Annotated in this window: 52 protein-coding genes and 1 pseudogene (2 of these 53 cut by a window edge); 25 read left to right on the top strand and 28 right to left on the bottom strand. The window is 61.6% G+C overall.

Features of this window, described 5'->3' with window-relative positions:
- Positions 1–946, top strand: the 3' portion of a protein-coding gene (locus V2B23_RS14760) for a LacI family DNA-binding transcriptional regulator (RefSeq protein WP_430951025.1). 143 nt of this gene lie to the left of the window's left edge; the window shows 946 of its 1,089 coding nt (coding positions 144–1,089); its start codon lies off the left edge, out of view; it ends in the stop codon at positions 944–946.
- Here the strand turns inward: V2B23_RS14760 and otsB are convergent.
- Positions 931–3,492, bottom strand: a complete 2,562-nt coding sequence (otsB, locus tag V2B23_RS14755; protein ID WP_430951024.1) for a trehalose-phosphatase — start codon at positions 3,490–3,492, stop codon at positions 931–933. The two genes, V2B23_RS14760 and otsB, sit on opposite strands and share 16 nt — an antisense overlap.
- A gap of 87 nt (positions 3,493–3,579) precedes the next feature.
- Positions 3,580–4,218, bottom strand: coding sequence for a cholesterol catabolism transcriptional regulator KstR (kstR, locus tag V2B23_RS14750; protein WP_033232537.1), 639 nt, complete (start codon positions 4,216–4,218; stop codon positions 3,580–3,582).
- A 94-nt stretch (positions 4,219–4,312) separates the two neighbouring features.
- Here kstR and V2B23_RS14745 point away from each other — a divergent pair, with 94 nt between their 5' ends.
- The 13 genes from V2B23_RS14745 (at position 4,313) to V2B23_RS14685 (ending at position 18,476) form a co-directional block, all read left to right on the top strand.
- A complete protein-coding gene (locus V2B23_RS14745; RefSeq protein ID WP_430951023.1) occupies positions 4,313–6,460 on the top strand; it encodes an acyl-CoA dehydrogenase in 2,148 nt (715 codons plus the stop codon).
- A 73-nt stretch (positions 6,461–6,533) separates the two neighbouring features.
- Positions 6,534–7,574, top strand: coding sequence for an acyl-CoA dehydrogenase family protein (locus V2B23_RS14740; RefSeq protein WP_430951022.1), 1,041 nt, complete (start codon positions 6,534–6,536; stop codon positions 7,572–7,574).
- Positions 7,559–8,710, top strand: a complete 1,152-nt coding sequence (locus tag V2B23_RS14735; protein ID WP_430951021.1) for an acyl-CoA dehydrogenase family protein — start codon at positions 7,559–7,561, stop codon at positions 8,708–8,710. The genes V2B23_RS14740 and V2B23_RS14735 overlap by 16 nt, the downstream gene beginning before the upstream one ends.
- A 9-nt stretch (positions 8,711–8,719) precedes the next feature.
- Positions 8,720–9,700 carry a bifunctional MaoC family dehydratase N-terminal/OB-fold nucleic acid binding domain-containing protein gene (locus V2B23_RS14730; protein WP_430951020.1) on the top strand — a complete coding sequence of 327 codons (981 nt, stop codon included), beginning with the start codon at positions 8,720–8,722 and terminating at the stop codon, positions 9,698–9,700.
- On the top strand, positions 9,697–10,128 hold the full coding sequence (locus tag V2B23_RS14725) for a MaoC family dehydratase (protein ID WP_430951019.1): 432 nt from the start codon (positions 9,697–9,699) through the stop codon (positions 10,126–10,128). Before V2B23_RS14730 ends, V2B23_RS14725 begins: the two co-directional genes overlap by 4 nt.
- Entirely contained in the window at positions 10,125–11,294 is a 1,170-nt protein-coding gene (locus V2B23_RS14720; protein WP_430951018.1) for a lipid-transfer protein, read from the top strand. Before V2B23_RS14725 ends, V2B23_RS14720 begins: the two co-directional genes overlap by 4 nt.
- Before the next feature lie 72 nt (positions 11,295–11,366).
- The gene (locus tag V2B23_RS14715; protein WP_430951017.1) at positions 11,367–12,368 is read left to right on the top strand and encodes an AraC family transcriptional regulator; all 1,002 of its coding nucleotides are present in this window, start codon (positions 11,367–11,369) and stop codon (positions 12,366–12,368) included.
- Between the two features lie 154 nt (positions 12,369–12,522).
- Complete coding sequence (locus V2B23_RS14710; protein WP_033232525.1) at positions 12,523–12,933, top strand: VOC family protein; 411 nt, start codon at positions 12,523–12,525, stop codon at positions 12,931–12,933.
- A gap of 121 nt (positions 12,934–13,054) precedes the next feature.
- Entirely contained in the window at positions 13,055–14,248 is a 1,194-nt protein-coding gene (locus V2B23_RS14705) for a serine hydrolase domain-containing protein (protein WP_430951016.1), read from the top strand.
- Positions 14,249–14,345: 97 nt separating this feature from the next.
- Positions 14,346–15,194 (top strand): mycofactocin-coupled SDR family oxidoreductase, encoded by an 849-nt coding sequence (locus V2B23_RS14700; RefSeq protein ID WP_430951015.1) that lies wholly within the window; start codon positions 14,346–14,348, stop codon positions 15,192–15,194.
- Between the two features lie 5 nt (positions 15,195–15,199).
- A complete protein-coding gene (locus V2B23_RS14695; protein ID WP_430951014.1) occupies positions 15,200–16,648 on the top strand; it encodes an MFS transporter in 1,449 nt (482 codons plus the stop codon).
- Positions 16,649–16,722: 74 nt separating this feature from the next.
- Positions 16,723–17,679 carry an ATP-binding cassette domain-containing protein gene (locus V2B23_RS14690; protein ID WP_430951013.1) on the top strand — a complete coding sequence of 319 codons (957 nt, stop codon included), beginning with the start codon at positions 16,723–16,725 and terminating at the stop codon, positions 17,677–17,679.
- On the top strand, positions 17,676–18,476 hold the full coding sequence (locus V2B23_RS14685; protein ID WP_033232521.1) for an ABC transporter permease: 801 nt from the start codon (positions 17,676–17,678) through the stop codon (positions 18,474–18,476). The genes V2B23_RS14690 and V2B23_RS14685 overlap by 4 nt, the downstream gene beginning before the upstream one ends.
- Here the strand turns inward: V2B23_RS14685 and V2B23_RS14680 are convergent.
- From V2B23_RS14680 to V2B23_RS14660, 5 genes are all read right to left on the bottom strand, one after another.
- Positions 18,466–19,272: a putative protein N(5)-glutamine methyltransferase gene (locus V2B23_RS14680; RefSeq protein ID WP_430951012.1), complete on the bottom strand. Its 807-nt coding sequence runs from the start codon at positions 19,270–19,272 to the stop codon at positions 18,466–18,468. The genes V2B23_RS14685 and V2B23_RS14680 overlap by 11 nt on opposite strands.
- Positions 19,273–19,480: 208 nt before the next feature.
- On the bottom strand, positions 19,481–20,932 hold the full coding sequence (iri, locus tag V2B23_RS14675) for a rifampin monooxygenase Iri (protein WP_430951011.1): 1,452 nt from the start codon (positions 20,930–20,932) through the stop codon (positions 19,481–19,483).
- Between the two features lie 115 nt (positions 20,933–21,047).
- On the bottom strand, positions 21,048–21,872 hold the full coding sequence (locus V2B23_RS14670) for an SDR family NAD(P)-dependent oxidoreductase (RefSeq protein WP_430951010.1): 825 nt from the start codon (positions 21,870–21,872) through the stop codon (positions 21,048–21,050).
- A gap of 74 nt (positions 21,873–21,946) precedes the next feature.
- Entirely contained in the window at positions 21,947–22,441 is a 495-nt protein-coding gene (locus V2B23_RS14665; protein ID WP_430951009.1) for a nuclear transport factor 2 family protein, read from the bottom strand.
- Between the two features lie 2 nt (positions 22,442–22,443).
- Positions 22,444–23,508, bottom strand: a complete 1,065-nt coding sequence (locus tag V2B23_RS14660; protein ID WP_430951008.1) for a zinc-binding dehydrogenase — start codon at positions 23,506–23,508, stop codon at positions 22,444–22,446.
- Positions 23,509–23,661: 153 nt separating this feature from the next.
- Here V2B23_RS14660 and V2B23_RS14655 point away from each other — a divergent pair, with 153 nt between their 5' ends.
- A complete protein-coding gene (locus V2B23_RS14655) occupies positions 23,662–24,246 on the top strand; it encodes a TetR/AcrR family transcriptional regulator (protein ID WP_430951007.1) in 585 nt (194 codons plus the stop codon).
- Between the two features lie 11 nt (positions 24,247–24,257).
- On the opposite strand, the gene V2B23_RS14650 is transcribed toward V2B23_RS14655, so the two are convergent.
- Positions 24,258–24,827 carry a TetR/AcrR family transcriptional regulator gene (locus tag V2B23_RS14650; protein ID WP_430951006.1) on the bottom strand — a complete coding sequence of 190 codons (570 nt, stop codon included), beginning with the start codon at positions 24,825–24,827 and terminating at the stop codon, positions 24,258–24,260.
- 87 nt (positions 24,828–24,914) lie between these two features.
- On the opposite strand from V2B23_RS14650, the gene zapE reads away from it, so the two are divergent.
- Positions 24,915–25,862 (top strand): cell division protein ZapE, encoded by a 948-nt coding sequence (zapE, locus tag V2B23_RS14645; RefSeq protein WP_430951005.1) that lies wholly within the window; start codon positions 24,915–24,917, stop codon positions 25,860–25,862.
- Here zapE and V2B23_RS14640 read toward each other — a convergent pair.
- The 5 genes from V2B23_RS14640 to kstD form a co-directional block, all read right to left on the bottom strand.
- Entirely contained in the window at positions 25,840–26,664 is an 825-nt protein-coding gene (locus V2B23_RS14640; RefSeq protein WP_430951004.1) for a PE-PPE domain-containing protein, read from the bottom strand. The genes zapE and V2B23_RS14640 overlap by 23 nt on opposite strands.
- A gap of 230 nt (positions 26,665–26,894) precedes the next feature.
- Positions 26,895–28,070 carry a serine hydrolase domain-containing protein gene (locus V2B23_RS14635; RefSeq protein ID WP_430951003.1) on the bottom strand — a complete coding sequence of 392 codons (1,176 nt, stop codon included), beginning with the start codon at positions 28,068–28,070 and terminating at the stop codon, positions 26,895–26,897.
- Between the two features lie 171 nt (positions 28,071–28,241).
- Positions 28,242–29,999: a cholesterol oxidase substrate-binding domain-containing protein gene (locus V2B23_RS14630; RefSeq protein ID WP_430951002.1), complete on the bottom strand. Its 1,758-nt coding sequence runs from the start codon at positions 29,997–29,999 to the stop codon at positions 28,242–28,244.
- Between the two features lie 54 nt (positions 30,000–30,053).
- Positions 30,054–30,911: a MaoC/PaaZ C-terminal domain-containing protein gene (locus V2B23_RS14625; protein WP_430951001.1), complete on the bottom strand. Its 858-nt coding sequence runs from the start codon at positions 30,909–30,911 to the stop codon at positions 30,054–30,056.
- Entirely contained in the window at positions 30,901–32,643 is a 1,743-nt protein-coding gene (gene kstD, locus V2B23_RS14620; protein ID WP_430951000.1) for a 3-oxosteroid 1-dehydrogenase, read from the bottom strand. Before kstD ends, V2B23_RS14625 begins: the two co-directional genes overlap by 11 nt.
- 115 nt (positions 32,644–32,758) lie before the next feature.
- Here kstD and V2B23_RS14615 point away from each other — a divergent pair, with 115 nt between their 5' ends.
- The 5 genes from V2B23_RS14615 to V2B23_RS14595 are packed head-to-tail and all read left to right on the top strand — an operon-like array spanning position 32,759 to position 37,582.
- Positions 32,759–34,390, top strand: coding sequence for an FAD-binding protein (locus V2B23_RS14615; RefSeq protein WP_430950999.1), 1,632 nt, complete (start codon positions 32,759–32,761; stop codon positions 34,388–34,390).
- A 2-nt stretch (positions 34,391–34,392) separates the two neighbouring features.
- The gene (locus V2B23_RS14610; protein ID WP_430950998.1) at positions 34,393–35,295 is read left to right on the top strand and encodes an acetaldehyde dehydrogenase (acetylating); all 903 of its coding nucleotides are present in this window, start codon (positions 34,393–34,395) and stop codon (positions 35,293–35,295) included.
- The gene (gene dmpG, locus V2B23_RS14605) at positions 35,292–36,335 is read left to right on the top strand and encodes a 4-hydroxy-2-oxovalerate aldolase (protein WP_430950997.1); all 1,044 of its coding nucleotides are present in this window, start codon (positions 35,292–35,294) and stop codon (positions 36,333–36,335) included. Before V2B23_RS14610 ends, dmpG begins: the two co-directional genes overlap by 4 nt.
- A gap of 9 nt (positions 36,336–36,344) precedes the next feature.
- Positions 36,345–37,097 (top strand): SDR family NAD(P)-dependent oxidoreductase, encoded by a 753-nt coding sequence (locus V2B23_RS14600; RefSeq protein ID WP_430950996.1) that lies wholly within the window; start codon positions 36,345–36,347, stop codon positions 37,095–37,097.
- Positions 37,094–37,582 carry a VOC family protein gene (locus V2B23_RS14595; protein ID WP_430950995.1) on the top strand — a complete coding sequence of 163 codons (489 nt, stop codon included), beginning with the start codon at positions 37,094–37,096 and terminating at the stop codon, positions 37,580–37,582. Before V2B23_RS14600 ends, V2B23_RS14595 begins: the two co-directional genes overlap by 4 nt.
- Here the strand turns inward: V2B23_RS14595 and V2B23_RS14590 are convergent.
- The 4 genes from V2B23_RS14590 to V2B23_RS14575 form a co-directional block, all read right to left on the bottom strand.
- Complete coding sequence (locus V2B23_RS14590) at positions 37,572–39,173, bottom strand: FAD-dependent monooxygenase (RefSeq protein ID WP_430950994.1); 1,602 nt, start codon at positions 39,171–39,173, stop codon at positions 37,572–37,574. The genes V2B23_RS14595 and V2B23_RS14590 overlap by 11 nt on opposite strands.
- 115 nt (positions 39,174–39,288) lie before the next feature.
- Positions 39,289–40,083: an SDR family NAD(P)-dependent oxidoreductase gene (locus V2B23_RS14585; RefSeq protein WP_430950993.1), complete on the bottom strand. Its 795-nt coding sequence runs from the start codon at positions 40,081–40,083 to the stop codon at positions 39,289–39,291.
- A 28-nt stretch (positions 40,084–40,111) separates the two neighbouring features.
- Entirely contained in the window at positions 40,112–40,954 is an 843-nt protein-coding gene (locus V2B23_RS14580) for a mycofactocin-coupled SDR family oxidoreductase (protein ID WP_430950992.1), read from the bottom strand.
- Positions 40,955–40,965: 11 nt separating this feature from the next.
- Positions 40,966–41,397: a nuclear transport factor 2 family protein gene (locus tag V2B23_RS14575; protein ID WP_430950991.1), complete on the bottom strand. Its 432-nt coding sequence runs from the start codon at positions 41,395–41,397 to the stop codon at positions 40,966–40,968.
- A gap of 352 nt (positions 41,398–41,749) precedes the next feature.
- Between V2B23_RS14575 and V2B23_RS14570 the strand changes: the two genes are divergently transcribed.
- The 3 genes from V2B23_RS14570 to V2B23_RS14560 are packed head-to-tail and all read left to right on the top strand — an operon-like array spanning position 41,750 to position 43,656.
- Complete coding sequence (locus V2B23_RS14570) at positions 41,750–42,517, top strand: SDR family NAD(P)-dependent oxidoreductase (protein WP_430950990.1); 768 nt, start codon at positions 41,750–41,752, stop codon at positions 42,515–42,517.
- 12 nt (positions 42,518–42,529) lie between these two features.
- Positions 42,530–43,291: an SDR family oxidoreductase gene (locus V2B23_RS14565; RefSeq protein ID WP_430950989.1), complete on the top strand. Its 762-nt coding sequence runs from the start codon at positions 42,530–42,532 to the stop codon at positions 43,289–43,291.
- Between the two features lie 41 nt (positions 43,292–43,332).
- On the top strand, positions 43,333–43,656 hold the full coding sequence (locus tag V2B23_RS14560; RefSeq protein ID WP_430950988.1) for a hypothetical protein: 324 nt from the start codon (positions 43,333–43,335) through the stop codon (positions 43,654–43,656).
- 73 nt (positions 43,657–43,729) lie between these two features.
- On the opposite strand, the gene V2B23_RS14555 is transcribed toward V2B23_RS14560, so the two are convergent.
- The 11 genes and pseudogenes from V2B23_RS14555 to V2B23_RS14505 all read right to left on the bottom strand — a co-directional run.
- Positions 43,730–44,512: an enoyl-CoA hydratase/isomerase family protein gene (locus V2B23_RS14555; protein ID WP_430950987.1), complete on the bottom strand. Its 783-nt coding sequence runs from the start codon at positions 44,510–44,512 to the stop codon at positions 43,730–43,732.
- Between the two features lie 127 nt (positions 44,513–44,639).
- Complete coding sequence (locus tag V2B23_RS14550; RefSeq protein ID WP_430950986.1) at positions 44,640–45,614, bottom strand: NADPH:quinone oxidoreductase family protein; 975 nt, start codon at positions 45,612–45,614, stop codon at positions 44,640–44,642.
- A gap of 6 nt (positions 45,615–45,620) precedes the next feature.
- Positions 45,621–46,391, bottom strand: coding sequence for an enoyl-CoA hydratase-related protein (locus tag V2B23_RS14545; RefSeq protein ID WP_430950985.1), 771 nt, complete (start codon positions 46,389–46,391; stop codon positions 45,621–45,623).
- Complete coding sequence (locus V2B23_RS14540) at positions 46,388–47,404, bottom strand: phosphotransferase family protein (RefSeq protein WP_336880696.1); 1,017 nt, start codon at positions 47,402–47,404, stop codon at positions 46,388–46,390. The genes V2B23_RS14545 and V2B23_RS14540 overlap by 4 nt, the downstream gene beginning before the upstream one ends.
- On the bottom strand, positions 47,401–48,702 hold the full coding sequence (locus tag V2B23_RS14535) for an acyl-CoA dehydrogenase family protein (protein WP_430950984.1): 1,302 nt from the start codon (positions 48,700–48,702) through the stop codon (positions 47,401–47,403). The genes V2B23_RS14540 and V2B23_RS14535 overlap by 4 nt, the downstream gene beginning before the upstream one ends.
- 217 nt (positions 48,703–48,919) lie before the next feature.
- On the bottom strand, positions 48,920–50,191 hold the full coding sequence (locus V2B23_RS14530; protein ID WP_430950983.1) for an amidohydrolase family protein: 1,272 nt from the start codon (positions 50,189–50,191) through the stop codon (positions 48,920–48,922).
- Positions 50,192–50,316: 125 nt separating this feature from the next.
- The gene (locus tag V2B23_RS14525) at positions 50,317–51,078 is read right to left on the bottom strand and encodes an SDR family NAD(P)-dependent oxidoreductase (RefSeq protein WP_430950982.1); all 762 of its coding nucleotides are present in this window, start codon (positions 51,076–51,078) and stop codon (positions 50,317–50,319) included.
- Between the two features lie 20 nt (positions 51,079–51,098).
- Complete coding sequence (locus V2B23_RS14520) at positions 51,099–52,640, bottom strand: acyl-CoA synthetase (protein WP_430951158.1); 1,542 nt, start codon at positions 52,638–52,640, stop codon at positions 51,099–51,101.
- A gap of 28 nt (positions 52,641–52,668) precedes the next feature.
- Positions 52,669–54,372: a thiolase C-terminal domain-containing protein gene (locus V2B23_RS14515; protein WP_430950981.1), complete on the bottom strand. Its 1,704-nt coding sequence runs from the start codon at positions 54,370–54,372 to the stop codon at positions 52,669–52,671.
- Between the two features lie 14 nt (positions 54,373–54,386).
- Entirely contained in the window at positions 54,387–55,733 is a 1,347-nt protein-coding gene (locus tag V2B23_RS14510; protein ID WP_033232470.1) for a cytochrome P450, read from the bottom strand.
- 59 nt (positions 55,734–55,792) lie between these two features.
- Positions 55,793–55,978: pseudogene (locus V2B23_RS14505) on the bottom strand (ferredoxin); the annotation flags it as partial.
- A 447-nt stretch (positions 55,979–56,425) separates the two neighbouring features.
- Between V2B23_RS14505 and V2B23_RS14500 the strand changes: the two are divergent.
- On the top strand, positions 56,426–57,671 hold the 5' portion of the coding sequence (locus tag V2B23_RS14500) for an aldehyde dehydrogenase family protein (RefSeq protein ID WP_430950980.1). The gene runs 245 nt beyond the window's last position; the window shows 1,246 of its 1,491 coding nt (coding positions 1–1,246); it begins with the start codon at positions 56,426–56,428; its stop codon lies off the right edge, out of view.

The raw sequence follows: 57,671 nt of genomic DNA, 5'->3' as shown, positions 1-57,671 counted from the left end.
GGCCAAGCGACGCGGATATCCCGGACCTGATCCGGTCGCCCGTTCACTACGCACTCGCAAAGCCGGTGCCGTGGGACTTCTCCTCACCGAAGCGCTCAGTTACAGCTTCCGTGACCCGGCCGCCATGAGCTTCCTGGCGGGCCTCTCTGAATCCTGCGAGGAAGCAGGGCAGGGGTTGCTCCTGATTCCTGCCGGACCGGGGCGAGACGACGTGGATGCCGCCGCGGTCGTACAGCAGGCAGGAGTCGACGGTTTTGTCGTCTACTCGGTTGCCGACGACGACCCGTATCTTGCCGCCGTGCTCGAACGTCACATCCCCATCGTGGTGTGCGATCAGCCGCGCGAGATTCCCGGAGCGTCTCTGGTGGGTATCGATGACCGCGCTGCCATGCGCAAGGTTGCCGATTACCTCATCGGTCTGGGCCATACCGAGATCGGTGTGCTGTGCATGCGGCTGGGGCGCGACCGGATGGATGGTGTTGTCAGTCAGGAACGCCTGAAGTCGCCGCATTTCCACGTTCAGCGTGAGCGGATCGAGGGAGTGCGCGACGCGATGTCGACGGCGCAGATGGATCCGCTATCTCTGACTGTGATCGAGCGGTACGTCCACACCACGCAGTCCGGGCACTCCGCGGCAGCGGAGGCGCTCGCGACCAATCCGAAGATCACGGCACTGATGTGCACCACCGACGTCCTTGCCCTCGGCGCTTTGGACTGGGCGCGCTGGCAGGGCATCGACGTGCCGGGCCAATTGTCGATCACCGGATTCGACGGTGTGAGCGAGGCTCTTCGTGAATCGCTGACCACCGTGCGCCAGCCTCAGGAGGAGAAGGGCCGGCGCGCGGGTGCACTGCTGATGTCACCGTCCGGTTCCGGTGTGCCGATCATCGAGATGCTCGAGACCGAACTACTGGTCGGCCGTACGTCGGGTCAGGCCAAGATCTGAGCGGGTAAGTCCAAGAGCTGAGCGCAGCGCAGCAGACCGAGATGGCTGTAGGCCTGGGGGTGGTTGCCGAGTGACCGTTCTGCGACAGGGTCGTACTCTTCCGCGAGTAGGCCGGTAGGACCTGCTGCGTCGACCAGTTGGTCGAACAGTGCCTCTGCTTGTAAGCGTTGTCCGGTCAGCAGGTACGCCTCGACCAACCATGCTGCGCAGAGGTGGAACCCACCTTCGAGGCCGGGTAGGCCGTCGTCGTGGTGATAGCGGTACACCGTTGAGCCGCTACGCAATTCGGCTTCGGTAGCAACTACCGTCGCGGCAAATCGCGGGTCCTCCGGATCGATCAGCCCGGACAGTCCAATATGCAGGGTCGCGGCGTCGAGATCTACACCGTCGTATGCGGCGGTGTACGACTGGACGTCGTCCTTCCATCCCTTGTGGCGCACCTCGTCGGCAATCTGATCGCGCAATTCGGCCCACTCGGGTAGTGCCGTCCGGCCGAAGCGGTCGGCCAGTTTCACCGCGCGGTCGACGGTCACCCACCCCATCACCTTGGAGTAGACGTGATGGCGAGGGTTGTCGCGGATCTCCCAGATGCCGTGATCAGGTTCGAACCACCGTCGTTGAACGGCTTCGACCATGGCGCCCACCAGTTCCCAGTCGCGATCACTCAAAGGCTGGGCAGCCCCGGCCTTTTCGCGGGCATCGGCGAGGTGGACGATCAGTTCGACGATCGGGCCGAAGACGTCGAGTTGGACTTGCTGATTGGCAGCGTTACCAACTCGCACCGGACGGGAGCCGGCGTACCCGGGCAGGGAATCGATGACGGCCTCAGGTGGCAGTGACGTGCCGTTCAGCGTGTACAGCGGGTGTAGACGCTCGGGGCCCGGCAGTGTTTCGAGGACGCGGTGGACCCAGTCGAGGTACTCCTCGGCCTCGTGGGTGGACCCGACACTCACGAGAGCTGTTGCGGTGAGTGCGGCGTCGCGCAACCAGCAGTAACGGTAGTCCCAGTTTCGGACGCCGCCGATTTCTTCGGGCAGCGACGTGGTTGCCGCGGCCATGATGGAACCGGAGTCGGCGTGAACGAGTCCGCGCAGCGTGAGGGCGGAGCGTTTCATCAAGTCCGGCTTGAGTTTCGGCAGATCGAGAGTTTTGGCCCAATCGGACCAGTAACTTTCCGACCTGGCGCGACGATCTGCTTCGGGCGCCGGTGAAGGGTCCATATCTGTTGTGCCGCAGCGTAGTTCGAGAACGATATCGCCGGCTGACGGCGTGACGATTGCATGGGCGGTCTGCTGGTTGCCGTCGGTGGCGATGTTCCACTGCACGCCGGGGGATCGCAGCACGTACGGCTCGTTGGTGCCCAGGACGCGGATGCCGTCCTCCACGATCTCGAGGGTGACTTGCGCTTGGCCGAACTCCGGACGCGGTGCAAACGAGACCACGGCATCGGCTCTACCGGAGATGATGCGGGTGAAGTCGGTTCGGCCCTGTTGCACGTCGTGCGGGAGGTAGTCGGTGACAGACAGGCTGGCCCACCGAGTTTGAACGGTCATGGTGCCGTCGAGGTACTTCTGGCTCAGCGGCAGCGCAGTCCGCCGTGGCCCGACGCTGAAATGCCCGGCGGCGGTCCCACCGAGCAGGTGGGCGAAGACCGCTGCGGAGTCGGGTTCGGGGTGACACAACCACGTCAGGGTGGCGTCGGGCGTCACGAGGGCAACCGTGCGGGGGCTGGCAAGCATGGACAGTCGCTCGATGGGCGGCGCGTCGGCACCCGAAAGCCACGTACGACGCTCTTCGAGCAGAAACGCCAACGCGGCCGCGACATCCTCGGTGCTGTCGACGCGGAACGCTGCCATGGTGTCGCCTGGGCCGACCTTGACGCCGATGTCGGGGCCGGACAGTCTGGCGAAGGCCTTTTCATCGGTGACGTCGTCGCCGATGAACACTGCGGCGGTTGCGCCGTCCTGGTGCCGGATGAGATCGAGCGCCTGACCCTTGTCGGTGGCGATGACAGCCAGCTCTACGACGGACTTGCCTTCCGTGACCTGCACTCCCGGCCACAGCGCGGATTCTGTCCGCACCGCGATCAAGGCCTTCTCGGCGTCGTCTTCGGGGGAGTTTCGAACGTGTAGAGCGATGCTGGCAGGTTTCTTCTCGACGGTTGCGCCGGCAGTGCGGGACGCGATACGGGTCAGTTCAGAGGTGATCTCGCCGAGCAGCTTCTTGGCGTCGGCATCGATGGCGTGAACAAATCCGATGTCGAATTCGGAGCCGTGACTACCGACCAGCTGTACTTCGGCTGGGAGTCGGGAGAGCGCGGCGAGGTCTTTGAGCGCACGTCCCGAGATGACGGCCGCTGTCGTGGAAGCCAGGCTGGCGAGCGAGCGAAGGGCTCGGACCGATTCCGCGCGCGGATAGGCCTTCGCCGGATCCGCGACGATGGGTGCCATGGTCCCGTCGTAATCGGAGGCAACCAGCAACCGTGGAGTCTGGGCCACGGCTGAGAGGGCTCGACGGAGTTCGATGGGGAGATCCTGTGCGCTCACCTCTTCAAATCTAGGTGATTGCGAGCGTCCTGGCTCGGTACGTCAGCTCAATGGGTGCCCAGAACCAATTGTCGATCCGGATTATCCCTATGCGGGTCTGCGGGATCCGTCGCCGAGCAACAGCTCAACGGTCAATTCGAGTCGATTGGCGACGTCGGTGGCCGATGATCGGCGTGTGAGCCAAGCCACGAGATTGGACAGCCACACATCGGAAATGACGCGGGCGATAGCCAACTGTTCGTCGTTCGGTTCTTCTTCGGTCATCGCGCGTGCAAACAATCGGTCCATCAGTTGGCCGACGTGATCGACCTCGGCAGCAGCGGACGCGTCGGCGAACATGAAGGCGCGGGTCATTGCTTCGGTGAGCAGTGGATCGCGTTGCATTGCGCGGGTGATCAAACTCAGGATCAGCTGCATGCGCTCGAGCGGGCTCGTTCCGGGCGGAATCTTGCCTCTGGAGTCGATCTTCTCGAACTCACGCGCTAGAGCGGAAACCAGGAGGTGCACCTTCGACGGAAAATATCGGTAGAGCGTTCCGACGGCAACGTCCGCGCGCTCGGCCACCGCGCGCATCTGAACGGCTTCGTATCCGCCCTTGGATGCCAATGTCAATGTGGCATCGAGAATCCGCTTGCGACGCTCGCGTTGCGCGTTGGAGCTGAGATCGTCCTCTCCGAGCGTCGCGGATGCGACGGCGGTGGAGCGGGATCGGGATGTTGCAGTCATCGACAATTTCCTTCGCGCCTTGACTCATGGCCAGGTGTCATATTAGAACACGTTCTAAACAATTGTGTCACTAATGGAGAGGTGGGAACCAGTTGTGACTATCGCCACGACCGATGAACAACGGGCAGTCCAGGAGTCGATCGAGGCGTGGGCGCGATCGGCAGCGCCGATGGACATGGTACGCCGAGGACCAGCGAATTCGTGGCGCCAGGGTTGGTCGGATTTTGCCTCTTTGGGGCTCTTTTCGGTTGCTGTGCCCGAGTCGGTGGGCGGCTCCGGAGCTGAGATCGTAGATCTGGCAGCGATGCTCGAGCAGGCCGCTATTGAACTTGTGCCTGGTCCTGTTCTCACTACGGCGCTGGCCGCGTTGGTGGTCGGCCGCAGTGCAACTCCCGCGGCAAAGCGCTGGTCCGAGCCGCTTGCGGACGGTGCAATTCCCTGCGCTGTCGTATTGGACGAAAGACCAGTTGCCGCAACGGCAACCGAATCCGGAGGGCTCGAACTTCACGGTGACGGAGGTTTTGCGTGGGGCGGAGATACCGGAGTGTCGGTACTGGTTTCCGCGGACAGTGGCAATGGTGTTGTGTGGGCGCTCGTCGACGGCGAAGCGAGTGGGCTCACGTATGACGCGCTCGACACGATCGACAAGTCCCGCCCGTTGGCGAAGGTCTCCTTCGATCGTGTGGTCGTGGATGCGGATCGGATCATCGGCGACATAGCGACGGAATCGGTGGCTGATCTTGCTGCAACACTCGCGTCGGCGGAGGCGGCCGGAATTGCCGCGTGGAGCCTGCGGACTGCGGTGCAGTACGCAAAGATTCGTGAGCAGTTCGGCAAACCGATCGGTTCCTTTCAAGCGATCAAGCATCTGTGCGCCGAAATGCTGTGCCGGGTTGAAAACGTCGGTGCAGCCGCCTGGGATGCTGCTGTGGCGGCGGAGTCGGGTGACGAACTTCCGATCGCCGCAGCAGTAGCCGCCGCGGTGTCCCTGGATGCGGCAGTCGACACGGCCAAGGACTGCATCCAGGTACTTGGCGGCATCGGGTTCACCTGGGAGCACGAGGCGCATTTCTACCTTCGTCGCGCCGTGTCGCTGCGCCAGATGATGGGAGGCTCGTCTCGTTGGCGCGCCAGGGTGGCTGAGTTGACGCTCGCGGGATCACGCCGACATCTGCAGATCGATCTCAGTGCGTTGGAGTCGGATCGCGCCGAAATTCGCAGTGAAGTAGCACAACTCGTCGCTCTGCCGGAGTCCGAGCAGCGCACTGCCCTGGCCGAATCGGGTTACCTCGCACCTCATTGGCCGGTGCCGTACGGCAAAGGGGCCAAGGCGGCTCAGCAGATTCTGATCGAGGAAGAGTTGGCTGCGGCAGGCGTCGGCCGGCCCGATCTGGTAATCGGATGGTGGGCCGTGCCAACCATTCTCGAGCACGGCTCTGTCGAACAGATCGAACGGTTTGCCGTCCCCACCTTGAAGGGGGATATCACGTGGTGCCAGTTGTTCAGTGAGCCAGGAGCTGGGTCCGACCTCGCCGCGCTGCGCACCACTGCCGAGAAGGTAGACGGTGGATGGAAGCTCAACGGGCAGAAGGTGTGGACTTCGCTTGCACGTGAGGCTGACTGGGCGATCTGTTTGGCGCGCACCGATCGTGGTGTACCCAAGCACAAGGGCATCACGTACTTCCTGCTCGATATGAGAACGCCGGGGATCAGGATTTCGCCGCTGCGGGAGATCACAGGCGATTCGCTGTTCAACGAGGTGTTCCTCGACGACGTGTTCGTGCCGGACGACTGCGTCGTCGGAGAGCTCGGTGGTGGTTGGAAACTGGCCCGAACCACACTCGCCAACGAGCGGGTTGCGATGAGCGGTGGTTCGTCACTTGGCGGTGCGATGGAGGAATTGCTTGCGCTGGCAGGAAGTCCCGATCCTGTGGTGGCTGACAAGTTCGGTGGTTTGATCGGCACCGCGATGGTGGGATCACTCTTGGAGTTACGAACCACATTGCGGCAGTTGGATGGCCAGGATCCAGGACCGGCGTCGAGCGTCCGCAAACTGGTCGGTGTTCGTCAGCGCCAGACCGTCGCGGAATTTGCGATGGAGTTGGGCGGTCCTGATGGTTGGGTCGAGGGGCCGTTGTCGCGGGAGTTCCTCAACACGCGTTGTCTGTCCATCGCCGGTGGTACGACGCAGATCTTGCTGACTGTCGCGGCCGAGCGAATTCTGGGGCTACCGCGCGAATAACAGGTCTACAAATTTGCTCCCGTTGGTGATACAACTAGAACACGTTCTATATCGACGACGGGAATTTGCCAGCGTGGACTTCACCAGAGATGAAACCCAGGATGCGGTAGCCGAGGTGGCTACCGCACTCCTGGCCCGCGAACTTGCGCCGGATGCCTTGTGGGCGGCCTTCGCCGAGGCGGATCTGCTCACTTTGGCGCTACCGGAGCGACTCGGAGGGGAGGGTCTGTCCGTCACCGACGTGGGCGCCTTGCTCACCGAAGTCGGCCGGGCGGCGGCGCCGATTCCGGCGCTGGCCACACTCGGATTCGGGGTGCTACCCATAGTGGCGCTCGGCAGCGACGCCCAGCAGGATGAACTTCTGGCCGGTGTTGCCGCGGGACGGGTGTTCACGGCTGCCTTGGCTGAGCCGGGCCGCCAGTTTCCCGAGCAGCCAGCTGTTACGGCAAGGAAGACCGGTGATCGTTACCGCGTTGACGGGACCGCGCTCGCGGTCCCCTTCGCTGCGAGTGCGCACCGCGTATTGGTCCCGACAGACGTCGGTGTTGTGTTGATCGACCCGAACTCAACCGGTGTGACGCTCACACCGACGCCGAGTTCGTCCGGCAGCCCCGAGTTTGCGATCGTTCTCGACAACGCTTCGGGCGAGCTGCTCGGCGCCGGCACGGAAGCCGTGCACACGCTCTATCGCATTGCTTTGGCGAGCATCGGAGCTGTGGTCGACGGATTGGTTTCCGGAGCCGTGGATCTCACTGCTACCCACATCGGATCGCGCGAGCAATTCGGTAAGCCGCTCGCGACCTTCCAGGCCGTCGCGCAACAGATCGCCGACGCCTACGTCACTTCCCGGACACTGCATGTTGTGTCGCTGTCGGCATCGTGGCGCGTGTCGGAAGGCCTTGATGCGCAGTCCGATCTGGATGTGATGGCGTACTGGATAGCTCAGGAGATTCCTGCGACCATGCAGGTTCTCCATCATCTGCACGGCGGTTTGGGAGTGGATGTCACCTATCCGCTTCATCGCTATTACGGGGCAGCAAAAGACTTGGCGCGCCTGCTCGGTGGCGCTTCGCATCGACTCGACCTCGTGGGGGCCCGGTGTTCATCGATCTGACCGACAGTCAGCGCGCGTTGCAGGCTGAACTTCGTCGTTACTTCTCGAATCTGATCTCGCCCGACGAGGCCAAGATCATGCGTACCGAACGGCACGGACCGACCTACCGTGACGTGATCCGCCGAATGGGCAAAGACGGGTGGCTCGGTGTCGGCTGGCCGGTCGAATACGGCGGGCGAGGCTTCGGTGAGGTGGAGCAGCAGATCTTTGTCAACGAGGCTGTGCGAGCCGATGTTCCACTGCCGTCGGTCACGCTGCAGACGGTCGGCCCGACGTTGCAGAAGTACGGTAGCGAGGAGCAGAAGCAGAAGTTTCTTCCCGCCATCTTGGCCGGCGAAGTGCATTTTGCCATTGGATACACCGAACCTGAGGCCGGAACCGACCTCGCGGCTTTGCGTACCGGTGCTGTTCGCGCGGGTGACGAGTACATAGTCAACGGCCAGAAAATCTTCACCACCGGTGGACATGATGCGGACTACGTGTGGCTGGCTGTGCGAACAGGAGCAGCAGACTCGCGGCACCGGGGGATCTCGATCCTGATCATGGACACAAAGGATTCTGGGTACACCTGGACGCCCATCATCACCTGCGACGGCGCCCATCATGTCAACGCCACCTACTACGAGGACGTCCGCGTTCCGGTGAACATGCTTGTGGGCGAGGAGAATCAGGGCTGGCGCCTCATTACCACCCAGCTCAATCACGAGCGGGTCATGCTCGGACCAGCGGGCCGTGTCGGTGGCATCTACGACCATGTCTTCGACTGGGCTCGCCGGGAGAATCTCCTTGACCACGCCGACGTGCGACGCACGCTGGGGGAGATCCACGCAACCTATCGACTGAACGAACTCCTCAATTGGCAGGTGGCGTCGAGTGATTCGGACTCGGTTGATGTTGCCGATGCTTCCGCAACCAAAGTTTTTGCCACCGAGCGCATTCAGCGAGTCGGTCGACTGGCCGAGGAAATTGTCGGTCGATACGGCAACCCTCTCGATCCGGAGACCGCTGATCTCATGGAGTGGTTGGACATGCAGGTCAAGCGCAATCTGGTGATTACGTTCGGCGGCGGGGTCAACGAGGTGATGCGTGAATTGATCGCGACTGCCGGCCTGAAGCTGCCAAGAGTTCCGAGATAGGAATTGACTGTGTCAGATCCCATTCTTACTGCTGCAGAGCAGGTTCGTGCGGCCGGACCGAGCGCGCCGCGCGCCGGTCGAGATCCCGTGAACGTGCCGATGGTCCGCAACTGGGTCGAAGCGATCGGTGACGAGAACCCGATCTATGTCGATGAATCCGCAGCAATCGCCGCCGGGCACGGCGGCCTGGTCGCTCCGCCGGCCATGGCGCAGGTGTGGACGATGCGGGGACTCGGCGCTGTACGCGAATCCGACGATCCTCTCGGCCGTATGACGGATATCCTCGACGAAGCCGGCTACACCTCGGTCGTTGCAACCAACTGCGATCAGAGCTATCACCGCTATTTGCGGCCGGGCGAGGAGGTGACGATTTCGTCTGTCTTGGAAGATGTTGTGGGGCCGAAGAAGACGGGCCTCGGTGAGGGCTGGTTCTTCACAACCCGTAGCTTGTGGCACGTCGGTGACGAATTGGTATCCGAGATGATGTTCCGGATCCTGAAGTTTGCTCCGCCGGCCGGTGAGACGGTTCAATCGGATGTGCCCGAGGATCTGGATTCTTCTCGAATGCTGCGTCCCACGCCGTCTTTGGACACGCAGTTCTTCTGGGACGGAGTTGCCGCGCACGAACTTCGGATTCAACTGCGCCCCGACGGCAGCGTGCAGCATCCGCCGGTGCCCGCGATCTGGAAGGACAAGTCGGCGCAGACCGACTATCTCGTGGCCTCCGGGCGGGGAACCGTATTCAGCTTTGTCGTCCACCATGCGCCCGCAGTGCCCGGTCGCTCTCTACCGTTTGTGGTTGCGCTCGTCGAACTGCCGGAAGGTGTGCGTATGCTCGGTGAACTCCGCGGTGTCGCACCTGCCGACGTCTCGATCGGAATGGCTGTCGAGGCAACGTATCTCGATTTTCCGGGTGATGAAGAGACTGGTGGAACTCCGTGGACTCTGTATGCCTGGATACCGGTTTCGCGGCAGGAGGAGACTCGATGACTTCGGTTTCGGACATCACTGTGGGAGAGCAGCTTCCGACACTCTCGATCTACGGCGACCCGACGTTTGTCGTGTCCACGGCTTTGGCAACGCGCGATTTCCAGGACGTGCATCACGATCGCGACCTGGCGCAACAGCGCGGCTCGAAGGACATCTTTGTCAATATCCTCACCGACACCGGGCTGGTGCAGCGATTTGTCACCGATTGGGCGGGGCCGCGTGCTGTCATCACCTCGATCAAGCTCCGACTCGGGGTGCCCTGGTACGCGTACGACACTCTGACGCTCAGCGGAACCGTCACCAACTTCGACGAGGCGATGGTGACGGTTGCCGTGGCGGGCAAAAACAGTCTGGGTGATCACATCACCGCCCAGGTCATGCTGACATTTACCCCGCTGACTTCCACGACGGCCGGAGAGATCGAATGAGCGCACTGTCGGGGAAAGCCGCAATCGTCGGTATCGGCGCGACGGATTTTTCGAAGGACTCCGGTCGAAGTGAACTTCGTCTGGCGGCTGAGGCCGTTCAGGCGGCATTGGACGACGCTGGCCTGACCCCTGCAGACGTCGACGGGCTCACCTCCTTCACGATGGATACCAATACCGAAGTAGCCGTGGCGCGTTCGGTAGGAATCCCCAACCTGAAGTTCTTCAGCCGCATCCACTACGGCGGCGGAGCTGCTGCAGCCACGATCCAGCAGGCTGCCATGGCGGTCGCGACAGGAGTCGCGGATGTCGTTGTTGCCTACCGTGCTTTCAACGAACGCTCCGGTGCCCGGTTCGGCCAGGTGAACTCCGGCCTTGTGGCACAGGTCAATTCATCGGGAACGGACAATGCCTTCTCGTACCCGCACGGATTGGGAACTCCCGCTTCATTTGTCGCGATGGTGGCGCAGCGATACATGCACGTCTACGGTGCGTCGAGTGAAGACTTCGGCCGCGTTGCCGTTGCCGATCGCAGGCATGCTGCCACAAACCCGAAGGCCTTCTTCTACGGAAAGCCGATCACGCTCGAGGACCACCAGAATTCCCGGTTCATCGCCGAACCTCTGCATCTACTGGATTGCTGTCAGGAATCCGACGGCGGTGTTGCCATCGTGGTCACCTCAGCCGAGCGGGCCAAGGATCTGAAGAACACCCCTGCCGTCATCGCGGCCGCAGCTCAGGGCAGTGGGGCCGATCAGTACATCATGACCAGCTATTACCGTGACGGTCTGACCGGACTGCCGGAAATGGGGCTGGTGGGTGATCAACTCTGGTCGCAGAGCGGACTGCGGCCGGCGGATATGCAGACAGCGGTTCTCTACGACCACTTCACGCCCTATGTGCTTATGCAACTCGAAGAGCTCGGCTTCTGTGGTCGGGGAGAAGCCAAAGACTTCATTGCCGGTGGCGCAATCGAACTCGGCGGGAAACTTCCGATCAACACCCACGGCGGTCAACTGGGGGAGGCATACATTCACGGGATGAACGGCATAGCCGAAGGTGTCCGTCAGATCCGGGGGACTTCCGTGAACCAGGTCGATGCTGCTGAGAACGTATTGGTCACTGCGGGTACAGGCGTGCCGACGTCGGGGCTGGTTCTCACTCGGTAGGCAAAGCTCTCTGCTGCGCAATTGTCCATCGGGACAGGTGACCCGGCCCGGTTGTGATGCGATACTCGGAACATGTTCGAGAATGCCTTGCTGATCGACGCGGCGGGTCGGCCGACCCAGCGGCACCACCAGGCCTTTTCTCAGGATTGGGACCGTATCAAGCAGTGGTCCGACAGTATTTACATGCCGTATACGGTCACGCCGATCGGTAGCCGACTACGTCCGGCGTCGGATATGTATTCGGCTACCGTCGGTCGGATCGACGTCACCCGTTTCTGCTACGGCATACCCGTTACTGTGGGTGAGTGTTCGCCCGAAGCTGGGAACATTCTGGTTCTGACGACGATTCGGGGGAACGGACGGCATGCTCTTGGCGGCGGGTCGTCCGTGAATACCGGTGTCGGAGAAACGTTTGTGGCGGACTGCAGTCGGACGGACTATTTCGTAGAGTTCGACGAGGATCACTTGCAGTTGAATTTGACTGTGCCGCATCAACTTGTCGCCGATCATGCCCAACAGTGGTATGGACGTGTGCCGGATGATCGTCTGTGGCAACACAAGTGCTCGATCGGTGGGCGCGGATCGAGCTGGCTGGCGCTGATGGATTACGTAGTGCGGGCAGTCGCAGAGTCGCCCGAAGCGCTGTCGCGCGAACGGTTGGGGGCGCGGGTGCAGGAGCTGATCACCGCGCAACTGCTCGAGGAGTGGGCCGCGCAGGCCGGTATCGCACTCGGTGCCGGGATCGATTCTGCGGAGCCGGTATATGTACGAGCGGCCGAGGAGTACATAGACACTTTCGCTCGTTCGGTTCCGACTGCCTCGGAGATCGCGGCTGCGGTCGGAGTGAGCGTTCGGGCGCTCGCCGCAGGCTTTCGCCGATACCGTGACACGACACCCGGTCAGTTGTTGCGAGAGCGTCGGCTTACCGGAGTGCGCAGTGAACTCCTGTTTTCGGACGGAAGAACCATTTCCGATATCGCCAACGCCTGGGGGTACGTCAACCTGGGCATTTTTGCCGCCGGATACCGGAAACGATTTGGGGAATTGCCGTCGCAGACCAGGTCGCGAGCCTGAACGTGTGGTCTTGGGGAAGTCGTGACACCCCGTTTGCCGCTTCGAGGATCTAGGTCGATCCGTTGTTTCTTGTCGGAGCCTTCTGCGAGGATTGACGGTAAGAGTGACAGCAGGGCCCGGAACATCAATCAGACCTCGCATTAGGAGCTCGATCATGGCATCTCGACTCAATCCGTACATCAGTTTCAACGGCGACGCCCGTGAAGCGATGGAGTTCTACAAGAGCGTTTTCGGTGGCACGCTCGCGCTGAACACCTTCGGTGAATTCGGCCAAGAGGGCGCCGGCTCGGACAAGATCATGCACGCAATGCTCGAAACCGACGAGGGATACACCGTGATGGGCTCGGATACTCCTCCCGGCATGCCCTACAACCCGGGTGACAACATCACCGTCAGCCTCAGCGGCGACAACGGTGATGTACTTCGCGGCTACTGGGAGAAGCTGTCTTCCAGTGGAAACGTGTCGATGCCGCTCGAAAAGCAGATGTGGGGCGACGAGTTCGGAGCCTGCGTCGACAAGTTCGGAATCAACTGGGTCGTAAATATCGGCACGCCGCAGAGCTGAGCGATCCGGTCCGGTTCTGCCGAAATCAGACGGAACTTCTGCCGTCTCGAGGCAGAGCCGGGCATGTGATCGTCGTTACATTCTCTCTGACAGAAGAGTTTTCAGTCGGATGGAGAGTGTGATGACGATCGAAGATGTTGCAGGAAAGGCTTTTTCGAAGGAGCGTTTCGACGGTCTGTTGGCGGATGCTGTTCGCGGACCCGCTGGTGTCCCCGGTGTGGTTGCCATGATCACCGATCGCGACGGCAACGTCTACGAGGGTTCCGCAGGCGAGCGTGCTGCAGGCTTCGGAAACCCGATGTCCACGGATTCGGTCTTCGCCTTGTTTTCGACAACCAAGGCGATCACCGGAACTGCTGTACTGCAGTGCGTCGAGGAAGGTTTGCTCGATCTCGATGCACCGGCGGCTACGTACATTCCGGAAATCGGTGAGCTGAAGGTTCTTGACGGATTCGGCGATCAGGGTGAGCCGATTTTGCGGGAACCGAAGCGAGAGATCACCACTCGCATGCTGATGCTCCACACAGCCGGATTCGGCTACGACTTCTTCAACGAGTCGTACAACCGCCTGTCACAGGAACACGGTCAGCCCAGCGTGATCACGTGCACCAAAGCTGCGCTCACCACTCCGCTGCTGTTTGATCCGGGCGAGAAGTGGGAGTACGGATCCAATATGGACTGGGCTGGTCAGGTCGTGGAATCCGTTCGTGGACAACGGCTCGGCGAGGTGATGCGAGAGCGGATCTTCGAACCGTTGGAGATGACGGACACCGCATTTTCGATGACTCCGTCGATGAAGGACCGCCTTGCAACCATTCATCAGCGGGACGACGACGGAACGCTCACTCCGCTCGTGGGATTCGAACTACCCGCCGAGCCTGAGGTACACATGGGTGGGCACGGGTTGCACGGCACGGTCGGTGACTACATGAAGTTCATCCGGATGTGGTTGAACGACGGCGTCGGCAGCCGGGGGCGGGTGCTGTCGCAGGAATCGGTGGCAGCAGCAACCAGGAACGGACTCGAAGGCCAACATGTCGGACTTCTGCCTGGCGTGATCCCGACACTGTCCAACGACGCCGAGTTCTTCCCCGGAGTGCCGAAGGGATGGGCGTACTCGTTCATGACAAACGAGGAGGTGGCTCCCACCGGACGACCAGCGGGTTCACTTGCCTGGGCTGGACTGGCCAATCTCTTCTACTGGATTGATCGCCAAAGCGGCGTCGGTGGATTCTGGGCCACGCAGATCCTGCCGTTTGCAGATGCGGGTTCGGTTGGCGGGTACTTGGATTTCGAGTCGGCCGTGTATCGCTGACGGCAAAGTTCCCGCTGTCCGGGATCGGAGGCGGCAACGCTGGGAGTTCGGAGTACTCATGCAGTAAGCGAATGTGTACAACGAACTAGGAGATGGCATGAACAGCCTCGAGGGTAGTTTCGAAGGCAAGGTGGCACTGATCACCGGTGCCGCTCGCGGGCAGGGACGCGCTCACGCCGTTGCGTTTGCCGAGCGTGGCGCCGACATCGTGATCTGCGATCGCTGCGAGGACAGCGACGCCGTCGCGTACCCTCTCGCGACCGAAGCTGATCTCGCCGAAACAGTGCGCCTCGTCGAGGCCACGGGGCGTCGTTGCATCGCAGTCAAGGCAGATACCGCCGACCGTGAGGCAATGGACGCCCTCGTGGCCCGGGCTGAAGCCGAATTCGGCAAGGTTGACATCGCCGTTGCCAACGCCGGTGTGTCCGTTCCCGCCCCGATCACGTCGATGACGTCGGCGCAGTGGAACGAAGTCATTTCTTCCAACCTCACGGGTGTTTTCAACACCGTCGCCGCGGTGTCCGGCGGAATGGCACAGCGTGGTTACGGCCGTATCATCACCATCTCCTCGATGATGGGTCGATCCGGTGGCACACAGATGGCCGCGTACGGCGCCTCCAAGTGGGGTGTCATCGGGCTGACCAAGAGCGTGTCCCTCGAGCTTGCAAATTCCGGCGTCACAGTCAATGCGATTGCGCCGGGCAATATTTCGACGCCGATGATCCACAACGACATGATGTATCACATGATGCGTCCGGATCTCGAAGAACCGGCGATGGCAGACGTCGAACCGGTATTCGCGACTTTGCACGCGCAGCCCGTCGGGTGGCTTGATCCGTTCGAGATTACCCGCGTCATTCTGTTCCTCGCGGCTGATGCCAGCGCGCACATGAGTGGCATCGTTGTTCCTGTCGACGCCGGAGTCGCTGCTCGTTCGAACGCTTGACCGTAGTGTCGTCCCGCCGTCACGTGCGGGCATCGTGGGTTGTCGGAGTGCTGAGTCTGAGCGGTGTGGTGGTCGCACTGCAACAGACTTTGGTCGTTCCGCTTCTCCCTGAGTTTGCGACGGCATTGGGAGTCTCCAACTCGACTGCGTCGTGGTTGGTGACATCAACATTGTTGACCGGTGCCGTCGCAACTCCACTCATCGGCCGGCTTGCCGATATGTACGGCAAGCGGGCCATGATGCTTCTGTGTCTCGGCGTCATGATCGTGGGTTGCTTGATCGCCGCGACCAGTCAGAGCTTTCTCGTTCTTGTACTCGGTCGATCGATGCAAGGATTTGCCTCTGCGTTGTTGCCCGTGGGAATCAGCATCATGCGCGACGCCCTTCCGCCCGAAAAACTCAGTGGTGCAGTTGCTCTCATGAGCGCGACCGTTGGTATCGGGGGAATGGTCGGCATGCCGATGGCGGGCGTGCTCTCCGCCCATTGGGGCCTGTCCTCGCTCTTCTGGGTGACCGGTGCCGTCGGTATTGCTGTCGCAGTTGTACTGCCATTTGTCGTACCGGAATCCGCCGTGAAAAGCCGCGGACGCTTCGACTTCCTCGGCGCAATAGTCTTCACCGCGGCGATGACCAGCTTGCTTCTTGCCATCTCCAAGGGCACGGAATGGGGTTGGGGAAGCCCGGTCATTCTTGTGCTCATTGCGGCGGGAATTGTGTTGCTGAGTTCATGGGTTCCATGGGAACTCAGCACATCGGCGCCCCTCGTGGATTTACGAACATCGGTTCGCGCCCCGATCCTGGTATCGAATATCTGCGCGCTACTGCTCGGCTTTGCCATGTTCATCAGTTCACTGGCTGCTACGCAGGAGTTGCAGCTTCCCGCAGAATCCGGGTTCGGACTGGGGCTGTCTGCGTCAGCGGCAGGACTGGCAATGTCGCCGGGTGGGCTCTTGATGGTCCTCCTCGCGACCGTTTCGCCTAAAGTCACTCGCCGCTGGGGAGCCAAGACAACACTGGCGACCGGGGCCATCGTCATCGCTCTCGGTTATGTCCTGCGTCTATTCCTCACTCCGACGCTGTTCACCATCATTCTCGGCACAGCGATTGTGTCTGCAGGCGTCGCATTTGCCTTGGCGGCGATGCCCACTTTGATCACCGAATCCGCTCCGCTCGACCAGACGGCGTCCGCGAACAGCGTCAACAGCCTGCTCCGTTCCGTGGGTACTTCGACCGGAAGTGCCGTCGCTGCTGCGGTATTGGCTGGTTCGACCGTGTTGATCGGCACTGCAGTTGTGCCGACGCTGCATTCGTTCGAGGTTCTCTACTCGATCGGCGCGGGAGCTGCGTTCCTAGCGGCAATAGTGACACTGGTGGTTCGCGTCGAACGGAAAGGCGCTGTTCAGCGGGATCGCTCGGCAGAGAACGTTCAGTCCGGAGACGCTGTCCGCGAGTAATTCTGTAGAAATCTGTCGGGGCTCTGCGTCACACTGGGTTCTCGGGTTGGATTTGTGCTGACGCGGGAGGACGCATGACCGGAGCGATTGTGGCCGAGGGACTGGTCAAGAAGTACGGCGAGCTGACGGCGTTGGGCGGCGTAGATCTGGAAGTGCGCGAGGGCTCGGTAATGGCACTTCTCGGACCCAACGGTGCGGGTAAGACCACAGCGGTTCGCATATTCACGACGCTGCTCACTCCTGACGCCGGCCGTGCCGAAGTCGCCGGGTTGGACGTCGTCAAGGATGCGCGGGCCCTGCGATCCAAGATCGGGGCGTCAGGTCAGTACGCCGCAGTCGACGAATACCTCACTGGGTACGAGAACCTCGAGATGGTCGGACGGCTGTATCACCTGGGAGCAAAGAAGAGTAAAGCGAGGGCACGCGAGCTACTTGACCAGTTCGACCTGGTCGAAGCCGGAGATCGCCCGGTCAAGGGCTATTCCGGCGGTATGCGCCGACGCCTGGACCTCGCTGGTGCCTTGGTGGCCCGGCCGCAGGTTCTGTTTCTCGACGAACCGACAACCGGCCTCGATCCGCGCGCGAGGCTCGGACTCTGGGACGTCATCGAAGGCCTGGTGGCACAAGGCACGACTCTGCTGCTCACGACGCAATACATGGAGGAAGCCGAAAGGTTGGCCGACCAGATCGCAGTGATCGACCGCGGCGTGGTGATCGCGCGTGGAACATCCGATCAACTCAAGGCACGGGTTGGTGGCGAACGTATCGAACTGAGCGTGCACGAGAACGAACATCTCGACATCGTCCGGGAAGAATTGAGGGCACTGGCCGTGGGGGAGATCCAAATTCAGGAGAACGTCCGACGCATCACTGTGCCGGTCGATGACGGAACCGACGCGTTGGTCACCGCCCTCAATCTGCTGTCGGCCCGAGGAATCAGAGTATTCGATGTCGGGTTGCGTCGACCGACACTCGACGACGTTTTCCTCACGTTGACCGGGCACCAGGCTGAATTGGAGGACCAGAAATGACGGTGCAGATGGCACTCGAAGATGGCCTGACCATTGCCAAACGAAACCTGATCAAGATCAAGCGCGTTCCGGATCTCCTCGTGTTCACGACGCTTTCGCCCATCATGTTCGTGTTGTTGTTCGCGTACGTGTTCGGCAGTGCGATCTCCGTCCCCGGGACGTCGTACCGCGAGTTTCTGATCGCCGGAATCTTCACGCAGACAGTAATATTCGGTTCTACGTGGACAGGTTTGGGTATGGTCGAGGATCTGCAGAAGGGGATCATCGACCGATTCCGTTCCTTGCCCATGGCTCCTTCGGCAGTGCTGATCGGCCGTACGTCCAGCGATGTCCTCATCAACGTGATCAGCCTGGTGGTCATGTCGATCACCGGCCTGCTCGTGGGATGGCGCATTCACTCCAGTTTCTTCGAAGCGCTGGCCGGATACTTACTTCTCTTGTTGTTCGCGTACGCGTTGTCCTGGGTCATGGCAGTGGTCGGCCTGTGGATCAGGACGCCGGAAGTGTTCAACAACGCCAGCTTCGTTGTCATTTTCCCGCTCTCGTTCATCGCGAATACATTTGTCGAAACCACCAACTTGCCAGGGCCTTTGAAGGTGATCGCGGAGTGGAATCCGGTGTCGGCCGTGACTCAGGCGGTGCGCGAGCTTTTTGGCAACACCAACCCCGCCATGACGGTTCCCGATGCATGGCCACTGCAGAATCCGATTCTCGCGTCGCTGTTGTGGACGGCCGGCTTGCTGATTGTCTTCGTGCCGTTTGCAATCCGTCGATACCAGAAAGCCGTCAGTAGGTGACTCGTGCTGCGGGTTTGGTGCCGGTCACCACTGTCGACGAGGTGGCATCGTGTGCGGAAATTTTCACGAGAAGTCCTCCGTGAGTGAATGATTCCACGGTGCGGTCTACCTGTTCGTTGCTGGTTTCGACAAGCAGGTGCCCGCCGGGTTTGAGCCACGTCGCTGCCTCGTCGGCAATCCTTCGTTGGATATCGAGTCCGTCGACACCGCCGTCGAGGGACACTCGGGGTTCGTGGAGTCGCGCTTCGGGTGGCATGAGACGGATCGAATCGGTGGGGACATACGGTGCGTTTGCCGCTATGACGTCGATCCGTCCGCGGAGTTGGGAGGGTAGCGGATCGTAGAGATCGCCGTCGAGAACCTGACCAGGTGCGGCGATGTTGCGGCGTGCGCAATGAACCGCAGCGGGTTCGATGTCGATGGCGTACAACTCGATCGCCGGGACGTTCGCCTGGAGTGTCGCCCCGACGGCACCCGAGCCGCAACAGAGATCGACGGCCACACCGCCGGGGGCTGTCAACGAACATGCCTGCCTGGCCAGGAACTCAGTGCGTCGACGTGGCACGAATACCCCGGGTTCCAGCACTATGCGCAAACCGCAGAATCCTGCCCAGCCGACAATGATCTCGAGTGGTTCGCCGCCCACCCGCCGAGCGATCATGACGTCAAGTTCGGCGGGGGATTGTGCGGCATTCAGTAGAACTCGCGCTTCGTCCTCGGCAAAAACACATCCTGCGCGGCGCAGGACGTCGGTAGTGGATTTTTGCCGAGAACGAGAGGGCATCGGTGCGGACATATGAGAGTGCCTTTCGGGAATTACCGTATGGGCGCTCTCGACCGCTACTGGAAGATGAACGGAGGAGGCGGCGCCACTACTGACCTAGCGGTAATGGGACTCACCTCCTGAGTGTCTGCATATCGACTGCGTCTGCCTGTCGACCTGCACGTATTGAACGTCGATACTCTATCGAATCATTGTCGTCTGCGCGCGCCATTAAGCGCATTCACTGTGAATTCGGCGGCGATACTCGGGTTGTCGAGCCGCCGAACCATCTGGTCAGAGAAGTATTCAACTCCGACTGTGTGGCCCCGACCCAGGCCACATGGCCGTCGGGGCGAAGCAGCACGGCGGGAGCGTCCAATTCGGTACTGGTGTCGACGATGTGGTCGACGCGATCACTCCATTCATCGACCGACAGTTGACCACCCTGGTCGATCAGCAATCCGCGGCCGGAGTGCATCAGGTCGTAGAGGTTGCCACCGGTCAGCGCGATGTTCTTCAGCCGGCGGCCCAGCAGATTGTCGCCGTCACCGAACTCGTAGCGAATCGAGATCGCCGTGATCTTCTCGGTCAGATAGCGGTTGACATCGTCGAAATCCATCAGCTCGGAGATCAAGCGCCGCACAGCTTGTGGGCCCGCTGCGGTGGAGATCAACTCCGCTTGTGCGCGCGTGTTGTCCAGGACGTCGGCGGCCACCGGACGCCGTTCGGCTTCGTAGGTGTCGAGCAGGCTTTCCGGTGCCCATCCGTTGATCTCTGCGGCAAGCTTCCAGCCGAGGTTGAAGGCGTCCTGGATACCGAGGTTCAGACCCTGCCCGCCCATCGGCGGGTGGATATGTGCGGCGTCGCCTGCAAGAAATATCCGGCCACGGCGGTAGCGATCAGCCAAACGGGTGGCGTCGCCGAAGCGCGAGAGCCACCGCGGCGAGTGCACGCCGAAGTCGGTGCCCGCGATGACCTGGAGTTGTTGCTTGATGTCGTCGAGGGTGGTCGGGACGGCACTACCGTCGGCAACATCGGCTGCGGGAACCACGACGCGATGAGCACCATTTCCGGCCGGGCCGATTCCGAATCGCTTGTGCGTTTCGCGGATCCTGGCGACCACGGCGGCCAGTTCGTCCGCCGGCATGGTCACGTCCATTTCGCCGATCAACGTGTCTGCCGTCGACGGTTCGCCGGGGAACCCGACGTCGATCAGCTTCCGCACGGTGCTGCGTCCGCCGTCGCATCCGATGAGGTAGCGCGCATGAAGTGTTGTGCCGTCGGCTAATTCCGCAGTGACGCCGTGGTCGTCTTGACCGACCGCGACGACGCGTTTCCCACGCCGAATGTCCGTGCCGACTTCGGTGGCGTGTTCTGCGAGAATCCTGTCGATCTCGGGCTGGGGTATGCCCAGTACGTAACCGTGCTCGGTGTCCAGGTAGCTGGGTGCGGGTTTGGAAATGCCCGCGAAGAATCCGCCGAGTGGATACTTTCGGCCGTGCGCGAGGAATCTGTCCAGCAGGCCGCGCTGCTCCATGATCTCGATACTGCGCACATGGATGCCGAGGGCGCGGACAAACGGGGCAGGTGCTTCGTCTTTGTCCAGCACCACGACGTCGACACCGTGAAGCCGGAGCTCACCGGCCAGCATCAATCCGGTTGGTCCGGCACCGACAACGATGACGTCACTCATGTAGACCCCTCCTGCGGGCAAGGCGTGCGCTTGCTCGCAGCAGCCGAGTCTGCACCATTACCCGGGCCTTGCCGCAAGCCCCGGGGCACGCGATATGGTGAAAGGGGCGGGAGGTTCAGTGCCGTGCGGTCGCGCTGTCCTTTCCCGCGGACCCTTGGCGTGTCCCTCGGCTCATAGCCAGAACCGCATCACGGCGGTCGATGCTTCCGAACGGTGACCCGCCGGTCGGGTTGTCACTTCCGAACAGCCAGGTGGGTCCGTCGGCCAGGTGGTCGAGAGCTTCCCGGGCAACGTCGGCGGGATCAGCAAGGTTGGCACGCGTTGTGGCCTGCGCCCCGAGTGCACGATGCAGAGACGGGGTGTCTGTTGCGCCCAGCACGAGGGACAGAACGTCCACGCCCTTCGGATGCCATTCCGCCCAAAGGCTTTCGGCGAGAATGAGATCGAATGCCTTTGTGGCGCCGTACGTGGCGTGCTCCGCGCCGCCGGCCCAGGCTGCGCCGGAGGTCAGTAGCACCATGGCACCCCGCCCGCGGGCTACCATCGGCGCGCCGAAGCGATAGGTGGCCTCGAGTACGCTGATGCAGTTCCGATGAACGAGAGACAGGTGATCGTCCAGATCCTTGTCGAGGAATTCGGCGCTGTAGTCGTCGCTTCCGGCGTTGTACACAAACAGCCCAACCTCGAGATCGGCTGTTATCCGTGCCAGTTCGGACATTGCGTCCGAGGAGCTGAGATCTAGCGCAACCGTGCGTACTTCGACATCGTACTGTGCGCGGATGTCGTCGGCGAAGGCTTCCAAGACGGGTACTCGCCGGGCAACGAGAACGATGTTCACGCCGCGAGAGGCCAATTCGTGAGCGAATGCGGCACCAACCCCGTCGGATCCGCCGGCAATGATCGCCCACCGTCCGTACTTCTGTGCGAGATGTGTTGGCATTGTGTGCTTCCTTTCAACGTGGACTCTGTTCGACGTGTGCGGTCAAAGCGCGAATTGTCGTGCTGGTGCATCGCTCACGTCGACGGCGCCAGCATCGTGCGGTGCTCGGGTGTCCCGTCGAGGTTGGCATTGATTCGCTCGACGGTTCGCCAACCCTCCGCAGTGCGCACCCACCGCCAGGTATTTGCCGAGACGCGAGCCACCCAGAAGCGGTCCGCGTCACTGTCCCAACGGATGTTGAGTGCGTAGTTGCGTCCCGTTGCGTTGTCGCCGTCGATCTCGATGTGTGGAGCGGTCAACACATGGCCGCACCCGTTGCGGATCAGACTCTGGTGACCTTCGCCCAGCACCATCTCGGCGATTGCTTCTCGACCTTTCATATGACGTTGCGGAACGGCGTCGAAGGTGCCGTCTTCGGTCCAGAGTGCCGCAGCGGCCGCACCGGAACCACTGTCGACGGCCGGCCCGTACTGCGCTACGAGTTGCATGATTTCGACTTGGTCTTCAAGAGCACGAACTCGGTTCATCAGAGTTGTCACTGCGGTCCGAAGATCGTCGTTCTCAACCATTTTCACACCTTTCCAGGAATGACGACTATGCGAGCCGGTCCGTTGGCGTCGCGCGACGCATCGAGTGCCTCCGCGACTTCGTGGAGTCCGACTGTCCGTCCGAGCATCGGGCTGATGTCGACCTCGCCGGAGCACACTGCATGGAATGCCTCGTCCCAGTGGGCAGGCAATGGGCCTCCGCCGAATTGGATGTTGAGGCCCTTGCGCTTTGCAGTAAGTGTATGGAGGTGATCGCCCTCCGGCGGTCCGCCGGAGGAGAATATCCTGGTTCCACGCTCGCATCCTTTGACGATCGAATCGAGAACACCTGGTATTCCGACACATTCGAAGATGACGCAGCCCGGTAGTGCGGCTATCGCCATCATGTCCCTCGTCGTGTCCGGCGATCCGTGCGCCACATCTCGCCAGGCTTGGTACGGGGAGATTTCGGCGGGATCTATGACAGCGTCAGCCCCCATTGCCGTCGCGGTCTCGCGGCGAGACGCAATGAAATCCACGGCAATGATCGGGCCGATTCCGAGACGTTTGAGGTTCGCAATCGTAGAAAGGCCGATGGCGCCGCAACCGATGACCAGGGGAACCTCGCGGGCACCCATCTGCGCGCGTGCTGCTGCAGACCATCCGACCGAGAGTGCGTCGGCAACGCAGATCACCTCGCTCGGAAGGTCCGAGCGCACCACGCGTGTAATCGATTCGTCGAGGAGTAAGAACTCGCCGAAACCGCCGGGCGATTCGGGATTCTGCCCGATGATCTTGCGGCCCATGGGGGTGGCGAGCACCGGGAGGGAACTTACTCGGGTGCCGATGGGGATTCGTCGGTCGGTGCCGGGTCCGTAGTCGACGACTTCGGCGCAGTATTCGTGGCCCATGACGATGTCGACGTTCTGATCGTAGGTGGACATCCCGCTGTCGTCGTCGATGCCGGCGTCCGGGTTATCCATGTAGTGAAGGTCCGACGCACAGATTCCGCAGGCCAGCGAACGAACAAGTAATTGGCCGGGACCGGGAACAGGATCATCGACGACTCCGAATTCGACGGTGCCTTCTCGCAGTACTGCAGCGCGCATCTGATTCTCCTCCATGGATATGCAATTCTCATTCTGTGTGTGAACTGTATCCACGGGTTGGCACTTACGGAAGACTCTCTCCTGTAAAACTTATAGAGCAATCTCTCCTGTAAAGATGACGCGCACTTGCCGGCGGTCACTACACTCGCTGACATGTCAGAACCTCATCGACGCCTGGGGAGACCCCGCGACACCAGCATCGACGAGCGAGCCCTCGAGGCGACGCGCGCACTCTTGATCGAACGAGGCTTCGAGGCGACGACCATTCACGCCGTTGCCAGTCGTTCGGGTGTGCATTCCTCGGCGATCTACCGCCGATGGTCGTCGCGGATCGAGTTGATCGAGGAGGCTGCGTTCCCTCGCTTCACGTTTGCCGGCATCGCGCCGAGTGGGGATCTTCGACGCGACCTTCGCAGGTTCATCCGTGCGTACGTCGCGGCTTTCAGCGCGCCGGCGGCGCGAGCCGCCGCTGCGGGACTTCTCGCTCATCACCAGAAGCCGAATCGCGATGCGCAATCAGAGGTATACCCGAGGATGTCGGTGCGGCCCCTGTTCGAGGATATTCTGCGCGCCGCACCTCGCGGAAGTATTGATTCCACGGTCGATCCCGACGACGTCTTCGACATGCTTCTCGGTGCAATTCTCACTCGCACAGTGGTATTCACGCCGACGTCGAGGCAGCGTCCCATTGAGCGCACGGTCGAGATGATTGTGCGATTGTTGCGCCCGGTCGACTGAAAGGCCCTTCGCTAGCGGGCGCCGCGCAGGTACGCATCGATCGGGATCCTCAGTTGAAGAATGGATTCCGATGATTCGGTGTGATGGGTATGGGTTGATCTCGCTCCGATGCATCGATCGAATATCAGGCCTTCCAGCAAGCTGACAAGATCGGCTGCCGCACTCTCCGGATTCTTCACGCCGTGGCGTACGAAGATCTCTTGCGCTTTGGCTGTGGAGAACAGGCTGTGCGCCAGGGCGTCATGCAATTCGCGATTGCTTCGAGTCTCCAGGAGGAGCGCGTATCGGGCGATCAACTCGTCGCGGCGACGGGACAGGAGGTCGCCGAGATATCGGGCGATCAGAGTGGCCGGATCGGAATTCGTCTCCAGCAGTTCGTCGAATGTCGATCGTGACTGTTCGACGATGTGCTGGACTGCCGCGGCCAGCAGCGCTTCTCGAGTCCGAAAGTAGTACGAGGTTGAACCCTGCGGGATCCCCATGGCAGCGTCGACAGCGCGATGAGTCAATGCCCGCGGGCCGTGTTCCGCGATGATCGCGACAGCACACGCTCCGATGAGGTGTCTGCGATCTTCAGTCATGGCTATCCCGTTCTGCGTAGTGCGGATCACGTTGACTCGGGTCCGAGCCGGTCTCTAGCCTCGACTCTACAGATGTAGAGGAGAGTTATGCGGCTGGACGAAGAGCAGTTGTCGGCACGTGTATCACTCGACGCACTGCGGGCTCGGATTGCGATCGGCGGCATCGGGGGCGGGATCTACCTGTGGGGCGGGGTCGGGCGTGGAAAGACCATGCTCATGGACGAGTTCTACGACAGTGTTCCAGTGGCAAAGCGGCGCGTTCACTTTCACCAGTTCTTTGCCGATCTGCACACCCGCGCACACAGTCTCGGGTCGATGGGCGAGGCGCTCGGCCAGGTGGTCGACGGGATTCGACTGCTGTGCTTCGACGAGTTCCACATCGACGACATCGCTGACGCAATGTTCATGGCACGAGTTCTCGAGACCATCGTTGCGAATGATGTGACTGTTGTTGTCACGTCCAATGTTCCGCCGTGCGATCTCCTTCCCAATCCACTTTTTCACGATCAGTTCGTGCCGTCCATCGAGTTGATCGAAAGGGCGTGGGAGGTGATCGAGTTGGGTGGAGCGGTCGACTACCGAATACTGGGGGAACCGCGTCAGCGGGATCGACGGTTTGCGTCGGGATCTTTTCACTCGAGTGCAGGCGCCGTTGACAGTGAACCGGTCGAATTAACAGTGGGGTCACGCACATTGATGTGCTCTGCGCTTCGCGACGGAACTGTCTGGTTCGATTTCGATGTGTTGTGCGGTGGTTCGACCTCGGCGGCCGACTATCTCGATCTTGTTACCCGCTTCGATGAATGGGTTATCCACGGTGTGCCGATTCTCAGCACTGCAACGGAATTCGCAGTGCGGCGTTTCGGGAACGTCGTCGATGTTCTGTACGACGCCGACGTGCGGTTGACCCTGTTCGCAGACGGGGACGTCGAGGACGTAGCCGGCCACCTTCGAGATGTTCCGGGGCTTGCCCGGCTGTTCAGTAGGTTGTCGCTGCTTCAGTCGATGGGCATCATGGTGCGGTCAGAACAGTAGCCAGCGCGCTCGACAGTGCTGCTTTCACGTAGGGCGTGAGGTTCTCGACGAGCCGCGAGGCGATCGCGGTGGCAACCTCCGCCGGCTGTAGGGGAACGGCCGGTGATTCGGGAAGGCCAGGCTGCGGCGGCGGAGTGCTGTCGGTCATCATCGGTTGATACGTACCGTGTTTCGTGAAGTAGCCGAAAACCGAGTCCACAAATTCTTCCGGTGCATCGCGTGGTTTGGGCATGTTGCAGATGCCGTCGCCTTCGATGCATACCTCCTGGACGGGTATGTCGCCGAAGCCGGCGCGGGTCCCGGACATCGTTGCACCCGGAACAACGTTCGGGATCACGGTTTCGATGCCGCCGTGAGAGTTTCGTGGGTCCGAATACAGGACGCCGGTCACCTGAGATTGGGGAATGGACCCGTCTCGGGCGATGTCACCGAGAACGTCGCCCGCAATCCGTGCACCTTGGGAGTAGCCGGTGATGACGACTTCGCTCCCGGGGCACTGGTTGTGAAAGGTATCAACTTCAGCATGAAGGGCCTGGACACCGACAGCAACGCTGGCGTCGTAGGTCTGGTCACCGAGTGGCCAGAAACTAGCGGGGTAGCTCACGGGTTTTGCGACATATCCCTGGGCGGCATAGCGATCGGTGACAGGTTGTGTGGTCTGGCTGGTCGGGTCCCATGTTCCACCAACTGCGAATACCGCGCCGGCCGGGCATGAGTTCGGTGATGCCGTTGCAACATTGGCGGACAGCAGCGCGGTCCCCAGGGCGAATGTGCACACCACTGACAGCGAGTATTTCCTCATCGGGCCGTCCCAATCCATCTTTTGCTCTCGTAGCTCCACTGGGAGCTCGCGGTCCGACGCGGGTTGTTCGGTACTGAGCGCAATGGTGACGGTGTGATGAGTCCTGGAGGTATTCCTCAGGTAAATACGACGTTGCCAGTGACAAGAGACGCAGTGACAAGAGACGCAGTGACAAGAGACGCAGTGACACGAGACGCGGTGACAAGAATGGCAGTGAGAAGAAACGCCGCTTACGGCCCGGGCACGTGCGGCGGCTTGTCCGGGACCATGACAGCGCCGATTGCGTTGCTGATGGGGACGGCGTTGTTGCTGTTGGCGTTGGCGCTCGGTCCGAGGGTTGCATAGATGACGATGGTGGTTTCGGACTGCGGTTCGTAGAGGGCAACACCGTTGTATCCGCCGTATGACGGGTTCATGACGAGCCACCCGTCGAGATGCGCCGTTCCGAACGTGAAGAACTTGTCGGCGGTCAGAGGTCCGAGACCCGCGGTTGTCGGGGCCATCTGTTCGTCGAAGGCTGTATCGGAGAGCAGCTCGCCGGTTCCGAGGGCACGAACCCATTTCCCGACGTCGGTGACTGTCGAGTTCATGTTGCCGCTGTGGAGGAAGGCCGTGGGATTCCAGAACGTCGAGTCCTCGAAGACCCCGCGTTCAGTGGTGTAGCCGTGCAGGACTGGATCTGGGATTTGTGGGTTCAGCGCAACCCGACTGTCGGTCATGCCGAGCGGATCGAAAACACGTTGCTGCAGTAAGTCACTCAAAGGTTGCCCGGCTGCCTTCTGGACAACTTCACCGAGCAGGGTCAGATCGCTGTGCGAGTACGCAAAACTCGTTCCGGGTGCAAACAGCGGTGGACGGGTGTTGGCGAGATCGAGGATTTCCTGCGCAGTCCATCCCAGGATCGGGTTGGCGTAGAAACGCTTCTCGAATTCGGGGTTGGTCACGTAGTCGGAGATTCCGGTGGTGCTGTTGGCGAGCATTCGCGGTGTGATCTGGTCGGAGCGTGGAAAGCTCGGTTCCCACTTGGCAATCGGTTCGTCGAGTGGGAGAGTGCCGGACTCGTCGAGTTGGAGCAGGACGGTCGAGAGCATCGGTTCCATGGGCTGTCCGACGCGTAATTGCATGTCGGTTGTTGCGGGAACTCCGAGTGGGGATTCGCCGACAGCGCCGGTGACCACCTCGGTGTCACCGCGCCACACCCCGTACACCGCGCCGCTGAGGCCGAGTTCGGTGACCTGGGCACGGACAATGTCGTCGATCTTCTGAGATTCGGGGCTGACGGTGCTCGACGCGGGACTACTCGGGCCAGTGGTGGTGTCCTCGTTGGATCCGCAGGAGACGAGAGCCGTCACTGCGAGTGCAATCACGGCCAATCGAGTTCGTCGCTGTCGCAAGGGAGACTTCATCCGTGGCGATCCCTTCGTGTCCTCAGCGGAAAAGGAATGTCGCAATTGACTGAATCTACCGCGACCGGGCAGTGCTCGTCGCTGAATGAAACGAGTGAAACCAACAGAAAAGCCCGGCACCTTCGTAGTGAAGATGCCGGGCAGTGCTGATCGAGGGCTTGCTGGTCGAAGCTACGGAAGTAGTTGGTCGAGGAAGGTGTTGCTGAAGACCTTGTGCGGGTCCAGTGCGTTGAAGGCGGCGTTGGCGGTGTCCCAGTTGTCGCTGGTGGGGACGCCGTCGCGGTAGGTCTGGGGGAGGGCGTTTTCGATGATCTGCGTGTCGGTGTACGGCTTGTCGGAGCTGAATGCCCAGCCCTTGGACCATTCGGGGCGGAAGGTGGCGTCGTTGTTGTTGTAGTGGCCGCGCATCCATTGCTCCATTTCGCGGTAGAACGCGAACATGCCGGGTGTTCCGGGGACCCCGAGGACGTTGAGCCAGATGGCGGTGTCCCATTCGGGGTGGTCCGGTCGCGGACGCATAGCGGAGATCGTGGGGGCGCCGGCGGATGTGACTTCGACGTCGGATGGGTCGTCGAGGCCGCAGCAGCGGATTTCGACGGGTCCGTTGAGGGGGAACTGTCCGATGGAGCGGTAGTACTCCATGCGGCCGTTGAACCACTGGGTGAAGTCGTGGATGACCTGGCCGATGTTGGCGCGGGACGTGATAACGGCGCCGCCGCCTTCCGTCAGACGCAAGGTGGTGGCCCGGATGTAGAACTGAACATCCTTGGACCATCCCCACAGGTCGTTGGCGAAGGTCGCGGCGAGACCGGCGACGGTGGTGGCGTACATAATCTGCCCGAATGCGGGTGCAATGCCGGGGTTTCCGGAGTTGATCTGTCCGATCATGTCGGTGATCGGTTCGGGGAGGTTGTCGGAGAAAATATAGTTGTACGGTCCGGTGACTTCGCGGGAGAAGCGAGGCTTTTCAGGCGCGAGGGACCACACCTTCATCCACGGGCGTTCGGTGAAGGGGTACCAAATTGCTTCTGCGCGACCGTTTTCGCGGACGAACTTCTCGAAGGTGCGTCCGGAGGCCCCGCGAGCGCCGAAGAGTTCCTGCCAACCGATGTCCGTGTGGCTGACGCAGCGCATGCGGTAGTTGGGCGCTGCCTGCAGTGTGACGGAGGTGAGGAAGGTGCGGCCGAGGTGAGTGAGGAGTGGCTTGATGGCAGCGTCGGCCCGCGAGTACGTCCTGAGCGCGTATTCGCTGCCGTTCCAGACCACTGCGGTCAGGGAGGTGACGAGGTTGGACAGAGAGCCGAAAGTTTGTCCGGGAACGTGAGCTTCGCCTTCGGCGGGAAGGGCTGCGCCGTGGGCGTCGACGGCCAGGGAGCCTGCGATGGACAGGACGCCGGGTGCGGGGAGATTGGCGAAGCCGAGGCCCTGCGCCTGAAGTGCGGTGGTGATGGCGTCGAGGGTGGCACCTGGTCCCGCGGTGACTGTCGCCGGTGATCCGCCGGCGTCGACGTTGACCCAGTTCAGATGGACCATGGTATCGGCGAGGATGACCTTGTCGATGGAAGCGCCGTTCACCACAGTCAGGGGCGTCCAGCCGTGCATGGCTCCGCGGGGGCGGATGGTGTAACCGTTGGCGTGTCCCCAGTTGGCCAGGCGTACTACGTCTTCGGGCGTTTTGGGAGCGCAGGTCCAGATGGTGTCGAGCATGATCTCTTTGGACCAGTTCTGGTACGCCTGCTGATAGAGCGCAATGCCTTCCGGGAATGCCGGGGGTGCGGCGAGCGTGGGTACCTGTCCGCCACTGGATCCGAACGGAATGGCGTACGCGGGGGTCCAGCTGCCGGCAAGGGCGGTGGCGGCGACTGCGCCGGCTCCGGCGGCGAGGAATCCTCGTCGGGACAGTCGGGTTGTTTCGTCTTGGGCCGTCATCTTCGGGCTGCTCCATCGGGGTTTGGGAACTGCAATGAGTTCGACAAGTGAATCTCAGGCGAGAGTGAGAACTACGTCAGCTAGGGCGGGGGCGTCGCGCTCTGTGGCAAATGCGGAGATCAAGAGTTGCCCTTCGCCTTTCCAGATTCGGATGCTCAGGTTCTCACCCGGGAAGACCACCCCGGCAAAGCGTGCACGGAACCCGGCCACCTGCGTGCTGTCGCCGTCGAGCATCGTGTCCACTGCGGCCTTGCAGACCATTCCGTAAGTGCACAGTCCATGAAGGATAGGCGCTGGAAAGCCTGCAGCGGAGGCGAATTGCGGATCCGAGTGCAATGGATTGCGATCGCCGCACATGCGATACAGCAAGGCTTGCTGCGGAAGTACCGGTATCACGACTTCGGCATCGGGCCCGCGATCAGGCAACGGAATCGACTCCGACGGCCCGCGCTGCCCACCGAATCCTCCTTCGTCGCGCGCGAAGATCGACGAACGAGCAGTCCACAACGGGTTGCCCTCCACATCGACCGTGACTGATTCCTGCACGATGACTGCAGCTTTGCCCTTGTCCCAAATCTCGGCGATCCGAGTTGTGGTTCGCCCGGTGCCGCTGGCCGGAATCGGCTGATGGACCGTGACTTCCTGGCTTCCGTGAACAACCTTCGCGAGATCGATCTCGACGCCGGGGAACGAGACCTTCGGCGCTTCGGTGGCGTGGAAGTTGGCCGCGACGGTGGCGAAGGTGGGCAGGACCTGCGGCTTCTCGTCGTCGAGGTATCGCAGTTCGTTCGGATCGAGCGGACGAACCCCAGCGCCGAGCGCCAGGTGGTAGTGCTGCACGTCCGACGGTGTCCACGAGAACTCCTGTGGCGCAAGCTCTGCGCCGAGTGCAACAGAAGGATCAATTGGCATGATCGACCGCCGTGTTTGCAGCCTCAGGGGTCCCGGCGGCCTCTGCGGTTTCTGTGGCGTCAGCGGTCTTCATGCGCTCTGCGATGTCCAGCACTGCCAGGTAGCCGAAAGTCATTGCGGGACCGATGGTCGCGCCTGGTCCGGCGTACGTGTGACCCATGACCGGTGCGCTGGCATTGCCTGCGGCGTAGAGACCTTCGATGATGCTGCCGTCTTCACGCAGTGCTCGGCCATTGACGTCGGTGCAGATTCCGCCCTTGGTGCCGAGGTCGCCCGGAACCATCTTGATGGCGTAGAACGGGGCCTTGCTGATTTCGGCGAGGCTGGGGTTCTTCAGTCGGGGATCGCCGTAGTACGCGTCGTAGCCGCTGTCGCCGCGCCCGAAGTCCTCGTCCTTGCCGTTGCGTGCGAAGCCGTTGAATCGCTCCACCGTTTCGGTCAGGGAAGCGACAGGAAGGCCTGTCTTCTCGGCTAATTCGGCGATCGTTCCTGCCTTGACCACGATGCCGGCCTTGAGCCAGCGGCTGGGGAAGGGGGATCGGGGCGTAATGCCGGCAAAGGTGTAGCGGTTGCGGTAGCGCTGATCGAGGATCATCCAGGTCGGGATGTTCTCGCCGGGGCCTGGGCCCTGGCCGTACTCGCCGCCGTACATCGCATGCGTTGCCTCGACGTACGGCGCCGCCTCGTTGCCGAAGCGCTTGCCCGAGAGGTTGACCATCATGCAGCCGGGAAGTGTGCGTTCGGACAGAGCGAACCACGGTCCACCCGTGAGTGGGATGGACGGGCCCCACCAGGCGTCATCCATGAAATCGACTGCGGCGCCGATCTCTTGACCCGCTCGGATGCCGTCGCCGGTGTTAGCCTTCGCGCCGACGGTCCATTCGGTGCCGATCGGTCCGCGCTGGTACTTCTCGCGCATTTCCTTGTTGTGCTCGAATCCGCCGGAGCCCAACACAACTCCGTGGCGAGCGCGGATGACCTGATCTTCGCCGTCGATGAGAACGTTGACGCCGCGAACCGTGCCGTCCTCGGTGTAGAGGGAGGTCAGGGGTGTGTTCAGCAAGATGGGAACACCGGCTGACTGAAGGCCGAGTCGAATGCCGGCGACGAGTGCCTGGCCGCGAACCAGCAGATCCTTCTTGGTGGCCTTGGCCGCGAGGAATCGCATGCCGACCTTCATTGCGCGCAGGGGACCGCGAGGGTTGCGCATCAGCAGGTTGAGCCACTTGTAGTCGGCCTGGGTGATGACAAAGTTCTTGGGTGCCTTGACGTAGTCGGGTTCGAGATTCTTGCGATCGGCGCCCAACTTGTTGCCGTCGAATGGGGTGGGCTCGACACTGCGGCCACCGAGGCGTCCGCCGGGAGCTTCCGGGTAGTAGTCGGAGTAGCCGGGAACCCACTGCAATTGGAGTGGAGTGTTCTTCAGTACGAACGAGAGCATCTCGGGCCCGCGCTCGAGGTAGGTGTCGATGCGCTCGGGAGCGACGACGTCGCCGATGATGCTGTGCAGGTAGGAACGTGCGGCCTCGGGTGTGTCGGTGACACCGTCCGCCTGCAGTGCCTCGTTGTTGGGGATCCAGACTCCGCCACCGGAGCGGGCGGTCGATCCGCCGTAATGGGCGGCTTTCTCCACGATGACCACGCTCAAACCCTGATGGGCTGCGGTCAAGGCCGCTGTCATACCTGCGGCACCACTGCCGACGACGACGATGTCGTATTCCTGCTTGCTCATGTAGAACACGTTATAGAATGATGGGGGTGTCAGTCCATGCTTTCTGCCAGGAAGTATTTGCGAACGTTGCCTTCGATAACGAAACGCGTTGCAGTAAAATTGAGGATGGTGCAGTGTGACCTGGGATACTTCGGTTGATGTCCTCGTTGTCGGATTCGGCGTGGCGGGGGCAAGCGCCGCACTCGAAGCGGTGGCGGCCGGTTCGTCGGTGATGGCGATCGATCGGGCATTGGGAGGTGGCGCCAGCACCATTTCCGGTGGAATCTTCTACGCCGGTGGCGGCACCGCGATTCAGAAAGAAGCCGGTGTCGAGGACACTCCGGAAGCCATGCTCGCGTACTTGAATCGCGAGGTCGGTGATGCAGTGACGCCCCAGACCTTGCGTCGGTTCGTAGCGGAGAGTCCGGCGACAATCGACTGGCTGCGCGGTCACGGCGTGCCGTTCGAGGCGTCGTTGTGTCCGTACAAGACGTCGTATCCGAGCAACAAGCACTACCTGTACTTCTCGGGTAGCGAATCGGCCGGCGGGTTCCGGGACATCGCCAAGCCTGCTCCTCGTGGGCACCGTGCCAAAGGCCGAGGAACGTCGGGGAAGATGCTCTACGGCCCGCTTGCGAAGTCCGCCGAGGCCAAGGGAGTGCGGTTTCTCGGTCAGACCCGAGCGGACAGGCTGGTCATCGAGGACGGCCGGGTGATCGGCGTCGAAGCGCTGACGCTTCGGGATGCACCCGCCGGGGTACGGCGGCGTCACGCGGCGCTCAGTTCGCTTTCTGCCAAACCCGGTGTGTATGCGCCCCAACTGCGTTCGATTATCGACGCCCAAATCGGCAAGATCGAGAAGAAGTATGCAAAGAAGATCCGCATAAAGGCGCGTGGTGGCGTGATCCTCAGCGCGGGTGGATTTGTATCCAACCGCGAGATGATGCGCACTCACGCACCCGCGTACAAGGGCGGGATCCCGCTCGGCACGTCGGGCGACGACGGCAAGGGAATCAACCTCGGAATCGAGGCGGGCGGTGCGACCGACAAACTCGGTAACGTTTCCGCGTGGCGGTTCATCGTCCCGCCCAGCGCTTTTCTCGGTTCGATACTCGTGGGCGAATCCGGAGCGCGAATCGTCGACGAATCGCGCTACGGTGCGGCGCTGGGGCAAGCAATGGTCGAGAAGAGCAACGGAATCGGCTGGCTGCTGGCGGATTCCGACCTCGTTCGTAAAGCGAAAGCGCAAATACCCGATCAGTCCATGTGGTTTCAGCGGGTGCAGACCGCCGGGATGATGCGCACCGCAGTGCATGGCAACACGATTGCCGAAGTGGCACACAAGGCGGGAATCGATGCGGCCGGCCTGTATGAAACGGTCGACGCGCACAATACTGCTGCCGCTAACGGTCAATCCGATCCGATGGGTAAGCCGTCCGACTTCATCAGACCGATACTCAACGGCCCGTTCACGCTGTACGACGTCTCGATCAAGCCCAACATGATGAATCCGTGTCCCATGCTCACGCTTGGTGGATTGGTGGTCGACGAATCGACCGGCCTGGTGAAAAACGAAGCCGGGGAACCAATACTGGGACTTTATGCAGCCGGACGCACCGCCGTCGGTATTTGTTCCAATTCGTATGTGAGTGGCTTGTCGCTCGCCGACTGTGTGTTCTCCGGCCGCCGCGCCGGACTTCATGCGGCCACGGTCACCGCGATGGCTCGCATCAGTTCACCCCCCAGCTTCAGCTCACTTAGGGAGTAGTCATGACCAAGGCAAGTGTGGCGATTGTCGGGTCGGGAAACATCAGTACCGATCTGCTGTACAAATTGCAACGTTCGCAGTGGCTGGAGCCGCGGTGGATGATCGGAATCGACCCGGAGAGCGAAGGATTGGCGCGCGCCGCCGCGATGGGGCTCGAGACCTCCGCCGAGGGGGTCGACTGGCTGTTGAAGCAGGCGGAGAAACCGGACCTGGTGTTCGAGGCGACCTCGGCCTACGTCCACCGTGACGCGGCTCCGCGCTACGAGGCCGCGGGAATCCGCGCCGTCGACCTCACCCCGGCTGCTGTCGGCCCGGCGGTAGTTCCTCCGGCCAACCTGCGCGAGCACCTCGACGCGCCCAACGTCAACATGATCACCTGCGGCGGGCAGGCAACTATCCCGATCGTGTACGCGGTATCTCGTGTGGTGGAGGTGGCTTACGCCGAGATCGTCGCCTCCGTTGCATCACTGTCCGCCGGACCGGGAACCCGCGCGAACATCGACGAGTTCACCAAGACCACCAGTCGCGGAATCGAGACGATCGGCGGCGCCCAGCGCGGCAAGGCGATCATCATCCTCAATCCCGCCGACCCGCCGATGATCATGCGAGACACCATCTTCTGCGCCATCCCCGAAGATGCGGATCATGCCGCGATCACCGACTCCATTCATCGCGTCGTCAAAGACATCCAGCAGTACGTGCCGGGCTATCGGTTGCTCAACGAGCCGCAGTTCGACAAGCCGAGCGTCGTGTCCGGTGGATACGCAACGGTCACAACGTTTGTCGAGGTCGAAGGCGCAGGCGACTTCCTGCCGCCGTACGCCGGAAACCTCGACATCATGACGGCAGCAGCCACCAAGGTGGGCGAGGAGATCGCCCAGAAGCTTCTGAGCGTGAAGGCATGAGCGACATGATTCACTTCGATTCGAGCTGGGACATCCGCGTCACCGACACCTCGCTGCGCGACGGTTCCCATCACAAGCGTCATCAGTTCACGCTCGAGGAAGTCCGAGCGATCGTCGGTGCCCTCGACGGAGCCGGTGTGCCGGTCATCGAGGTCACCCACGGTGACGGTCTCGGCGGGTCCTCCTTCAACTACGGCTTCTCGAAAACGCCGGAGCAAGAACTCATCAAAGCCGCTGTGGAGACGGCAAAAAACGCAAAGATCGCCTTTCTGATGTTGCCGGGGCTGGGTATCAAGGACGACATCGTCATCGCCCAGGACAACGGCGCGTCCATCTGCCGAATCGCCACTCACTGCACCGAGGCAGACGTCTCCATTCAGCACTTCGGGCTCGCTCGTGAGCGTGGACTCGAGACCGTCGGATTCCTGATGATGGCTCATTCGATTCCGCCGGAAATGCTCGCCAAGCAGGCGCGCATCATGGCCGACGCCGGCTGCCAGTGTGTGTACGTCGTCGACTCTGCGGGTGCACTTGTTCTCGAGCAGGTATCCGAACGGGTCGAGGCCCTGGTCCAGGAACTCGGCAGCGACGCTCAGGTCGGCTTTCACGGACACGAGAACCTCGGTTTGGGTGTCGCGAATTCGATTGCCGCCGTTCGCGCTGGGGCCAAGCAGATCGACGGCAGCACTCGCCGTTTCGGTGCCGGTGCGGGCAACGCGCCGGTGGAGGCGTTTGTCGGAGTCTGCGACAAGATCGGCGTCAAGACCGGTATCGACTTCTTCGCGATAGCCGACGCCGCCGAAGATGTTGTGCGACCAGCCATGCCGCAGGAATGTCTCCTCGACCGCCAGGCGCTGATGATGGGCTACGCCGGGGTGTACTCCAGCTTCCTCAAGCATGCTGAACGTCAAGCCGAGCGGTACGGCGTGTCCTCTGCCGAGCTACTGGTACGCGCGGGGAAGCGCAAGTTGGTTGGCGGACAGGAAGATCAGCTGATAGATATCGCGTTGGAGCTTCAGCGGGAGGCTGCCGCGTCGTAGACTCGGTGTGTGGCTGACGTACTGGACGGAAAAATTGCACTGGTGACCGGCGCGTCCTCGGGGTTGGGGCGCGCCGTCGCCGAGATCCTGACCGGCAAGGGAGCCAAGGTTTTCGGAGTTGCCCGGAGCAAGGACAAGTTGCACCAGGCGATGACCGAGCTGGCGGGAAGCGACGGTGCGGGCCATTATTCGGCTTCTGATGTCTCCGACTCCGCTCAGTGCGACGCCGCCGTGCAGGCGTGCGTCGACGCCTTCGGTGGAATCGACATCCTCGTCAATGTGGCTGGTTCACATACCATCCGCCATACCGCGGACATTGCCGATGACGACTGGGCGCATGACCTTGCGGTCAACTTGAACGGGCCGTTCTTCCTGTCGCGAGCCGCGCTGCCGCATCTTCTCGCGCGTGGCGGCAACATCGTCAATGTTTCGTCGATCGCTGGACTCGAAGGGCAGGCCTACTCGGCTGGTTACTGCGCTGCCAAGCACGGGCTGATCGGGCTCACTCGAGCTATGGCAATGGAGTTCACCGGAAAATCTCTGCGCGTCAACGCAATCTGCCCCGGTGGCATGATGACGCCGCAGGTCACGGGATTCACCTTCCCGGACGGTGTCGATTTCGATCTGATCATGAAGGTCGCGTCACCGCGTGGGCTGATGGAGCCGGAAGACGTCGCCAAGATGGTGGCGTTTCTTGCTTCCGATGATGCCGCCGCGATTCACGGTGCGGTGTATTCGGTGGACAACGGAAAAATGGCATGACCGCGCTGGTTTCGGGACCGATCTTTCAGATCTGTTGGGTGGTAGCCGATATCACTGCAGCAGAAGGGGAGTTCACCGAGAAATGGGGCGTTCAGCGATGGCTGCGGATGCCCGACCTTCACTTCGGCCCCGAGACCACCACCTTTCGGGGCGAGCCCGCCGACTACACAGTCCACATTTCCCTGGGCTATGCGGGAACTCAGCAAATTGAGCTGATCCAACCGGTTTCGGGACGCAATCTCTATTCGGAGTTTCTCGACACGCACGGCGTTGGTGTTCATCACGTGGCATTTGTTCCGGATGACTACGACGAAACGCTGTCGGAAGTAGCGCGGCGAGGAATGCCGGTGTTGCAACAAGGGCGTATCGCAGACGTGGGAATGGAATTTGCCTACGTCGACGGCGGCCCGATGGGTGGCTACGTGGAACTCATGAAACTCTCACCCGAGATCCGGCTGATGTTCGACTCCCTCATTACACATTGAGTGCAAAGACTTTCGACAGGTAGCCGAAGGTACCGGCGTGCTCGCCGCAATATCCGAGGTACCCGTCCGGTCGGATTACCAACGCGCAGTTCTCTTCCACGCCGTAGGCGGCACATAGCTGCGAATCGGTGTCGCGAATGATCGGCAGTGTCGAATAGACCGAATCAGACGACGGTGGTGCGATCACGTACGCGTCCAGCTTTCCGTGCGCCGCGTGAATCGCAGCGGCAGCCTGTTTTTCGCAGTCGCCAATGCTGCCCTCGGTTCCGTCCGAGCAGAGAAGGAGTGTGTGGTTGACTCCCGACAGCAATTCGAACAACCGGATGGGGAACTGCACGCAGTCGCGGGTGAGTCCACGTGCGTCCGGTGCCCGCTCGCCGGGGTGAACGTTTGAGACGTTCCCGGTTTCTCCGCTGTTGAGCGGACTGTCGGGATAGGCAACCAGTAGTTGTGCCTGCCGACGCATCGCGGTATCGATCGAGGACTCTCCGGCGCCGATCCCTTCGCGGGCGTTGCGGACTGTCATGCCGACAACTTCTTCACCAACCGGACGTCTTTCGGTGTCGTAGGTATCGAGAAGACCCGGGGCCGCAAGGTTCTGCGCCGCCAGTGCCAATTTCCATGCGAGGTTGTGCGCGTCCTGGATTCCGGTGTTCATACCTTGCGCGCCGGTAGGCGGGTGAATATGGGCAGCATCACCGGCGATGAAAACCCTTCCGCGACTGTAGGCATCGACAATGCGGTGGCTGATCCGAAATACCGACGACCACCGCAGCGCCGACGCCGTCGTTGGTTCGGGCGACAATCGGTCGAGCACAGCCTGAATATGGTGGAGTTCGGGAGCCTTTCCGGACGAAAAGCCGTGTGCAATACCGTCAGCTCCTGCGGGGTCCGGGAGGAGATCGTCGGGAACCAGCATGGACATCCGATATCGCTTGTGACCTGGGAGCGGGATGCACACCAGGAGATCGTCGGTAGTTCCTGCGTCGTCGACATGACTTGCGCGAATCGCGAATCCGCTTGGCATCGACCAATCAACTTCGACGTCGCCGAGCATGTAGCTTTCGGCAAAAGCTCCACCCTCGAAGGTCAATCCCAATCCCTTGCGAACAATGCTGTGGGCGCCGTCGCATCCCACCAGATACTTGGTCCGCACAGTACTTCCATCGCTGAGTATGCAGGTGACTCCGTCGTCGGTGTCCTCGAAACTGGCGAGGGAGAGCCCGCGCTCGATCGAGGTTCCGAGTTCTCGCAGTCTGGCCGTCAGGATTCTTTCGGTCTCGTATTGGGGGAGCCCGCAAAAGGTGTACGGCACGTCGCCGGGGAGTGTGAGATCCATCCGCCCCGCTTCGGAACCGTTGGTGTAGCTGATCTGCCCACGCAGGATGGTGGCCGCATCGAGAACCTGTCGCAGAACGCCCATGTTCTCGAAGACTTCGAGGGTGCGGGGTTGGATGCCAACTGCTTTGGCGTACTGCGGAGGTTCTTCGAGCGGGTCGACGATCCGAACGTTGATCCCGCGACGGCGTAGTTCGATGGCAGCGGTCAATCCGATCGGGCCGGCGCCTGCGACGAGTACATCGATATCCATACGCACCTACTTGGGTAGGGGAAGCCTCCATTCCAGTATGGCGACTGAAATTATGGTGCGTGGGAAATCTCGCAAATCCGGCATCGTGCCATTCGAGTGGGCGTCGATGCAGGACTCAGGAAATCGGGGTCGACGCGTCCACACTGGCCCGAATGCTCTCCATTCGCTTCTCGACGTAGTCGAGATAATGCGGGTGCGTGACGATGTACGGGAGATTCTGCGCGATTCCTCGGGCGACGTAGGAGCCTGCGGTCGCAGGCTCCATGCCGATGTTTCCCGTTCCTTTGATGTGGCTGACATCCTCGACCTGACCACCCAATTCGCTGGTGTTCCGATCGAGATTCGACATCACCAATCCCGGGCACAGCACGGAAACTCCAACACCATGCGGCGCCAGCTCGGTGCGCAGCGCCTCGGACAGAGCGATGACTGCACTCTTTGCGGCACTGTATGCGCCACGCCCGGGAGCGCCGGCGGTCAATCCCATGACGGAAGCGGTGTTGACGATATGCCCGTGCCCACGTGCTCGCATATCCCCACCGAAGGCGGACACGCCGTTGAACACTCCGGTCAGGTCGATCGCGACAAGATTGTCGAAGGTATCCGGGTCCATGTCGACCACATCGCGCCCGTTGAAACCGATGCCCGCATTGTTGACGAGGATATCCACGGGGCCGAAAGTGCCTTCGGCCGTTGCCTTGGCCGCTACCCACGATTTGCGATCACGGACGTCGAGTGAGACACCACGAAATCCGACACCTCGGGAAGCAATCACCGAATCCAGCGACTGCCGATTGATATCGGCAACCGTGACGGATAACCCGCGCTCGGCCAACGCATCAGCGATGCCGAGGCCGATACCGCTCGCACCGCCGGTAATGAATGCGTGCCGCGCCGAGGACAACTCCATGCCTTTTCCTCCAGTGAATACTGTTCGATCAGAACTCGGTGACACCCGCGTCGGGTGCCAATTCGTGTGCGGTGATGTACTTCGATTCGTCGGATGCCAAGAACAACACCGTGTCCGACACGTCCTCGGGCGCGATGATGTCGACGGGCAGCATGTTGATCATCATCGCGCCGATGCGACTGTTGCCGGCAATCGCCTTGTCGAGCTGCCCGCCGAGGCCACCGTCGTTGACCATGGGTGTGTTCACTCCGGTGGGATGCACGCTGTTCACCCGAATACTGTGTTGAGCGAGTTCCGCGGCGAACGCTTTTGCCATTCCCCGCACTGCCCACTTGCTCGTGGTGTACGGCATCGTGAACGGCTGCGCCTTCAAACCCGCTGCGGAACTGATCAAGATGATCGATCCACTGCTGCGCTCGACGAGATGTGGGGCCGAGACCATGACGGTGTTCCAGACGCCGGTCACGTTGGTACCTATTGTGTCCTCGAAGGATTCGGGGGTTACCTCGTGCCAGGGAGCGGCAGAGCAGATCGCCGCGTTCGCGACCACGATATCCAAACCGCCGAGGCGAATGACGGCATCGTCGACGATCCCACGAAGTTTCTCGAGGTCCCGGACGTCGACAACTGCTGAAATTGCCTGCTGTCCAGTCCTTTCCACCAACCGTACGGTCTCCTGTAGATCCTCGGAGGTAGCTGAGGCGTACGGGACACCACGCATGGGTGCGCACAGATCGACGACAATGACGTCTGCGCCCTCGGCAGCCAGTCGAACGGCGTGCGCTCGCCCTTGTCCGCGGGCGGCGCCGGTGATCAGGGCAACCTTGCCGGATACACGCCCGTTCGCGGGCCGATTTACGTTGCCGGTCACAGGTTTACCTTTCAGGCCGGCGTCTTGGCGGGGTGGTTCGAGAACCACAGGTTCTCCTCGGTCACCCGAGCGCTCTTCCAGCCGTCGGCGGTGCGAACGACCTCATGGTGGTAGTTGCCGCCGCAGTAGGTCATCTCCGCAGCGCCCGGGAGTTGCATCGGGTTGTAGAACATTGCCCGTACGTTGGCGGTGTCACCGTCGAGTTCGACCTCGACGTTGGTGACAAAATGCTGAGTCATCGGCACCTGGCCGAGCGCTTGTGTGAGCAGTGTCAGCACTGTGTCTCGGGATCCGGCCGGGTAGCCGACGGCGCTGTAGTCGAGATGCGCGTCCTCGGTGAACACGGTGGTCAGCAATTCCCAATTCTTGGTGTCCACCGCGCGGGCGTATCGGTAGATCAGTTCGGCGATTTCGATCTTGTCCTGAACAGTCTGCAGATCCACGAGGTTCCTTTTCTGGCGGTGGGTTCCTGGCCCTCGTTGCTCGATGAACTCTCGGGTCAGGGGTCACGTTCAGGAGAACGTAATTCTCACAAACTAGAACATGAAGTGTGGAAAATCCATCGCGGGTGCTTTGGGTGGCGGGTTCGCGGGTACCGTCGGCCCACGCAACCTCGGGCGATCTGTGGCCGAATGTACCGATTCGACTGTCGAACGGCGTTGTCTTCCAGTACTCTACGCAGCTCAATTCGGCGTAGCCTCAGTTGAAGAATGTGTTCGATGTAGCACCAGAATAATATTCTTTAGAGCGAGAATGGCCTTTTCAAAGTGTGGTCGAATCAGGCATGATTCACCTATGAGCACCTTGGAACATCTCCACGACCTGACCGGCAAAGTTGCGATAGTCACGGGTGGATCCCGCGGGATCGGCCGAGCGATTGTCCAGATCCTCGCCGAAGCGGGAGCTGACGTGGTCATCGCGTCCCGCAAACTCGACTCGTGCGAGCGCGCCGCCGAGGAGGTCATGGCGTCGACCGGGCGTAAGGTTCTGCCGGTTGCGTGTCATGTCGGACGTTGGGACGATTGCGAGCAGTTGATCGACCGGACGCTCGAACACTTCGGCCGACTCGACGTGCTGGTGAACAACGCGGGTATGTCGCCCCCGTACAAGAACCTCGACGACATTACCGAGGACCTGTACGACAAGACTCTCAGCGTTAATCTCAAGGGGCCCTTCCGACTTGCGGTCCGCGCCGGTACCTACATGGCCGACAACGGCGGTGGTTCGATCATCAATGTCGGCACCGCGGGCTCCCTCGTTGCCAGCGTTCGAGAGCTGCCTTACGCATGCGCCAAAGCGGGCCTCAACGCTCTCACTGTCGGACTGGCCGAGGCCTTTGCGCCGACGGTACGCGTCAACGCGATTCTTCCCGGGCCTTTCCTGACGGATATCTCCAAGTCCTGGGCTCCGGCCGAGGGTGAAGATGCACCATTCGTGCCGCTCCGTCGTATGGGCCGTCCCGAGGAGATCGGTCCACTTGCACTCCATCTCGCAAGCGCGGCTTCCAGTTACACCACCGGTGCGATCATCCGCGTCGACGGTGGGGTTACCCGCAAGGTCTGACGAAAGGGAAACATGACCGACAACGTTCTACTCGAGGGCAAGGTGGCCGTAGTCACCGGTGCGGGCGGCGGGATCGGCCGCACATACTCTCGAGGACTCGCCGAGGCCGGCGCCGCCGTGGTGCTCGCTGACGTCAATCTCGAGGCCGCCACTGCAGCAGCAGACGAACTGGCAGCGGCCGGCCACCGCGCCATTGCGGTGCATGTCGACGTCCGGGACGAATCGAGTGCGGTCGAGATGGCGGCTACGGCAGCCCGGCACTTCGGGTCCGTCGACATTCTCGTGAACAACGCAGGGTTGATGGCTGAAGTGGTAGGCGAGGGATCCTTGACCACGATGGATCTCGAACTCTGGAACCGCACGCTTGCAGTCAATCTCACCGGTCCGCTTCTGTGTGCCCGCGCGGTGGTGCCCTACATGAAGGAGCGCGGACACGGCAAGATCGTGAATCAGTCGTCGAGCGGCGCTTTCATGGCTGCGCAGGCGTACGGTATCACCAAACTCGGCCTGGTGAGCATGACTGTGTCGTTAGCGCGAGAGTTGGCGCCGTTCGGTATTCGTGTAAATGCGATCGCTCCGGGAATGGTCAACACTGAAGCGGGTTCGATCGCGTCACCGCCGGAACTCAAGGAAATGGTCAAGCATGCCATTCCGTTTCCCTTCGGCGAGCCCGAGGAGCTGATTCCCGGTCTGTTGTACCTCGTCTCGTCGGGCAGTGACTGGGTGACCGGTCACACGCTCAATATCGATGGCGGTTGGGTCGTTCGAGTCTGAATCTGCTCCTTTACCAGTATTTCTCACAGTGAGGATCCAGAATGAAGCATTACCTGGTTGTCGAATCGCATCCCTCTCATCCGGATCGGCTGGACGAGTTCAATCGGTGGTACGACGAGATACACATACCGGAAGTGGTGGCTCTGGACGGATTTGTCGGCGGCACCAGACTGGCGGCTGCAGACGCAGATGGCGGTCCTTCCGTCACGCTCTACGAGCTCGAGGGTGATCCCCATGAGGCAAAGCGAAACGTTCATATCGCTGCTGCGGCAAAGCGGTTGAATATGTCGGATTCGCTAAGCTACGGCCCGATCCCGAAGATGCGGATCATGGCCGTGCAATCGGAGTACTCCAAACCACGTTGATTATCCAGAGCCAGAATAGTATTCGAGGCCGTCGCCGCAGTGCGGCGACGGCCTCGGGCAGTGGAGAGGGTGCTCAGCTCGGCAGATTTGCCGGAATCCAGTTGGGGTCACGTTTTTCCATGAATGCACGCATTCCCTCGCGGGGTTCCGGTGACGTTTCGAGCGCGCCGAACATGGTCTCGTAGTCGAACAGTCCGTAACGCTCGTTGAGCATTCGTTTGACCTGGGCACGGGCCAGTGGTGCGCTTTGCAGTACCTCGCGTGCGGCCTGAAGTGCGGCAGCCCGGAGATTCTCGTGCGGTACGACGCGGGATATCACTCCGAGTCGAAGTGCCTCTGCGGCATCGAATTTGCGTGCGGAGAGCATCAGATCACGCGCAGCTGCAACGCCGACGTGAGCGGGCAGTACGGCGGCGTAGGTCGCGTCCGGGATTCCGCGCAGAAGTTCGGGAACGCGGAATGTGGCCCGATCGCTGGCAACGGCGATGTCGGACATCATCGCAACAAGGAGTCCGCCGGCCTGGCAGATTCCGTTGACAGCGGAAATGACAGGCGCGCGGCTGTCTCGGATGGTCATGAACGGGACGACGTCGTTGCCTGAAAGTCCTTCCGGCATATTGTCTCCCGGATCGGAGCGCCCGCCTAGGTCGCCGCCGGGCGCAAATACGTCGTCGACACCGGTGATGATCAGTGCTCCCAGATCAGGATCGGAGTTCACGAGGCGAACTGCTCGTTTCAGCCCGTAGTACATCGCTGGGGTGAATGCGTTTCTCGCCGCGGGGCGATCGATGGTGCACCACCCGATCGCACCTTCGCGCTCGAACCGTAAACCGTCTGCTCCCAAGTCGTCTCCCATACGGCGAGCATACGTCATTCTCTCACCTAAGAATCGTAATCTCGCAAAAGTGGGGTCCGAGCTTGCCGGGGTGACAATGCGCCAACTCCGAACACCGCTCCCGGACCCCACTGACGGCTTGTTGCTGTCAGGACGTCAGGTCGATGAGTACCTTCCCGACGGCCTGGCCGTCGGCGACCATCCGAAGAGCATCAGCTGCCTTGTCGAGTGGGAATTCGGCGCCGATGTGGGGAACTGTCCGGCCGGCGACCAGTAGATCGGTGAGTTCGGCTTCATTTCGGCGGTATTCTTCCGGCGGGATGTCCTTGAACTGGAATCCGTTGACCTGCACACCCTTTACCAAGATCAAATTGAGCGGAATCTTGGGGATGACACCGGACGCGTACCCGATGGTGACAAAGCGGCCGCCCGGACGCAATGCACGAAGTGCAGGTTCGGAGAGGTCGCCGCCGACTGGATCGGCAACAACGTCTGCTCCCTGGGGGAGCGCCTTTTTCAGTGCCGTGCGCAGATCCTCGGTGCGATGGTTGACGAGGTGGCCGGCACCGTACGACGCCGCGACGTCAAGCTTGTTCGTGCTCGACGCGACCGCGGTGACCGATGCCCCGAGGGCAACACCGAGCTGAACGGCGGCAAGGCCGACACCGCCGCCGGCGCCGAGAACGATCAACTCGTCTCCGGGTTTGACATGAGCCACGGATCGGAGTGTGTGGTAGGCCGTGCGGTGAGCCACGCCGAAGGCGGCTGCGATTCGTGTCTCGACACCGTCCGGGATGCGGCCCAGCGTGAGTTTGTCGGAAGCGATGACAATTTCCTCCGCAAACGCGCCGACAAAACCGGTGCCGGTGACACGGTCACCTAGGGAGACAGCTGTGACACCGTCGGCAATTTCGGATACGACGCCGGCGAACTCACTGCCGGGCGTGAACGGCGGCGGGACACTGACCTGGTACTTGTTGGCGATCAACAACACATCGGAGAAGTTGACGGCTGCGGATTCGATGCGGATCCGAATCTGCCCGGCCTCGAGCGGAGCCGAGGGGAGTGTTTCGACGGTGACAACCTCGGGAGGCCCGTACGCCCCGCACACTGCAGCGCGCATCGCAGGTTACCTGCCCTGCCAGATGGGGGTGCGCTTCTCGATGAACGCCGCGGCGCCCTCTTTGGCGTCGCCACTGCTGAACACGACCGACTGCCACTGGCCGAGTTTCTGCGCAGCGCTGGTTGAATCGGTTACTGCGAGACGGACAAGTTCCTTACATGCAGCCAAGCCGAGTGGAGCGTTGGCGGCGATGCGCTCGGCGTATGCCACCGCGGTCTCCAACACCTGGTCCGGATCTACGACGGCGTTGATCAACCCGAGTTGGTATCCCCGTTCAGCCGTGATGAGATCACCGGTGAGCGTCAACTCCAGGGCGACGTGCATCGGGATTCGGGTTCCGATGTTGGTGCCGCCGCCGCCGGGGAACAATCCCCGTTTCACCTCGGGGAAGCCGAATTTCGCGGCCGACGACGCAATGATGATGTCGGAACCGAGGAGGAGTTCGAGTCCGCCGCCGATGGCGGTGCCGTTGGCGGCACCGATCACCGGGGTCGAGAGTTCGCCCGCTGCGAGTCGCGCGAAACCCTCGGAGGTGAAAGCTCCTTCACCTTCCGTGGCAAATGCCTTCAGATCCATACCCGAGCAGAAGGCGCGATCACCGGTGGCCGTGATGACGATGGCGCGGATGTCCGGATCGGCGTCGGCAGCAAGAACCGTGTCGCCGAGATCGCGATACAGGCTGCCGGTGAGGGCATTTCGTGCGTCCGGACGGTTGAGGCGCAGGATCAGGATCTGTCCGCGACGTTCTTGAACAAGTTCGGGGGTTGTGTCGGTCATGACTTGTACTCCGTTGTCTCGGCGAGTTCGGCAGCAGCGATCATCGATTGGGCGACAATGGGTCCGAAGGCGAGTAGCTTCTCGTTATCGCCCGCACGCTGGAACCCCTGCTCGAGGATGATCGCGAGTTTCCACTTGGCGAGGATGCGGTAGTAGTCGAGGTCGTCGACCTGACGACCCGAGATCTCGGAGTAGTGCCCGGCCAACTGTTCCATCGACGGCATGCCCTGCAGATTGACGTAACTGCTGGTTGCGGCCTCCGGAGCGCTCGTGTCCTTGGGCCAGCCCTCGAGCATCCAGGCGAGGTCGAGTTTGGGGTCGCCGACGGTTCCCATCTCCCAATCGACGATGGCGGAAAGCCGGGCCGGTGCACCGTTTTCGAACATCACGTTGGCGAACTGGTAGTCGCCGTGCATGATTCCGGGGATGAAGTCGAGTGGCTTGTGGTTCCGCAGCCACTCGGTGGCGACTTCGATACCTTCGAGTTCGCGGCCCTTGATCTTCTCGAACAGGCTGGTCCAGCGATCGACCTGACGCTCGTGGAAACCGTCGGGCCGGCCAAGATCCTGGAGGCCCTTGGCTTTCCAATCGACCTTCGACAGAAGCGCGATGCCTTCGGCCAGCTGGTAGCCGAGTCCGCTCCGTGCTTCGAGGTCGCTCTTGAAGGGCTCCGGCCAATTCCGGTCGTCCATGGGGGACCAACCGTCGACAAACCCCATGAGGTAGAACGGCCGGCCGAGTACGGATGCGTCCTCGCACACGGCGATTGCCTCGGTGTGCGGCACATCGGTGCCGTCGAGCGCCGAGATGATCTGCCACTCCCGGAGGATTCCCTTGTCACGGTTGGCGGGAGCCTCCGGCGGTGGTATCCGGATCACGCAGCGAAAGTCGTCACGGGTGAGTTCGTAGATTTCGTTCTGGGTACCGCCGGAGAGGTATCGGTGCTCGAGCGGCGCGCCTTTGCCGAGACCTTCGCCGTCCATCCAGTCCGAAAGCCGTTGAAAATCGATCACAGGTTCCCCACTTCCAGTTCGAGGTACTCGGCGTACTTTGCCTTCGCGGCTTCTTGCTTGCGCGGGATCCATTCCGTGGGCCAGAGGTCTTCGCTGGGGCTGTAATCCCGCAGTACCTGCTTGGCCACGGTGGTCTTGTGCACCTCGGTCGGACCGTCGGCGAGACCCATCACGGCGGCACCGTGAATCATCTGGAAGAGCGGAAGCTCGTTGGTAACGCCGAGTGCGCCATGAATTTGCATTGCCCGCCAAGCGATGTCGTGCAGCACGGTCGGCATGATGACCTTGGCAGCAGCGATGTCCTTGCGGACCTTCTTGTAGTCGTTGTACTTGTCGATCTTCCATGCCGTGTGCAACACGAAGAGCCGGAACTGAGCCAGTTGTGCGTATGAGTCGGCGATGTAGCCCTGCACGAACTGCTTGTCGGCGAGCCGGCTGCCGGCGGTTTCGCGGCTCAGCGCGCGCTCGCACATCATATCGATTGCCTTCTGCGCGAGGCCGATAGTCCGCATGGCGTGGTGGATTCGTCCGCCGCCGAGTCGCGTCTGCGCCACGGCAAATGCCTGGCCTTCGCCGCCGAGGAGTGCGTCCTCGTGTACCCGGACACCTTCGTAGTGGATGAGGGCGTGAGTGCCGTCATTGAGGGGCTCACCGTACAGGCCTACGTTGCGGACGATGTTGATTCCCGGAGTGTCCGACGGTACGAGGAACATCGACATGCCCTTGTACACACTGACATCGGAGTTCGTGACGGCCATGACGATCAGGAACGACGCGGTTCTCGCGTTGGAGGAGAAGTACTTCATTCCGTCGATGACCCAGTGGTCGCCGTCCTTGACTGCGCGCGTCGTGAACTGCGCGGGATCCGCACCGGCCTGAGGTTCGGTCATGGAGTAGGTCGAGAACATCTCACCGTCGAGTAGCGGCTGCAGGTAACGCCGCTTCTGCTCTTCGGTGCCGTAGTGGGCGATGATCTCGGCATTCCCAGTATCCGGTGCCTGGCATCCGAATACGATTGGTGCCCAGGATGATCGACCGAGAATCTCGTTCAGTAGCGCCAGCTTGAGTGCTCCGTATCCCTGGCCGCCCATGTCGGGTCCGAGATGTGTGGCCCACAGGCCTTGCCTCCGTACCTGCTCCTTGAGTGGGTCGATCGCCTTACGCCTGGCTCCGTCCAGTGGCACGAACTGCTCGTGCGGCCAGACCAGGTCGAGTGGCTCGACCTCTTCACGTACGAACTTGTCCGCCCAGTCCAGTTTCGCTTGGTACTCGGGGTCGGTTTCGAAATCCCACGCCATGTGCGCCTCCTTGGTTACTTGGAGAATAGCGTTCTTATTGATAAAAATGCAATTCTTTTCGGACGAATTTCTTATTCTTGACGGGTGCGACGGTCGATGTGTTGGTTCAGTCAAACCTGTTGGGCCGGTGAGGTTCTCCATGAACCCGTGAGGCTGTTCGCGGGTACGACAAATGCCGCCGACACGGGTGTCGGCGGCATTTGTTCAAGCGTGGAAGCTACGAGTTGGCGAGCTCGTAGCGTCGACGGTATTCGGCCTTGGATGTCTCACTGATATCGACATCGGTTGCTCGCGCACGCAGGGCGCCTACGGTGGCGTCCTCGCGCTTGATGTGCTTGAAGGGATCCCAGTCGAAGAACCGGGCAACGTTTCCGAAGGTGATCTTGTCGATCTCCTCGTCGGTGAGCTTGGCGTCGACGAGCTCTTCCATCAACATCTCCGGCGAGATAGGCCACGTGGAGTCGGAATGGGGGTAGTCGCATTCCCAGGCGATGGTGTCGATGCCGAGGCGGTCACGGTTGTTCAGTCCGCTCGGCTCCGTGATGTAGCACGCCAGGAAGTTCTTGCGCCACACATCGGTTGCCGTCATTCCCTTGGGGAGGAAGCTGGTTCCGGTCCAGGACTGGTTGACGACGTGTCGTTCGACTCGGTCGAGCCACGGCGCCACCCAGCCGACGCCACCCTCGCTCATGGCGACCTTGAGATCCGGGAACTTCTGGAAGGCTCCGCTGAGCATCATGTCGTTTGCCGCGATAGTCGAAATGAGTGGTGTCAGAACCATCATGTCGTCGATGTTGAAGCCCTCGGGACGCTTGACCAAGCTGAAGCCACCGCCGATGTGCAGACTCAGGACGATGTTGGTCTCGACGCATGCCTTGAAGATCGGATCCCAGTAGCCGGACTTGAAGTCGGGGTAACCCTCACCGACTCCGTACGGAGTCTCGGGGATGCTGATGGATCGGCAACCCATTGCGGCGAGGCGGTGGATCTCCTTGACGGATTCGTCCACGTCGAAGAACGGGATGATGCCGAGGGGGATGAAGCGCCCGGGGTGGGCATTCGGTACCTCGCCGACGACCCAGTCATTGAAGGCCCGAGATGCCGCTAGGGACAACTTCTTGTCCGGCAGGCTCGCAAGGTGGGTGCCGGCGAATCCGGGGAAGGTGGCAAACAGTGTTGCGGCCAAGGTGCCGTTGGCATCCATGTCGCGCACACGCAGGTCCATGTCGTAGACGCCGGGACGCATCTCGGCGTAGCCCGTGGGGTCCATGCCCCACTCTTCCTTCGGCCAGGAGACAACGGCGTTCAGGCCGGAGCTGCCGACTACCGTGTCCTGGAAAAGCCAGGCTTGCACGTTGGGGTTGCGGGGGTGGGCCGTCAGCTTGGGGGCCTGGTCCATGAGGCTTTTCGGGAAGTGCTTTTCGAAGATGTCAGCCGGTTCGACTACGTGGTCGTCGATGCTGACCATCACCATGTCGTCAATGTTCATTGAGAATCCTCTCCTGCGCTGCGCAGAGATGCCTGGCAGCGGCGCCTACTGCAATGAGAATATTGTTTTCGGTATTGAGAATCAATAGCTGGACGAGCGGAGAATCACATATTCGCAGTGGATGGTCACCGCAACACCGTGCCGCCGTCGACGTTGACGACCTGTCCGTTGATCCACTCGCCGTCATCGGACATCAGGTACGCGACCATGCTCGAGATGTCGCTAGGTCGGCCTCCCCGTGTACTGCGAGATCGCGCGATCAACGACTGCAGCAGTTCGGGCGACGCGCCCTCCTCGATCTCTTTTGTCAGGATCAGGCCGGGAGTAATGGCGTTGGCGCGGATGCCTTCGCGGCCCCAGCGGGACGCGACGTGGCGGGCGAGGGAGTTGATTGCGGCTTTGGTCGCCGAGTAGGCGGGACGCTGCGGATCACCAGTGAACGAGGCGATCGACGATGTGTAGACGATAGTGCCACTGCCGCGCGCGAGGAGTTCGGGAATGGCGTGCCGGGTCACGAGCATGTGACCGCGGAGGTTGACGGCGATGGTGCGGTCCCAGACCTCGAGGTCGATGTCGACGATATCCGTGTCCTTGGACACCGAACCCATATCTCCGGCATTGATATGGACGGCGTCCAGACCTCCGTAGGTTCGGACGCTGAATGCCACCAGTTCTTTGACGGACGTGTCGTCGGAAATGTCGAATTGTGCTGCAACTGAGCGTCCTCCGGCCTCGTTTATTGCCGCCGCGGTCTTTTCGGCGCCTTCGAGGTTCAGATCACCGACAACGATCTGTGCGCCCTCCTGCGCCAGTCGCTGCGCGGAGGCAGCGCCGAGGCCGGTGGCGCCGCCGGCAATCAGAATGACCTTGTCTGTCAAACCCTGCACGAGGGTCTCCTGTTCTCTCGTCAAGCGATAGGGGTGGCGCGGCTCGACCGATAGCGGTCACGCAACAGGCGCTTGTACAACTTGCCGTTTGGATCACGCGGGAGCGCGTCGACAAAATCGATACTTCGGGGGCATTTGTACGACGCCAGTGCCTTGTGGCAGTACTCGATGAGCTCGGCGGCGAGGGCAGCGTGGGCCGCCGCTGGATCGACCAGTTGCACAACAGCCTTCACCGACTCGCCCATCTCGTCGTCGGGTACACCGATGACTGCGACGTCGGCGACGGCGGGATGGCCGGCGAGTTCGTTCTCCGCTTCCTGCGGATAGATGTTCACACCGCCCGAGATGATCGTGTGCGCCTCGCGGTCGGTGAGATAGAGGTATCCGTCCTCGTCCAGACGTCCGATGTCGCCGAGTGTGCGCCACCCGCGGTCGTTGGTGACGGACGCGGTCTTCTCGGGATCGTTGTGATATTCGAACGGACGGCCGCCGGAGAAGTACACCGAGCCGACTTGTCCGATGGGAAGTTCCGCGCCGTCCTCGCCCACGATGTGGCACTGCTGCATCGGCCGCCCGACGGAGCCAGGGTGCGTCAGCCACTCCTCGGGTGTGATGGTCGAAGCGCCTACATCCTCGGTGCCCGAATAATATTCGTGGATGATCGGTCCCCACCAGTCGAGCATCTGCTGCTTCACGAGGATCGGGCACGGCGCCGCTCCGTGAATTGCGTTGCGCAGGCTCGACAGGTCGTATCGCGCTCGTTCTTGTGGTGACAACCGAAGCATCCGCACGAACATGGTCGGCACGAACTGCGCGCTTGTCACTCGGTGACGCTCGATCAGTTCAAGGCATTGGAGTGGGTCGAAGTTCTCCATCACCACGACCGTGGCGCCGAGACGGTGCCATGACATCGAAAAGACCAGGGGCGACGCGTGATACAGCGGTGCCGGCGACAGGTACACCGCATCGGTGACGGTGTTTCCGGCCATCAGGCCCCTGGCGATCAGGACGGGTGCGGCATTCGGATCTCCGAACGCCGTTCCTGGCAACGGCTTACGTACACCTTTGGGACGTCCGGTGGTTCCGGACGAATACAGCATTTCGCGGCCCTCGCACTCGTCGTCGAGTGGTGTGGCCGTCTCGCCGGCCAGCACGTCGTCGTACCGATCGAATCCGGAGACGTCACCGCACGCAGATATGCGGATGGAGATACGCGAGACGTCGAGGTCGGCCACGACGTCGGCAAGTGTTTCGCTCGAGATCAAGGCGCGGGCACCACAATCGTCGAGAACGTACTGGACCTCGAGCGGGCGTAGGTGGCGGTTGATCGCGGTGTAGTGAATGCCGGATCGCTGCGCTGCCCAGGCAATTTCGAGAAAGGGGCGGTTGTTCTCCATCAGGATCGCGATGTGGTCGCCGACGCCCAACCCGCGCGCCCGCAAGGCCCGCGCAAATCGCGTCGACCGCTCGTCGAGTTGGGCGTAGGTCGTGACCTCACCGCTCGATGCCATCACGATGGCAGGGGTGTCCGGGCTCAGGCCCGCGTGGTAGCTCGGAGTCATCGTCGCGGTCGTCATCGACTCGCCTCCACTATCGATCCGTTCGAAGAAGCATTGCGCCGCCGGGGGACAGGCCACCCGTGGCCGCGACGGCGACCTTGGCTCCGACGACCTGACGGTCACCGGCCTCGCCGCGCAACTGCGTGACCGCTTCGTGAATCAGCCCCATGCCGTGGGTGCGGCCGTGTGAGAGTTGTCCACCGTGCGTGTTGAGCGGGATCACGCCGTCGCGGGCGATGTTGTGGCCGCCGTCGAGGAAATCCTTTGCTTCGCCGATGCCACAGAAGCCCAGCGCTTCGATCCAGGACAGGCAGTTGAACGAGAATCCGTCGTACAGTTGCGCGACATCGACATCACTGGGGCGCATCGTCGTTCGTGTCCACAGGTGGGCGGCGGGGCCGAGAACCTGAGGCTCGTGTGTCAGTGTGCTCTGATCCCATTCGATACGTTCGACAATCTGCGTGCCGACAGCTTCGACGAGTACCGGTGGCTTGGCAAGATCGTGTGCCGCATCGATGGCAGAGACGATGACGGCGACCGAAGCGTCGCACGGTACGTCACAGTCGTAGAGACCGAATGGCGTGGTGATGGTGCGGGCCGAGAGATAGTCGTCCATCGTCATCGGGTCGCGATAGATCGCGCTCGGATTGAGTGCGGCATTGGCCCGTTGGTTCAGCGCAATCCAACCCAAGCTTTCGCGGGTTGTGCCGTACTTGTGGAAGTGGCGCTGCGCATTCTGCGCGAGAGTGTGCGCCGCGGAGGTCGCCCCGAACGGGAACATCCAGCTCGGTGTGCGACTCGGCGCAGGTGGGCTGATTTCGCCCAGGCGCATCAGTTCGTTGTGGGTGGCTTCCCAGACAGTTCGGTAGCACAGCACGTGGCGGGCAAGGCCGCTGGCGACAGCGATCATCGCCGCGATCACCGAGCCGCTGGGGCCGAAGGTTTCAATGCCGCCGTTATGCCAGGTCGGCCGGATACCGAGAGCCGCCTCGACGCCCGTCACTCCGCCGCCCTCGCCGAACCCTCCCACCGGTCCGGCGCCGGGATAGCTTGCGAGACCGTCGATGTCGTCCATCGTGAGACCGGCGTCGGCGACAGCACGCTCGCACGCCTGCACCGTCAGTTCCATGGGGGAGAGCATCAAGCGTCGACCGATCTCGGACATGCCGATGCCGGTGAGCGCCGCCTTGTCCTCGAATTTCACGGTGGTGGACATCGGTCGTACGCGTCGTCGGATCTCTTCCGGATCACCCTCGGCCTGTGGCAGCGGCGCGGGTTCTGGTTGCTCAGCTGTCGGCCGGAACAACGGAAGCCACACATCCCCGTCCTGGTGGAAGACAACTTCCATGCGCATGCCCAAGTGCAGTTGCGCGGGATCGCACTCGATTACGTTGGTAGTCAGCCGAACCCGAGGATCGTCTTCGATTGCGACCTGGGCCACCACGTAGGGTGCCGGCAGGCCAGGCATGCTGAAGCGTTCGTTGACCGTGAATCCGATGAGTGTGGCGTAGCCGGAAACCACGCGCACGCCCATCTGATGTGACCGGCAGTACCTGCAGACCGGCTGCGGCGGATGGATGAGAGCCGAACAGGACTCGCACTCCTGTACTCGCAGCCGGCCATCCGCGCCGGACGTCCAGTAGAACCGGTTTTGCCGGGTCACAAGGGGAAGAGGACGCCCCGACTCGGCTACCTTGTTCTCGTTTACCGGATCGACTACCGCGGAATCAGTCACTTACTTCAGTTTCCTTACTTCTGCGCAGTGATCGGTGCGGCGAGTCCCTGCTCGTCGACGATCAGCTGGATTTTCTCGAGGGTCTCGTCGAGGCCGGCGCCGAGACGCGGGCCGGGGGTGAATGTCGCCGGGAGGTGACGCATGCCCTGGATGACGCCGATGGAGTCGTAGTGCACGGTGCCTTCGGGATCGCACGTGAAGTCCGGCATCCGGTCGAAGACTGCGACGAGCATGCGCTTGAACACCGTTCGGGCCAGGTTCGAGCCGATGCAACGGTGAACTCCCAGACCGAAACTGAAGTGACGGTTGGCTGTTCGTTCGAGGTCGACTGTGTTCGGGTCCTCGAAGAGTTCGGGGTCGCGGTTGGCCATCGCCCAGGAGAGCCAGAGTCGATCGCCCTCTTTGAACTGCACGCCGCCCAATTCGCCGTCGGCGGAGAAGGTACGGCCGTCGCCCGGTGTCGGGCAGAAGAAGCGGAGAAATTCTTCGGTTGCCGAGTCAAGCATGGTGTCGCGTTCGCGGCTGAGGATCTCGCGCTGATCCGGGTTCTGTGACAGCCACTCGAGTGCGTGTGACGTGAGCGCTGTTGTCGTGTCGAACCCGCCGCCGATGAGCAGGCTGAGGACTCCGAGAAGTTCGAGATCGTCCGGCTTCTCGCCGTTGACGGTGGCACGGGCGATCGCGTCGACCATGCCGGGCCGGGGGTTCTCGCGGATCTGGTGGAGATTGGTGAGGAGGTCCAATCCCATGGCGCGGTGGAGCTCACCGATTCGTGCGATGTCAGGTGAATCCGGCGGGGTGTACATGGCCGCGTGTACCGGCTCGCAGTAGACGGACCATTTGACGACAGGGATACCGAGCATTGCCAGTGTGATGACGGCCGGGACGATGTTCGCCAGATCGTCGATGAAGTCGATCTTGCCGGACTCGATCTTCTCGTCGAGGCTGGCGCGGATCACCTCGTCGATGAGCGGAACCCACTTCTTGATGGCAGCGGGAGACAGGTAGGGGTTGAGAACCGCGCGGAACTCGCGATGCTCGGGATCGTCCATTTCCAGGATGCCGCCGCGGACACCGGACGCGCGTTCCGCGGTCGGAATCATGATTCCCTTGTAACCACGACGAACTCCCTTGAGGTCGTGATCATTCGAGATGTCAGCGGACCGCGCGAGAGCGAAGACCTCGTCGCCACCCGAGGCAACCCAGTGCCCGCCGTGGGTGTCGGACCAGGCCATCGGACACTTCGAGTGCATCTCCTGGGTGATGTCCAGGAAGTTGTCGCGATAGTCCGCTGCGTGCCGGTCGAACTGGAATACGGGCTTCTCGTGATTGTCTTGCGCTGGCGCATTGTCGATGCTCACGGAGCTGTCCTCTCTGGCGTCTTGGCGTCGGCGTTCTCGGAGGCGGAGTTACTCGCAAAGATGGTGATGGCCTGCTCGGGGCAGGAATGGGCAGCTTCCCGCACCTTGTCCTCGAGATCGGCAGGAACATCGCCTTCGATGGCCGTAGCGTGGCCGTCGATGTCGCTCAGTTCGAACACATCCGGTGCAGCCATGGCGCACAGTGTGTGCCCTTGGCACAGTTCTGGGTCGACCTTCACCTTCACAATATTCCTCCTGTTTGCACGTGAATCTTTTTGTTATTCAGGCTGTTTCGACTAGCTGATAGGGGATGGCCGGTAATGACGATGTTGATCGAACTTGCGTCGTCGACGGGCGGAAGGCGGGCACGGAACGTGTCCTGGCCCGGAAATGGGCTGGGCTGGGAAATGGCTCGGGCCTGAGTGCGCGACTCGCCGGCGACGGGGCTGCCGTCGTTACAGGTGAGTGTTCGAGTGTCGCATTCTGGTTCACAAGAATCTCCAATTCAATTTTGGAGAATCCTACTCTCGCGCTGACGTGGCCGCAAGATCCCGAGTAGAGACTGCTCATGTGCAGTGCAACCTTTCGGCGGGGGGTATGCGTACGACTTCACAGTTGCTACATTCACACCACCAGGATGCAATATTCTCGAATATGAGAACTCTATTTTCATACTTTAGTGAGGAGAACGGATGTCATCTCAGGAATCGGTATCGGCCAACGAGGGCACCGCCGTGCTGGATGTCGATCGGCGCTTGCTCATCGACGGAAAGCTCGTGACAACGGAGCAGACGTTTGCGTCGATCAATCCCGCTACCGGTGAGATCCTCGGTTACGCACCGAATGCGGGTGTCGCGGAGGCAGAAGCCGCTATCGCAGCGGCACGCAAGGCCTTCGACACCACCAGCTGGGCAACCGATGTGGAATTCCGCATCAAGTGCCTCGACCAGCTGCACCAGGCAATGCTCGACAATCTCGAAGAGTTTCGTGCGCTGACGATCGCCGAGGTCGGAGCTACCTACCTCAATACGCAGGGCAACCAGCTCGAGGCGCCCATCGGCATCATCCGCTACTACGCCGATCTGCTGCGTACCTACCCGCTGACCGAACAGCTCGGCGAGGTAGACATCAAGGGGCAGAAGCACAATCGCTGGATCGAGAAGGAAGCCGCCGGAGTTGTTTCCGCGATCATTGCGTACAACTACCCGAATCAGCTGGCGTTTGCCAAGCTGATTCCGTCGCTCGCCGCCGGTTGCACGATCGTCCTCAAGGGCGCTCCGGACACACCGCTCATCACGTTGGCGCTGGGTGAATTGATCGCCAATCACACCGATATTCCGGCCGGCGTGGTCAACGTACTGTCCTCGTCCGACGTGGAGACCGGCAAGATCATGACCACCCACCCCGACGTGGACGTGGTCACCTTTACCGGATCCACACCCGTCGGCGCTTCGATCATGGCTGCGGCAAGTGCGAGCCTGAAGAAGGTCTTCCTCGAACTCGGCGGCAAGTCGGCATTGATCGTGCTCGAGGATGCCGACTTCGGCACGGTTGCACAGTTCGCGGCATTCTCGATCTGCTCCAACACAGGTCAGGGCTGTGCGCTCACCACCCGGTTGCTCGTGCCGCGGGCACATCACGACGAGATCGTCGCGAAGGTGGCCGGAATGATGGCGCACGTGCCGGTCGGCGACCCGACGAACCCGAAGATCTACATGGGCCCGCTCATCAGTGAGAAGCAGCGCGACAAGGTCGACGGTTTGGTTCAGCGGGCCGTCGAGGCGGGCGCGACGCTCGTGACCGGTGGCACGCGGATCGATCCCGGCTATTTCTACGCGCCGACTTTGCTGGCAAATGTCCACCCGGACAGCGAAATTGCGCAGGAAGAGGTCTTCGGACCCGTGCTCGCAGTCATCCCGTTCGATGACGACGACCATG

Source organism: Rhodococcus sp. 24CO (genome assembly GCF_050586165.1).
Classification (GTDB): Bacteria; Actinomycetota; Actinomycetes; order Mycobacteriales; family Mycobacteriaceae; genus Rhodococcus_F.
Note: the sequence above shows the minus strand (reverse complement) of the source record. Positions and strands in the feature narration are given on the sequence as shown.

Coding starts and splice junctions, on each gene's coding strand:
- kstR (WP_033232537.1), bottom strand. CDS start 4,218: ATGACTGCAACATCCCGATCCCGCTCCACCGCCGTCGCATCCGCGACG.
- V2B23_RS14725 (WP_430951019.1), top strand. CDS start 9,697: ATGACTTCGGTTTCGGACATCACTGTGGGAGAGCAGCTTCCGACACTC.
- V2B23_RS14720 (WP_430951018.1), top strand. CDS start 10,125: ATGAGCGCACTGTCGGGGAAAGCCGCAATCGTCGGTATCGGCGCGACG.
- V2B23_RS14715 (WP_430951017.1), top strand. CDS start 11,367: ATGTTCGAGAATGCCTTGCTGATCGACGCGGCGGGTCGGCCGACCCAG.
- V2B23_RS14710 (WP_033232525.1), top strand. CDS start 12,523: ATGGCATCTCGACTCAATCCGTACATCAGTTTCAACGGCGACGCCCGT.
- V2B23_RS14705 (WP_430951016.1), top strand. CDS start 13,055: ATGACGATCGAAGATGTTGCAGGAAAGGCTTTTTCGAAGGAGCGTTTC.
- V2B23_RS14700 (WP_430951015.1), top strand. CDS start 14,346: ATGAACAGCCTCGAGGGTAGTTTCGAAGGCAAGGTGGCACTGATCACC.
- V2B23_RS14690 (WP_430951013.1), top strand. CDS start 16,723: ATGACCGGAGCGATTGTGGCCGAGGGACTGGTCAAGAAGTACGGCGAG.
- V2B23_RS14685 (WP_033232521.1), top strand. CDS start 17,676: ATGACGGTGCAGATGGCACTCGAAGATGGCCTGACCATTGCCAAACGA.
- V2B23_RS14680 (WP_430951012.1), bottom strand. CDS start 19,272: ATGTCCGCACCGATGCCCTCTCGTTCTCGGCAAAAATCCACTACCGAC.
- iri (WP_430951011.1), bottom strand. CDS start 20,932: ATGAGTGACGTCATCGTTGTCGGTGCCGGACCAACCGGATTGATGCTG.
- V2B23_RS14670 (WP_430951010.1), bottom strand. CDS start 21,872: ATGCCAACACATCTCGCACAGAAGTACGGACGGTGGGCGATCATTGCC.
- V2B23_RS14665 (WP_430951009.1), bottom strand. CDS start 22,441: ATGGTTGAGAACGACGATCTTCGGACCGCAGTGACAACTCTGATGAAC.
- V2B23_RS14660 (WP_430951008.1), bottom strand. CDS start 23,508: ATGCGCGCTGCAGTACTGCGAGAAGGCACCGTCGAATTCGGAGTCGTC.
- V2B23_RS14655 (WP_430951007.1), top strand. CDS start 23,662: ATGTCAGAACCTCATCGACGCCTGGGGAGACCCCGCGACACCAGCATC.
- V2B23_RS14650 (WP_430951006.1), bottom strand. CDS start 24,827: ATGACTGAAGATCGCAGACACCTCATCGGAGCGTGTGCTGTCGCGATC.
- zapE (WP_430951005.1), top strand. CDS start 24,915: ATGCGGCTGGACGAAGAGCAGTTGTCGGCACGTGTATCACTCGACGCA.
- V2B23_RS14640 (WP_430951004.1), bottom strand. CDS start 26,664: ATGAGGAAATACTCGCTGTCAGTGGTGTGCACATTCGCCCTGGGGACC.
- V2B23_RS14635 (WP_430951003.1), bottom strand. CDS start 28,070: ATGAAGTCTCCCTTGCGACAGCGACGAACTCGATTGGCCGTGATTGCA.
- V2B23_RS14630 (WP_430951002.1), bottom strand. CDS start 29,999: ATGACGGCCCAAGACGAAACAACCCGACTGTCCCGACGAGGATTCCTC.
- V2B23_RS14625 (WP_430951001.1), bottom strand. CDS start 30,911: ATGCCAATTGATCCTTCTGTTGCACTCGGCGCAGAGCTTGCGCCACAG.
- kstD (WP_430951000.1), bottom strand. CDS start 32,643: ATGAGCAAGCAGGAATACGACATCGTCGTCGTCGGCAGTGGTGCCGCA.
- V2B23_RS14610 (WP_430950998.1), top strand. CDS start 34,393: ATGACCAAGGCAAGTGTGGCGATTGTCGGGTCGGGAAACATCAGTACC.
- dmpG (WP_430950997.1), top strand. CDS start 35,292: ATGAGCGACATGATTCACTTCGATTCGAGCTGGGACATCCGCGTCACC.
- V2B23_RS14595 (WP_430950995.1), top strand. CDS start 37,094: ATGACCGCGCTGGTTTCGGGACCGATCTTTCAGATCTGTTGGGTGGTA.
- V2B23_RS14590 (WP_430950994.1), bottom strand. CDS start 39,173: ATGGATATCGATGTACTCGTCGCAGGCGCCGGCCCGATCGGATTGACC.
- V2B23_RS14585 (WP_430950993.1), bottom strand. CDS start 40,083: ATGGAGTTGTCCTCGGCGCGGCACGCATTCATTACCGGCGGTGCGAGC.
- V2B23_RS14570 (WP_430950990.1), top strand. CDS start 41,750: ATGAGCACCTTGGAACATCTCCACGACCTGACCGGCAAAGTTGCGATA.
- V2B23_RS14565 (WP_430950989.1), top strand. CDS start 42,530: ATGACCGACAACGTTCTACTCGAGGGCAAGGTGGCCGTAGTCACCGGT.
- V2B23_RS14560 (WP_430950988.1), top strand. CDS start 43,333: ATGAAGCATTACCTGGTTGTCGAATCGCATCCCTCTCATCCGGATCGG.
- V2B23_RS14555 (WP_430950987.1), bottom strand. CDS start 44,512: ATGGGAGACGACTTGGGAGCAGACGGTTTACGGTTCGAGCGCGAAGGT.
- V2B23_RS14550 (WP_430950986.1), bottom strand. CDS start 45,614: ATGCGCGCTGCAGTGTGCGGGGCGTACGGGCCTCCCGAGGTTGTCACC.
- V2B23_RS14545 (WP_430950985.1), bottom strand. CDS start 46,391: ATGACCGACACAACCCCCGAACTTGTTCAAGAACGTCGCGGACAGATC.
- V2B23_RS14535 (WP_430950984.1), bottom strand. CDS start 48,702: ATGGCGTGGGATTTCGAAACCGACCCCGAGTACCAAGCGAAACTGGAC.
- V2B23_RS14530 (WP_430950983.1), bottom strand. CDS start 50,191: ATGAACATTGACGACATGGTGATGGTCAGCATCGACGACCACGTAGTC.
- V2B23_RS14520 (WP_430951158.1), bottom strand. CDS start 52,640: ATGACTCCGAGCTACCACGCGGGCCTGAGCCCGGACACCCCTGCCATC.